Below are 57671 nucleotides of genomic sequence, written 5' to 3'. Positions count from 1 at the left end.
GCGCAGCCCAGTCCACGGAATCACAGAGTCCCCCTGGCCCGGAAAATCCCTGCGCCACACCGAGCCCGCCGCCTACCATGGCATCTCATGACCTGGCGACATTGATCCCGCAGCCGTGCCTCCCGAGGGCCGCCTCGGACGCCCTGCTCCCGGCGTCCGAATTGTTGTCCCTGCGGGAAGGCCTCATGACACCCTCTCTTGCACGCGTGCCCGCCACCGGGATCCGGCGGCTGACGGCGACGCTGTACTGCTACGCGTTCCTCAACGACCTCATCCTGCTCTACCCGGTGTACGCGCTGCTCTTCAGCGACACCGGTCTGTCGCTGTGGCAGATCTCCTCTCTCTTCGCCCTCTGGTCGGTCACCGGCGTGCTCGTGGAAGTGCCGTCCGGCGCTTGGGCCGACACCGTTTCCCGTCGCCTGCTGCTGTGGCTCGGACCGCTGCTCACCGCTGTCGGCTTCGCGCTGTGGGTGCTCGCCCCGTCGTACGGGGCCTTCGCGCTCGGCTTCGCACTCTGGGGCACTGGCGGGGCGCTCGGCTCCGGAGCGTTGGAGGCGCTCGTGTACGACGAGTTGGGCCGGCTCGACGCGGCCGATCGGTACGCCCACATCATGGGCCGGGTCCGCGCGGCCGGTCTGGTGGCCGTGATGGCGGCGATGGCGCTCGCCGGACCTGTCTTCGCCCTGGGTGGCTATCCGGCCGTCGGTGGGGCCAGTGTGCTGGCCTGCCTGCTGGCGGCAGCGACCGCCACCCGGCTGCCAGAACACCGGACTCCGGCCGCCCGAAGTGACAGTTGGGCCACGACGCTGCGGGCGGGCCTCGCCGAGGCTCGCGGCAACCGCTCCGTGCGCGGAGCCCTGCTGCTCGTCCCGGCGGTGGGTGCCGTGTGGGGCGCGCTCGACGAGTACACCCCGCTCCTGGTACGGGAAACCGGCGTCGCCGGCGCGACCATTCCCTGTCTGCTCCTGCTGATCTGGGCCGGGGCCACAGCCGGCGGCCTGATGGCCGGGGCATGCGCGCGCCTGGGCCGGGCCGGACTCGCCGCGCTCCTCGCGGGCGCCGCGCTCGCCCTGGCGACCGGCGCCGCGCTTCGGACTCCAGCCGGCCTCGTGCTCGTGGCCCTCGCCTTCGGTGGCTTCCAGCTGACAACCGTGCTGGCCGACGCCCGCCTCCAGGCGCGCGTCGACGACAGACACCGTGCGACCCTGACCTCGGTCGCCGGCCTCGGCACGGACCTGGCCACGTTGTCGGTGTACGGCGCGTACGCGGCGGTCAGCTCGGCCACCGCGCACGACACCGCCTTCGTTTGGGCCGCGCTGCCGTATCTGGTCACGGCGCTGGCGCTGGCGGCCGGCAGAGCCCCGGGCTGAGGACTGGGGACGTCGAATCCCCTCTCAGCAGCCCGGGGCCTCGCTCGGGCGACGGCCCTCAGCTAGTAGATGCAGAACACGTCATCGAAACGGAACTCCTTCTTCTCGAGGCCGATCACCTTCACCTCCCCGTGCAACCCGAAGCAGTAATTCTCACCATAGAACCCGAATTCCAGATCAGCATGGAACAGAAATGTCCCAGGCTTGATATGGACGACCTGCTTCTCCTTCGAGAAGTCGACAAACTTCTGGGAGTAGCACTCCTCACCGAACACCAGAATCTTGAAAGTTACGCTGGCCTTCCAGTCGTCACCGCCCGTGAACTCGGCCGAGAGCTTGAAGGCCAGCACACCCGGGATGAGCGGGATTTCATACTCTTTCTTCAGGAGCTCCAGCGGGACGACAAAGGGCTCGGAGGACTCGTCTACGGACTCCAGAGCCTCCTTTACCTCACCGACAGGACGCCCGATCGTCGCGGCGAGGCAGTCCCAGTCCGCCTCAGAGATGCCTTCGATCTCGCTGGAAATCATTCGAGTACCCTCTCCTTCAGTTGTGCCGCCGGATAGCGGCGGCCGGCAGAGCAACACCCGCTACAGCACCAGCGCTGTGCGGCGGCGTGTTGTCCCTAGCTCCATGTTTCTAGTCAGCTTCTGCGCCGCCCCCCTCGCACACTCTCGGGTCAGCGATACCTCTTCCGGTATCGGTGAAGTAGTTTCTCAACTCCCTTGGGCGTGGTGCTCAGACGTCCGGCGATTTCACGTTGGGAGTATCCGACCGCGGTGAACGCGAGTACGGCGCGGGTCCGGATCGGGGCTCGCCCGAGGATCCGTAACGACTCAATGTGAAGTTCCGCTGAACGTTCCGGACCTGGGGAATCGTCAGGAACGTCAAAATACTCCTCGCGCGCGGACACAGGCGTTGGCAGGCGCCCGTCACGATGCTCCCTGAGCCATCGACGGTATTCGTTGGGGAAACACATCAGACACTGCCCAACGAAGTAGGTCTTGAGAGACGACCCGCCCCCCGGACGCCACCCGCCGCCCCGCTCCATTCGCTCCAGAAACGACTTCAGGGCAACCGCGACCGTCAACCCGGACAGCTCCGCGGCGGCGTCCGGATCCTTGGACAGCTCGCCGGCGACATTCAGGCGAATCCTGGTCAGTCGCTCAATTTTGGAGAAGATGACACCGTTGGAAATCCATACACAAAGAACGGAGTACGCGTATCGCGCCAGTGGATCTTTGAGGGACTCCCAGTCATCCCGAACATCCTGCTGACACTCAATTCTGGCGATCCGGCAATCAAGATCCGCCTGGAGGTTGCCGTCAGCCGTCATCTCTTGTCCTGATACACATAGTCGCGGTCCGGGCGTCGTGGCGGAGGCTGGTGACGTGGGCGAGGAGCGCGCACACGGACTCCGTGCGGGTAGCGGTCCCCGCGTGGTTGGCGGTGGCGTACAGGGCCACGGTCGTGGTGGTGTCCTCGTTCGCCCATGCGGCCAGGAACCGGGCGGCGAACGAGTCGTGTGCGTCCGCGTCGCGCCTGATGGCGCGGCGGATGTGTCCGGGTTGCCACACCCGGCCATGGGCCGGTGCGGACGGGCCGCCGGGGTACAGGGTGAGCAGCTGGGCGCGGCCGACCTCGGCGAACCCGCAGCACGCCACGTACATGTCGGCCGCGTCACCGCTGTCGGTGATCTCGGTGACGGCCGCGGCGGCCGGTTCCCAGTCCCGCGCGAACGCGTACCGGAGGGCGGACTCGGTCAGCCGGGCAAGGCGGTCAAGCTCCATGGATCGGTTGGGGCCTCTCGTTCTCGTGTCATTCGGTGGTCTCCGTGATCGGACGAGGCATCAGCTCTCCCCCGTCTGCTCCGGCGTGGACACGTCCAGGCACGTCCGCGGACACCAGTCGGGGCACCAGTCCGTGCAGGCCGGAACCCTGAGCGTGACGGTGTCCGGATCGCTGTACGCGCCCGGCCGGGCAGTGTTCCGCTCGGTCGTCCTGGCGCGGGCCCGCCGGCGTGCCGACCGCCTCAGGCGGCAGAGGACCGCCGCGCAGCATGCGGTAATGACGATGGGCGCCCACACATGCGCGGATGCGATGGCGGCGTCGATCGGCTCCGCGATGGCGATCAGTAACTCAAGCAGGAGCACCGGTCGCACCCCCTTCACGACGCCGTCGCCCCGAGATCCGGCACTCGGCCGGGGCACGACGCTCAGCCATACGACTCCGCCCCCGTCCAGCTCTCGGGGAGCGGCGGGGCGATACGGATCGAGGTCAGCACAACGTCGTCGGCCTCCTGCGTGCGGCAGTTCGCGATGGCCTCCAGGTGCTTGCCCGGAAGCTCCTCCGCCGTGCATCCGGTGGCATGGGCGAGCTGGTCCAGGAGGACGGTCACCCCGGCGGTGGGGTTCCAGCCGACGACGACCACGCGGGCCGTGCACGTGTCGACGTCGACCGCCTGAACCTCGACCGGTGTCGCGAACCGCGGCTCGCCCCGGGCCGTGAGGTAGGCGTGGCCGAGGTCGGTGATCGACGGCGCGCCGTTGTCGACCGCGACGTACCGGAGAGCCCGTAGCGGCGTGATCAGTCCGGCCGGGTCGCCCACCGTGCCCGTGCCGTCGGCGAGCCCCCGCAGGATTCCCTCCGCGGTGTCCGGGAGCGGCACTTCGAGCGCGTGCCGGGTCACTCGGATGCGCGCCATCCGCCACGCGTGCGTGCCGCGGGTGGTCTCCGCCGAGCAGGGGCATCCGGCAACCGTGGCCGCGAACTCGGTCCGCGTGTTGCCGATGCACTCCAGCGTGCTGTTGCGCCCCTTCTGACACAACGGCGCCGTACAGCAGGAGCAGTTCGGGCACTCGGGCTGGAGAGGGCGGAGGTACTCCGGGCCGATCGGCTTCACTGTCTGATCAGTCATGGGTTCCTGCTGTCCTGGTCGAGCACGTCCAGCGCCGGCTTGGGCCGGAGGCGTGCCTCGTGTGCGGGGTGGTCCGGCCCTCGGCGGGCAGCAATCGGTGGCGGCCGGGACGTGGGGCAGACGGACGGCGGGCGCGGGTACCGGCGTTCTTCTCCGGCCCGCGGCCCATGAGGAAGCAGAACGGCCCGAACACCACACCGAACAGGACGATCGAGATGGCCAGGCAGGCGAGCAGGTCGCTCGTGGTGGTCGTGTGGCTCATTCGTCGGCCTCGCCGCCGTACTCGGAGGCGACCGTAACGGCGGTGACGGTGAACCCGGTGTACGACACCTTGTCCGCGGCGACGAACAGGCGCTCCACCGCCTCGTTGTCGGGGTCCGGGTACCAGTCGAGTTGCTGGTGGCACGGCTCACGGCGCGCGTAGGCCTCGCAGTGGGCGCGGGCGGCCTCCCGGTTCGTGTACAGGTCGAGGGCGAAGCGACGGTGTCCGGCTTCGGCCTGGTAGACGGTCAGTTCGGGAGGGGCCTCGGCGGCCGCCGCGTGGCCCTCACGTTTGTCTTTCAAGGGGGTGCCTCTTCTCCCGGTGTCGCAGTGGCTTTGGTGATTCGGGGCTGTCGGACGTGGCATGGTCGGGGCGGCCCCGCTCGCCGTCGCGAGACGGCGGCGTGTGACGTGCGTTTCGGCGCGGGCTTGACGGCTGCCGGCGGCGTGATGGTGGCCGGCTCGTCCTCGAGCACACCCGCGAACGTTTTTGGGCATGACGCCGTGCAGGAAAGGCCGCTGAGCGGCAGAAGTTCTGGCGAGGCGCGCGACCTGAGCTTCAGGACGCCTTCCGCTTGGGCATCCCGGTCGGTGCCTCCGCCTTGTCGGTCGACGTCGGCACACCGGGGCGCTTCGACTGGAGTACGACCAGCGGACAGTTCAGAACGGCGGCCATCCGGCGCAGGGTCGCGGGGGTCGCGTTGCGGCGGCCGGCCTCGATGTCGCACATCAGCGACTGGCTGATGCCGCAGCGCTCGGCGAGTTCCTTCTGGGACAGTCCGGCCTGTTCCCGGGCGTACGTCACCGCCTCGGGCGCGTGATGGAAGGGGGCACCTCTGCGGCGCCGCTGGGGACGATCGCTCATGACCTGAAGGCTAGCGCGCAGTAGCGCGCATAGCAACTACTGCGCGCGCAGCACGCGCTAGTCGAGCAGGTACGCGCTAGGACGCCCGATGAGCGCCACATCCTCGGCCGAGGTGGCGCAGTAGCGCGTAGTCGTGCGAACCTGCAAGCATGAATCGAGACACGCGGCCAGAGCCGCCCCTCGAAGCCGTGCTCATCAGAAAGGCCCTCAAGCGAAACCGGATCTCCGGCCGCGAGGCAGCCAGGCGGGCCGGGATCAGCGACGCCCGGTGGCGGCAGATCGTCGGCGGTTACCAGACCGTCAGCGGCTCCCATATCCCCGTAAGGGCGCCGGACGAGACACTCGCCCGCATGGCACATGTCGCCGGGGTCACCGCCGGCGAACTCAGAGAGGCCGACCGCGAGGCTGCTGCCGAGGCGCTGGAGGAGCTCGCCGCACCGGCGGCAGCGGCAGACTCAACAGACGCCTACGCGAGCGATCCGCACCTCGCGGCGATCACCGCGCTCCTGGAGAGCCTCTCCCCCGAGGCGCGAAACGAAGTCCTTCGCAGGGTTGGCCACCTGACACCCGCGCAGGTGGAGAAGGAGCGGGGCGAGCAGCGCCGACACATCAGCTGACCCCACGTCACAAACACATCACGTATTCGCCCAGGGCTCCCATGGCCTGAGAGCGTCAAACCGTACCCCCACACCATCAGAAATCAACAAGGGGCAATACGTGGTTGACGTTCTACTGGCTGGGATCCTCGGCGCGGCGGTCCTGGCCATCACCCTCCTCCACAAGAAACAACAGAGGCAGGCGAAGCAGCTCGACCAGCTCCACGCCGAGGTCACCGCTCAAAAGATCGCCGCGCTCCAGCAACTCACGCCCACGGCCCTCGTGGCACCGGAAGCGGCACCGGACGCGCCGCCGGAGCCCGCCCATCGAAAGCGGCACTTAGCGCTGTACATCGGTGGCGGTGTCGCTGCCGTTCTCGCCTCGCTCGGCGAGCGGATCCGTTCCCTCACACTGCGCCGCCCTCGCGGTGTTACCACCGCGGCCACCGCGATCACCCTCGCCGCGGCCTCAACTGCCGCCGCCTTCTACGTCACCTCCGGCAGTGGCCACAACACACCTGTTCCGGGCGGCAGTTCGACACCGTCCGCAACCGCACCGGAGCACCCCAACTCGGAAGCGACGAGCACGGCTCTCGCTGCCTCCCCGTCGGCCTCGCCATCAGTCCCTCCGACTGCCTCCCCCAGGACGGCCGACACACCGGGCACGAGCCCTGCATCGCAGCGGCCCCAGCGGTCATTCACCTCCGGCCGGCCCCTGACGCCGACACCGACCGAGACCACCCCGGGCGCGTCGACAACACATGCCCCGACACCCACGGCGCAGCCGAGCACCAGGCCACCGGCGCCGAGCGCCCCCACACCGAGCACACCGACGGTTCAGCCGAGCACCACACCACCGGGATCGAGCGACCCCACGCCCACGCCGACCGCTACGTCGACTCCGAGTCCGGATAACCCTGACGACTGCCTCTGCGTCTGGTTTCCCTGGCTCCCGCAGTGCACCGGCTGACAAGCCATCCCGTTCGGGAAGTCTGCCCCAACGCCACCCGGCCGTGCTGACTCATTGTCATCACGACCGGGTGGCACAGCCGCCGACCGCGCAGAACTCGCGCAATCGGCGCGCTTGGCTGCTCAGCCGATGCCGATGTCCGTTACGCGGTCATCACGACCAGGTCGAGGGCGCCCCAGGCCCAGGGTCACTGCGCAGGACTCACGTCGATCACGTAGCTGACCTCGTAGTCCCAGTCACTCCACGCGAGCAGCCCTGTCTCTTCGACGATGTTCGGCTTCCTGTCCGAGAACTTCCACTTGAACGGCCCGCTGCGCCCGTCCGGATAGGCGGCCACATTCACCCTCTTCTGGACCGTCCCAAGGACGTCGTCCTTGTCGATGCTCGCCAGAACCGAGATCAGCGCCGGCGGCGTGGCGGCAAGGATCGCTCCGGCAACCGCCCCCACGGCGGGGGTGGCCAGGGAACCGACGGCGGTTCCGATGGCTCCGGTAAGGGCAGAGACCAACGCCACGTACTTGGCGTTGAAATCATTCTCGCTGAAGTCCTGATCACGGAATTCGAGGCCCAGCTCGACGAAGTCGTCGACATACACGTTGTCGTCGAAGATCACATACTCGTCACCGGAGAGAATCTTCTGCTGCCCACTATTGATGTCGATCGCCTTGGTCAGAATCGCCTTGTGCTTGGCCCCGGACCGAGGGCCGGTCCCCGCGCCACCCGCGACGTAGAGCTCATCGGCGCCGGTAATGTCTTCGGTGTCAACGCAGTACACGGACTTCAGCGCGATGGTGACGCGCTTCTGGTTGTCGTTCGAATCTGCCATGGGATTCTCTCCTCTTCGGGGAATCGTTCTGAAGCATGTGCCCATGGTCGGCATCCCTTGGGCGCAGCCTGCAACCCATACCTAGTCGGTGGCGCGGCATTTCCCCCTCGCTCACATGCCGCGGGGGATACATGACGCCGGCCGTCATGTAGGTGCACCATGCTTGAGGCATGAAGTCGGACCGGTTGCTCTCCATCCTGCTGTTGCTACAGACACACGGGCAGGTGTCCGCCGGCGAGCTGGCATCGCGCCTGGAGGTGTCGGTGCGCACGATCTACCGGGACGTCGAGGCGCTGTCGGCCGCAGGGGTGCCGGTGTACGCGGAGCGCGGGCGCAACGGCGGTATCGCGTTGCTGCCGGGGTACCGGACCGATGTCACCGGCCTGACCGCCGACGAGGCCCGCGCGTTGTTCGTGTTGGTCACGGAGCAGGCGCATGCGGATCTGGGGTTGGGGCCGGCGATCGGTTCGGCGCTGCGCAAGGTGATGGCGGCGCTCCCGGCGCCGTTTCGCGGGGACGCCGATCTGGCGAGCAGGCGGATCATGATCGATCCGGTGCGCTGGCGCAGCAGCCCGCGGCCGTCGACGGTCGATCTCGGAGTGCTCCAGGCCGCGGTGTTCAACGACCGGCGGCTACGGTTGCGCTACCGGCACGGCCGTGACGCTCAGGTGCGGTCGTACACGCTGGATCCGTACGGGCTGGTGAGCAAGGCCGGGGCCTGGTACCTGGTGGCGGACCACCGGGGGCAGCCGATGATGTTCCGTTCGGATCGAATGCTGTCGGCGTCGCTGGTCGACGAGCCGGTGAGCCGCCGTGACGGGGTGGAGCTGGCGGATATGTGGGAGGTGCTCCGGCAGCGCGTCGACCGGATCCCGGCGCCGGTGCGGGTGATCGTGCGGGTGCAGCGGTCGGTGCTGGCCCGCTTCCTGCGTTATCACGAAGCCGACCTGGTGGGTCCTGCGTCCGCCTTGACCGAGGCGGAGGCGGAGGCGGAGGCGGGCAGCGAGGGGGAACCGGTGGAGCTGGAGCTGCGGTTTCCCGCGCTTCGGGCGGCTGAACAGCTGTTGGTGTTCGGCCCGGCGGTCGAGGTGATGGAGCCTGCGGAGCTGCGCGAGGCCCTGGTCCGGCGGGCGCAGGAGACCATCGCTCTGTACGCCGAGGGCCGCGGCGTCTGACACACCCGGCACGGGCCCCTGGGGCAGCCCCGGGGCGCGCGGGTGATTCCTTGATCTGGCGCACGATCGGCGCCAAATTTCCATAAATACATGACGTTCGCTGTCAAGTATCGCGGCCCAGGATGGGACACGAACCTGCCGGAACACCGACCAGGCGATCCGGCTCTCCCTCCGATATGCGACCCACGTGCACCGGTACCACGCGTCGCGCGGCGGGGACGAAACACCTTGAAAGGAACACTTCCCATGACTGCCACCAGCGGCTCCGCCCAGAAGATCGCCGACCAGTTCGTCCGTGCCTGGCTCGGCCGCGACGTAGAGAAGGCACTGGGCTTCCTCGCCGACGACGTCGTGTGCGAGGCCCCGAACGGCCGCTTCGAGGGCGTGGCCCGCTATCGCGAGTTCCTGGAGCCGTTCGCGACCGCGCTCACCAGCGGCACGGTGATCAACGTGCTGGCCGACGACACCCACGCGGCGACCGTCTACACCACCGACACGCCCTTCGCGAAGGACTTCCGCGGCATCGACTACATCACCGTCGAGAACGACAAGATCACCCACGTGATCAGCGTCTTCGACCTGCTCCCGGCGGTCCAGGCCGGAGCCAAACCCCAGCACTGACCAGGAAGGAAAGCGGGTCTGCCGTCCGTCCGCGCGACGGCGGCGGGCCCGTCCCGACCCCGCCCCTCCGCCAAAGAAGCCTCCCACGTCATGACTTCTCCGTGGCCGGCGCAGGCGAGGTCGTCGCGCCGGCCGACAGCAACTTCTCCGCCAGCACATGACAGCGCCTCCGGAGCTCCGGAGGGTCGAGCACCTCGAAGTCGTGCCCCAGCAGGAGCACATGCATGAGCACGAAGTCGAGGCTGGCGGCGCCACTGAGCACCTCGCAGAGCTCGCTCCCCCGCCGTCGTACGACGGCCGCGGACGCCGGGATCTGCGCGCGCACCGTGTCGGCCGACGCGTGCACGAGGAAGCGCGCCTGGTGCGGATAGACCCGACTCGCCACACTCTCCTGCACATACGTCGCCGCGTCGGGCGCCTCGCGCGGGCGGAAGCTCCAGGACCGTGCGGACACATCGGTCATCCGGTCGACGCGGAAGTTGCGCCAGTCGTCGCGGTCGAGGTCGTAGGCGAGGAGATACCAGCGCCGGTCGGAGGCGACCAGACGGTAGGGCTCGACCCGCCGCCGCCGTACCTCACTCCCGGACGGGTAGTCGAAACCGGCCTCGACCTCGTCGCGGCTGGCTCTGGCCAGCGTCATGAGCACCTCCGGGTCGACCGGCGTGCGGCCTCCGCCGAAGAATTCCACCGAGCCGGAGAGCGCGCCCACCTTGTGCCGCAGCCGGGTGGGCAGCACCTGGTCGAGCTTGGCCAGCGCCCGGAGTGCGGCGTCGCCGGCGCCTGCGACCGCGCCACCCGCTCCGGCGAGCAGCGAGACCGCGGTGGCGATCGCCTCCTCGTCGTCGAGCAACAGCGGCGGCAGGTCGTGCCCCGGGCCGAGCTGATAGCCACCGCCGACGCCCTGGCTGGCATGCACCGGATAACCGAGCGTCCGCAGTCGCTCGACATCACGCCGCACCGTGCGCGGTGTGACCCCGAGCCGGTCGGCGAGCTCGTTGCCGGTCCAGACCCGGCGCTGCTGCAACAGCCCGAGCAGGGTGAGCACCCGCTCCGTCGTGCCCCGCTCATCACCGCTTGCCACGTCCATGCCGCCCACTCTGCCAGACGATAGCGGACCGATTCTGTCCGCTAGGAGTGTCAGGGTGGCTTCATCGATACAGACGCACGATCGCCCGGCGACTCGGTCACGTCGTCCGTGGAGTACGTCTGCCACGCGACCTCTGCCTGCCCACGAAATCCACTACGAACGGAGCAACCCGATGAGCCGACACATCCAGGTCGCCTTCGACGCCCATGACCCGCGGGCGCTGTCGTCCTTCTGGCGCGACGTACTGGGCTATGTCCACCCCGGGCCGCCCGGAGTCGACCTGCCCGACGGGGCCGACCCGCTGGCCGCGTGGGACGACTTCCTCGCGCGGATCGGCGTACCGGAGGAGCAGCGCAACACGAAGTCGGCCGTCGAGGACCCTGACGGGCGCGGCCCACGGCTGTTCTTCCAGCAGGTGCCGGAGGGCAAGGTCGCCAAGAACCGTGTCCACCTCGACGTCCGTGCGGCTCCCGGGCTGCGGGGAGAGGAGCGGATGGCGGCGCTGGAGGCCGAGTGCGACCGGCTCGTCTCGCTGGGAGCCACGCGGGTACGCCGCGACGAGCCCGCTCCCCCGTTGAGCGCCGGCTTCATCGTGATGGCGGACCCCGAGGGCAACGAGTTCTGCCTGGACTGACGCAGCTGAGGTCGGCTCACCGGATGTCGTCGCCGCGGGGGCAGCAGCGGCACATTCTTATGTCACGAAGACAATGCCGCCCGCTCGGATTCGGCCAGCAATACGCAGAACTCGTTGCCTTCCGGGTCGGCGAGAACAACCCAGCCCCACCCGTCGGGCTTGCGGCGGTCGGCAACCAGAGAGGCGCCCAGCCTCAGCAGTCGCTGGACCTCTGCGTCCCGCGAGGTGTCGGGGCGCAGGCACAGATGGAGTCTGTTCTTGGCCGACTTGGGCTCCGGCACCTCGTTGAAGTGCAAGGCCGGGCCGCCGGGCAGCATGACCTCGGTCTCGTCGTCACCTGGTTCATCCTCGGGATCCATCGGGTGTCCGGTCACATCGGCCCAGAACCGCGCCAGTTGGTAGGCGTTCGCACAGTCGATCGCAATGTTCGTCACCGTTGATCCCATGCGCGCGATCATGCCCGAACGGCACCCCGCCCGCCACCGGCGCGGGCCGGTGGCGGCGGCCATCTCACCGTCGAGGGCAACCGTCTCGTGCTGTTGATCGGCTATGGATGGCGCTTCTACGACTTCGATTCGACCCGTCCGAGCGGGTTGGGGCCACCCGTCAGCGCGTCACACGCCGTCTGCCACGCGGAATCCCCGGGGTAGAGCTCGGTGCGGAGGTAGGCCCAGGTGAGCCGCTGGACCGCAGCCACTCGCTCGGGGTTCTCGTCCGTGGTCTCGGCGACGTCATATCCGGAGATCCCGCCGAGCCCGTGCTCTGCCTCGAACAGGGTCAGGAGGGACTTGCGGCCCGGGGAGAGGACGTACGGATCGGTGTGCCAGTCCGGGCCGCGAACTGTCAGATGGGCAGAAGCGTCCTGGTCGCCGGCGACCACGAGCGTGGGGGTCGTCATCTCGGAGAAATCCGTGGTCAGGAAGAACGAATAATTCTCGGCCGCGAACTCGCTGAGGGCATCGCCACCCCTGCCGGGCGCGGCAAGCAGTACACCCGCCTTGATCCGGGGCTCGGCCAGGTTCACTTCCGTTCCGTCGTGCGGATCGGTGAGCCGGGCGCCCAGCAGCAGGCTCGCGGTGTGCCCGCCCATCGAGTGCCCGGCCACGGCGACCTTGCTGTGGTCCAGGCGCCCGAGGAGCTGTGGAACGGCGGCCTCGATCGCGTCGAGCTGATCGAGGATGCGCTGCATGTCCTCGGCCCGTGATCGCCAGTGGAGAGGCGCCCCGGGGGTGCCGGGGTCCAGGCTCAGTGTCCTGGAGCTCAGATGGGTGGGCTGGATCACGACGAAGCCGTGCGCCGCCCAGAAGTTGGCGAGTGGGGCGTATCCGTTCAACGAGGAGAGGTTGTTCGAGTATCCCTGGCCGTGCGAGAGGAGGATGACCGGCAGGTCGCCCCCGGTCACGGGCGCTGAGACGCGCACCTCCAGGTCCACGGCCCGGCCGGGAGCCGACAGCACCACCGGACTGACCGAGAGGACGGGAGTGGGTGAGCTGAACATGTCCGCTGTGTAGGTCGATTCACTCATGATGCGTATTTCCCTTCAAGGGCCTCTGTCACCGCTCTCATTCGGCCGGCGGCATGGCAAGGCGGTCAGGAGCGTCCGGCTTCAGCCACAGCCAGAAGCGGAGCGCCGTTCCACTTAACATACGGAGCGCCGTTCCGCTTTGTCAACGGCCGCCGGAAGAGGGACCGCCGGCCTACGCGGATCGGCGCCGAAGGGTTATGGAGAGGACGAAGAGGACGAGCCCCGCTGTCGGAGCCAGCGCGAAGGCGGCGGAGGCGCCCAGGCTGTCGGCAGTGCGGCCCGCGAGGGTCGCCGCGAGCGCCGACCCGGCCGCGCTTGCGGAGTTGTTCCAGGTGAAGGCCTGGGTGAGGACGGCCGGGTGGACGGACTTCTCGGTGAGAACGTTCAGCAGGACGAGCGTCGGCGGCACTGCCGCCTCCGTGGCCACCACGGCCGCGCCGAGCCAGATCGGAGATGGCGCGAGAGGAAGCAGCAGCCCTGCGCCGGTCAGGTACGCGGTGGCGACGACGAGTTGGAGATGCGCCGGAGCACGATGGCGACCCAGCCCGTAGAGCCAGCCGGAGAGCAGCCCGCTGAGGCTGGAGACGGTGATGATCGGCGCGACCGCCTCGGGTGCGCCATGTCCGAGGGCGAAGGCGCTTACCGAGACGCCCATGGTGCCGAAGTAGAGCCCGATGGCCAGGTTGAGCATGGCGAGGAGGAGGAAGTCCGGTCGCACCAGCGCCTGTTCGGTGTGCATACCCTCGGTGTGCCCGCGGGTGGGCCGGGGCGCGGTGCGGCGCTGGGCGGCCAGGGCTCCTCCTCCGCTCAGGATCAGGGTCGCGGCGATGGCACTGGCCAGGGCCGCGTCGTCGGCCGCACCGAGCGCACTGACCAGGACGGGCCCGAGGAGGAAGGCGGTGGAGTTGGCCAGCGATTCCAGGGAGAAGACGGTGGGTAGTTCATCGGCCCGTCCCTCGCGCAGCAGGTGGGCCCAGCGGGCCGCGGAGAGAGCTCCGAGCTGAGGGATTGCCGCACCGGCGCAGGTGGCGGAGACGATCAGTGCGGCCGAGGAGGTGGCGGCCAGGACACCGACGATGGCGGCGCCGTGGGCGAAGAGGGAGAACGGCAGGACACGGGTCTGGCCGAACCGGTCGACCAGGCGGGCCAGATGGGGGCCGATCAGGGCCTCGGCGAGGGCAAACCCGGCGGTGGCAAGGCCGGCGGTGCTGTAGGAGCCGGTACGGGCATGTACCAGCCAGACCAGGCCGAGGCCGGTCATGGCGATGCCGACGCGCCCCACGGCGGCGGCGAGGAAGAATGCGGAGGCACCGGGGATGCGCAGCAGCGGACGGTAGCCGGATGCGGCGGACGACATAAGGAGTCCTTCGTCGCCGCCAGGCGGGGCGGGCCACCCCAGGTCGCCGGCGCCTGACACCCCGCCGGGGTGCGAAGAAGTCAATGGTGCGACCCGTAGCCCGCCAGGGGCGTCCAGGACTGCGGAAGGACGGGACACGCGCCCTCGCCGCCACCCCGTTCACCGGGCGGAGGAAAAAATGCCAGGCCCGGGCCAAGACGGGACCGAGCGACTGGGAGGACGGTAACAGGGCGGAACACGGTTCGCGCAAGGGCTTTGCGGACAGTTCCGGTGCGGTCACCCAAGATCGCAAGGGGAGGGTCATCATGCGCGACGGAAAGTGGCTGGAGTAGTCGCCGGGCGGACTCCGAACCTGCGCAGCAGCTCAGCCGGAACCCGAGGGCCGCCCGTCACATCGGGAGCGAGAACAGGCGCACTGCCCCTGAAGGCCAGGGCGCGTTGTCGCGCAGAGGCGTCACCATGGTTCGCAGTGGCATGGTCACCAAGCGGTTTGCGGGCTGTTCGACGAGTACGTCCTCGTCCAGCGCGTGCCATCCGAGGCGTTGGTACAGCGGCACGAGGGGAGGTCGGCAGAACAGGAGCGCGTGCTGAGGACCCATCGTGCGAGCGTGGTCGAGCGCCGCTGCGACCACGAGTCGAGCCAGCCCCTGGCCTTGCATGTCGGGTGCGACGGCCACTCCACCGACGCCCATCACCTCCGTCTCGGCGTCGCCGATCGCAACAGGCAGCCGCCGCAGACCGGCATGTGCAACAAGCCGGTCGCCGTGTCTGATGCCGAAGTGTTCTTCTTTGGGCAGCCAGGTCAAACCGGCCGCGGCAACGCCGAAAGGGTCATCGCCGTCGCCGAGGATCTCCTCCTGCTCCGTGTTCGTGTACCGAGAGAGCCGCACGACGGTCGGTGCTACGAAGGATTGGTTCTCAGACATCCCCACATCATGATCTCTCCACCGGGAAATGGCCAAGCGATCGCTCAGCCGATCGTCGAGAAAGGGCCCGGTGTGAAGTCGTTGTTCACCCAGTGCGTCGTCGCCCGTCAGTGACTGATGGCGTGCTGGTAGGCCCGTCGCAGGAGGCCTGGTATCAGGCGCAGCCGACCGCTTGGGAGTGGATAGCCATTGACGGTGGCCCAGGCACACACGGCATCGAAGTCAGGGTCTTCGGTGGTCATGTCCGGCGTGCCACGGACCGCGTACGCGGGGAGTCGGGCCTCGGTGAGGAACACCGGGGGCAGGGAGAGCCCGAAGCGCTTTTCGACGACGGCGAGAGTGCGGCCGCGAAGGGCCGCGTAGTCCTGGTCGTCGTCCTCGTCCTCGTCCTCCTCCTCGGGAGCACAGTGTGTTTTCCCGTCGGGGCGCAGAATCCCAGCGGCGACGAGGTCGGGCAACAACAGGTCGGGCTCCTCGCCCCAGCGGATGGCCTCCTCGCACAGTCCGAAGCCGCACATGGAGCGGCCATCGCGTGCGTAGAAGAAGGTGGCGGGAGGATGTTCCCCGACCGGCACATAGTGAATGGCCTCCGCTCCCTCGCGGGAGATCTCTTCCAGGCGTTGGCCCCCGGTGGAATCACCGTACTCGATCGCGAACGCCCAACCGGCGTGCTCGCCGACCCGGACAACTCCGTCGCCTCTCCCGTCGGGCCGGTAGATCTCCATGTCCAGCTCCACCACTTCGGCACCGGTGATCGGCTCCGTTCCCGGCCCGGGCGCCCCTCCCATCCGTACCGCCAGCTCCTCCGCGTCGATCTCGCGGGCAAAGACCACACCCGTCATCGAGCCCGTCAGCGCGTCCCCATCCGCCAGCCACCGAATACCGTCGCCCATGTCCCCTCCAACTCGTAGGCATTGCACGCGCGTTGCCCACGGCAACCCTAGGGGGCTCCACTGACACCCCTTCCCGCTCATACTGTGACACCTGCTGGCCCTCACGCCCCAGGGCTGACAGGCTTCGCAGGGAACAGCATTGGGGAGGCCGGCGATGAGGGACGAGGTGACGGTCCTGGACGAGCAGGTTGCTGTCGGGGACCCCTGGGAGGGTGTGGACGCGACGGCCTTGGCGGAGGCTGCCCGGCAGCAGGCCGAGCGTCCGGTGCCGGGCATCGAGGACATGGCGTCGTATCTCGCCGCCCAGGTATCCGATGACTCCCACCGGGAGGTCATCGGCCCGCTGCTGGATGGCCGGGGCGCGAGTGGTGTCGTCGTCCGGCGTGGCACGGTGATCGCGTCCTGGGGTGATCCGGCGCGCGTGGAGATGGCGTACAGCGCGACGAAGAGTGTGCTGTCTCTGGTGGCCGGCGTCGCCCATGACGACGGCCTGCTGGACCTCGACGAGCCGGTGTCCGCCCGTGTCGGGCTGGAGCAGTTCGCAGACGCCCATGGGCGTGCGGTCAGCTGGCGCCACTTGCTCGACCAGACAAGCCAGTGGGAGGGCCGGCTGTGGGGAAAGCCCACGTCGGTCGATGCGCAGAGCAGGAGGGAGGGCACCGAGTCGGCCGGCGGTCCACCCGGGGAGGGGTGGGCGTACAACGACGTCCGGGTGAACCTGACCGCGTTGGCCCTCACCGCCCTGTTCCGCCGCGCTGTGCCGGAGGTTCTGCGAGACCGCGTCATGGCCCCGATCGGCGCGTCGCCGTCCTGGTCCTGGCACGGCTATGCCAACTCCTTCCTGGACCTCGACGGCGCCCGGCTGCCGGTGGTCTCGGGCGGTGCCCACTGGGGCGGCGGGCTGTGGATCAGCGCGCTCGACCTGGCCCGGATCGGACACCTGTGTCTGCGAGGCGGCCGATGGGGCAGCACACAGGTTGTGTCCACTCGCTGGATCGAGCAGATGTGGACACCGTGCCGGGTCAAGCCCAACTACGGCCTGTCCTGGTGGCTCAACGACGACCGCACGGTGTGGCCCTCCGCTCCGTCGACCGGGCGCTGCGCCCGCGGCAACGGCGGCGGACACCTGATGTGGGTCGACCCCGCCCGCGACTTGGTGATCAGCTCCCGCTGGGGCGCCGAAGTCGAGACCCTCCTCGCGACCGTGTCCGAGGCGGTCAGGCCCGACGGCCCCATCACCTGAGCTTGTCTTCCACGGTCCGGCACCCTCGGCCGACCCGAGGGGCTGCCCACGCCGCACGTGGCGGGGGTCAGGTGGTGGCCACCAGCAGGTCCTCTCCACTCGACGGGCGAAGGCCGTCGGCGCGATCGGCGAAGTAGCGCTCGGCGAGCTGAGCTCCCGATACGTGTCGGACGTCTGTGAAGCCGGCCTCGCGGGCCAGTGTCAGCATTTCCTGCGGGGCGTAGAAGCTGATGAACGGCGTACCGGACGCTCGCGCGCCTTCCTGGCTCGCCCGGAGGCCGGGGCGGTCGGCGTCGACGACAAGTTCGGTCGGCAACATGAAGGTCATGGCGAGCATCGAGCCGGGGGCGAGCCCCGCGATCTGACGCAGGGTGGCCGCGGTGGCGTCTTTGGTGAGGTACATGGTGACACCGGTGGAGACGATGAGCGCCGGCCGGCCGGGATCGAAGCCGACGGCGGCCAGCTGCTCCAGCCAGGACCCGCCGGCCTCGAAGTCGACCGGCACCAGGTGCAGCCAGTCGGGGACGCCGTAGCCGAGTTCGACCAGGCGGTGGCGCTTCCACGCCTGGGGGCCGGGCTGGTCGACCTCGAACACCCGCAGCCGGGAGGCGATCTCGGGTCTGCGCTGGGCGAAGGTGTCCAGGCCGGCTCCCAGGATGACGTACTGAGCTACACCGCGGTCGGCCTGCTCGGCGACCAGGTCCTCGATGTAGCGAGCGCGGGCCACGATGGCCGCCCGGAACCCGCTGGTGGCGTGCGGGTCCATGTCGGGGCGGCGGCGCCAGTCATCGTCGGGGGCCGCCAGCTGTCGGCCGATGTCGTCCTCGAGTACGTGGGGTGGTGGGTCGACCTGGACGTGCATCGCCCGCCAGAGGGCGACCCGTACCGCCGTGCTGTCCGGCGCCTCGGCCTGCTCGGCCTGCTCGCCTGTCATGGCGCTCCCTTCTCGTTCCGTTCGGTTCCCGACGGGAGCCTGGAGCCTCCACAGACGCCCGCCGGGGTCGCGGACGGAGGGGACATTGTCAGTCGGGCAGTGCTGGTCGCTGAGGGTCGGCGGGCGGCCAGTCCTGCGCCGGCCAGAACCAGCAATGTACCGACGACCGTGCGTGCGGTCACGGGTTCGGAGAGCACGAGCACGCCTGCCGAGACCGCGACGACCGGGGCCACGTAGGTGATGAACGCGGCACGCGCCGGACCCTCGGCGCTGACCAGGGCGAAGAACGCGGTGAAGCCGCCCGCGGTGCAGGCCGTGCCCAGGCCGATGACCGCGAGCAGGACCCGGGCGGTGACCTGGGGAGCCGGTTCCGTGGCGGCGACCACCGCCAGCAGCGGGACGGAGGCCGTCGCCAGCATGCCGGCGGTGACGGTCAGGGGCGGTACGTCGCGGAAGAGCCGGTGCATCAGCAGGGCACCCACCGGGTAGCAGGCTGCGGCTGCCAACACCAGCCCCCAAGCCCGCCGCCCGCCCCGGAGCCCGCACTCCACCCGCACGCCCGAGGAGAGACCAGCATCGGCTGCATAGCCGACGATTTCACCGGCGGCACCGATGTCGCCGCCGCCTTCCGGCGTGCCGGCCTGCGCACCGCTCTGGTCTTCTGCGTCCCGGACGCCACCACGGCGCTGCCCGCCGGCTGCGACGCCGCCGTCGTCGCCCTCAAGTCCCGCTCCGTCCCCGCCGATGAGGCCGTCGCCGGCTCCGTAGCCGCCCAGCGCTGGTTGTGGACCATGGGTGCGGCGCAGATCTACTTCAAGTACTGCTCCACCTTCGACTCCACGCCTCAGGGCAACATCGGCCCGGTCGCCGACGCCCTCATGCACGCCGCCGGGGCCACCGCCACGCTGCACTGCCCGGCGTCCCCGCCCAACGGCCGAACCGTCTACCAGGGTCATCTCTTCGTGCACGACCAGCTGCTGCCCGACTCGCCCCTGCGCCACCACCCCCTCAACCCCATGACGGACTCCGCGCTGGTGCGCCTGCTGTCCGCGCAGACCCCTCACCGCGTCGCCCTGATCGACTGGCCGACCGTGCGCCGCGGGGTCGACGCCGTCCGCGACGCCCTCGCCGAACACCAGCGGGCCGGCGCCCGGCACATCATCGCTGACGCCCTCACCGACGACGACCTCTCCGTCCTCGGCGCCGCCGCCCTCGAGCAGCCCCTCGTCGCGGGCGCCGCCGGGCTGGCTGAAGGACTCGGCCAGGCCTACCCTGCCGCCGGCCCCGCCACCGGCGACCCCGTGCCGCGCCAGGGCCGCGCCGCGGTGCTGGCAGGCAGCTGCTCCGCCCGCACCCTGGAACAGATCGCCCAGTTCTACGCCGCCGGGCTGCCCTCCCTCCACCTCGACATCCTCGCCGCCGCAACCGGCCGCGACGTCACCGGCGAGGCCCTCGACTGGTACGACACCCAGGACCCGAACCTGCCCGTCCTGATCTACGCCTCGGCCTCGCCCGAGGAACTCGCCGCGGTCCAGGCCCAGTTGGGCGTCACCGAAGCCGCCGCCCAGGTCGAGGAGCTCCTCGGCGCCCTCGCTTCCCACCTCGTCGAACGCGGCGTACGACGCCTTCTGGTCGCGGGCGGGGAAACCTCCGGCGCCGTCACCACGGCCCTGGGCATCCGCGCGGTTCTGGTCGGCGATGAAGCCGATCCCGGAGTGCCGTGGACCTACGCCACGACCAAGGCCGGCGATCTGGCCCTCATGCTCAAGTCCGGCAACTTCGGCGCCCCGGACCTGTTCACCCGCGCCCTCAGCACCACCGGCAAGGAGTAGACATGACCCCCTACGACGACGAGAAGGCCGCCCGCGCGCTGCTCGTGCGCACCGCCCGCTCCCTGTTCACGCGCGGCCTGACCCACGGTTCCACCGGCAACCTGTCCGTCCGTCTCGCGGGCGGCAGCCTTCTGCTCACCCCCACCGGATCCAGCCTCGGCACCGTCGAAGAAGCCGAGCTGTCCCTCACCGATCTCACCGGACGCCACCTCGACGGGCCGCGGCCGACGAAGGAGGCGTTCCTGCACGCCGCCTTCTACCGGGCCCGGCCCTCCGCCCACGCGGTGGTTCACCTGCACTCCACCCATGCCACCGCTGTCTCCTGTCTCGACGGCGTCGATCCCGCCAACGCCCTGCCCTCGCTGACCGCGTACTACGCCATGCGCGTGGGCACCCTGCCGCTGCTGCTCTACCATGCCCCCGGCGACAGCAGCCTGGAGCCACTCGCCGAGCGGACCGCCCGCGGCCACCACGCGATCCTCCTCGCCAACCACGGTCCCGTCATCGCCGATGCCACCCTGGAGAAGGCCGCCGACGCGATCGAGGAACTCGAGGAAACCGCCAAACTGCACCTTCTCCTCCAGGGACACGCCACCCGTCCCCTCACCCCCGAGCAGGCTGCCGCCCTCGCGCCCAATCCATCCTGACGAGGGAAGTTCTGGTGCATCCGGGCCACAGCGGCCGCGGTCGGTGATAGGCGCGCCCGCCCGGGGTACCCATACGACCCTCACCGCCGCCCAGCCGCGAAGGACATCACGATGCGGAACAGCGCCCGCCCGCTCGGTCGCGCCTGGCCCGCCAGGCTGGCGGGGGCGCTGCTGTGTCTGGCGGTGGCCGTCATCCACGTGACCGATCAGGGCGGGTTTCCCGGGTCCAAGGCCCCGAAGTACGTGGCGGTCCTTTACTACGTCCTGGAGACGGCCGGTGTGCTGACGGCGGTCCTTCTACTGACCCGCGCCGTCAGGCTGGGGTGGTTCCTCGCGGTGGGAGTCGCCGCGGGCCCCATCCTGGGGTATCTGCTCTCGCGCGGGCCCGGCCTCCCCGACTACAGCAGCGACATCGGCAACTGGACCGAGCCCCTGGGGCTGCTCAGCCTCGCTGTGGAGGGACTGCTGCTGATCCTCTCCGTCTCCTGCTGGTTGTCGGTGCGGAAGGCGTCGCCGCGTATCGGAGCCGCCTCCTGACCTGCCCGGGCGTCGTCACCAGCCCTCGCTCCGGCCGCCGTTCCTCAGCCGGCTGGTCCAGCGGCGGGTTCGACTTCGAGGTAGCGGCGACCGCGTGGCCCGCGGTATTCCAAGGCCTCCCAGCCCAGGCGGCGCAGCACGGCCGCGCAGCGTCTCAACTCATCCTGCGCCGCGTACGCGGCACCGCTTCCTGGCGGACCCAGCCACTCCACTCTCACGACGCCGACCTGGTCGGCGGGACCAACGCAGTATCCAGTCGCGATCCGGTGCCCATCCGAATCGACCGCGGACGCCGGGATGCCCGCGGCCTCCAGGGCGAGAGCCACCGCGCGGACCGGCTGGCGCCTTTCCCATTCGGCAGGAACCCGATCCGGGCTCGGGATGTCGGCGTTCATCAGCCGACGGATCTGCAACAGCCCTTCGAACGCGACCCGGACCGCAGCTTCACGGTCCCGGGCACTGCCGCCGGCCATATCGTCCGCGCCGGTGGCCGGCTGGAACCCGATGGGGTTCGAGGCGGCGTCGCCCTCACTTCCATCCACTGATTCCTCCGCTCTCGACGTGGTTGCTCAACACCAATCCTCCCGCGCCCGGGCACAGGCGCGGGACACCGGGCATGGGAGCGCCAGGAGACATCGGCGTCGGAGTGGACCCGCCGCCACGCCACGGCGGCACGCTGATCGGCCTTACTTGCTGTGCACGATCTGAATCAGGTTGCCGCAGGTGTCATCCAGAACCGCGGTGGTGACCGTGCCCATGATCGCGATGGGCGCGGCGGCGCCGATGACTGCATGGTCATCTTTGCCTCGGGTTCACCCGGCAGTTGGTATGGAGGTACTGGGCAGTGCCGTTCGTGAAGTCGTAGATCGCGACCGTCTGGGTGTCCTCCAACGGATCGGTCGACGGCATCAGGAAATGGGTCTCGCTCACCGGGAGCAGCTCATATCTGATGCGGTCCGGCTTCTGGAGGAACTCTGCCTGCATCGGATCGAGGACCAGGGTCAGGTACAGCTTTCCGCTTTCGGCTGACACCTCGTACCGTGCGCCGGGTCGCCCGTAGACACCTTCGTACCTGGACAGGTCGAGGTTCAGCGTCGCGTCCGGTGCCGGCAGGTCCGGGATGGTGACCGCGCCGAGGTCGGTCAGGATTTCGTTGAACACCTTGCGGTAAAAGCTCTCCCGCGGTCCGCCGTTGGTCAGCATCGTAATGGCGGTGTTCGCGTCCGGCAGGAGCCGGAGCCGGGCGTTCTGGCCGATCGTGCTGCCGTCGGTCGCGTAGACGGTTTCGCCGTGCCAGTCACACACGATGAGGCCGAGTGCCCATGCCGGCCCGAACATGTGGGGATCCGGTACGGGCACCCGCGAACGCAGCATCTCTCGAACACTCTCGGCCGAGACGATGCGCTTTCCACTTGGCGCCGTGCCGTCGTTGAGGAGGAGGTGCGCCATGGCGAGCACCTCCCGGGAGGTCGAGGTGATGTTTCCGCCGGGGCCGAATGCGCGTGGCAGGTAGCGCACCGGTGTGACGATGGGGCCCTCGTCCAGCGAACGGATCAGGTGCCCGGTCGCGGCCCGGGCTTCGTCCACCTGCTCGTGCCGGCTGTTCGTGCTGGTCAGGCCCATGGGTTCGAAGAGGCGGTGTTGCATGATGTCGTCCCAGCATGCACCGTCGTGCACCTCCAGGATCCGCGCGAGAATCGCGTAACCCAGCACCGCGCTGTAACCGTGGGTGTGGCCCAGTGGAAAGACCTGGGGTGCGTCGGCGATGTTCTCGACCATGCGCGCGCAGACATCGTCGCCTTCGCCAGGGTCGCCGTAGGCTTCCTCGATACCGTTGGTGTGGTAGAGCAGGTGACGAGGGGTGACTTTCGCGCTTGCCTCGGGATCGGCCACCGCGAAGCCGGGCAGGTAGGTTCGCACCGGCTCGTCGAGGTCGACTTTCCCCTCGTCGACGAGTTGCATGAAGGCCAGTGCGGTCCACGTCTTGGTCATGGAGCCACATTGGTAGACGGTGTCCGTGGTCGCGGGTTCCCGCGTTTCCACGTTCTTGACGCCGACCGCGAGTTCGGTGAGCTCTCCGTCCTGGAGCACGCCGATCGCGGCGCTCGGGATCGCGTACTCCGCCAGGAGTTCGGCGACACGGGCCCGGATCCGCGGTACGTCGAGCGTCATCGCGGAAGACCGACCGCGTTCGCGGCGTCCGCTTCGCAGTACTCCGTCGTGGCGTAGGGGCCGACGTATGCCTCGAAGAAGTCCCGAACACCGTCGACGGAGTCGTGGGTGATGATGTTCACCGCCTGGGCCCCGTCCTTGCTCGCGACCGCCAGCTTCCACGTGGCGCCCTTGGGGAGTCCGGCGTGTGCCTTCTTCAGCTCGCTCCAGAATTTGCCGTCGTCCGAGACTGTCGACACGACCATCACGTACACCATTGGCCCCTCTCTTTCCAGGTGAGGAAAAGCTACGTTGCGTTTCAACTTGCGTCAACAAAATGAGAACACAAGTGCCTGTTAAATCAGAATCGTTGCAGCAGATATGCGAATGAATGCAATTCACGCAATCGAGTCGTTGCAATGTACTGTTACTGAAAGCAAGAGAGGAGTTGCATCGGTGCCAGGAGGCAGGCTGACCCACGAGGATCGCCGGAGGATCGCGGCGTGGCTGGCCGAAGGGCTCGGGTACGCCGAGATCGGCCGACGGCTAGGCCGATCGACGTCCACGATCAGTCGCGAGGTCGCACGCAACAGCGCACCCGGCGACTATGTCGCCGACCACGCGCAGCGGGTTTCCGGCGACCGTGCACGCAGGCGCAAGCCGGCCCGACCCGCCGAGCCGACGGCCGATGAGCGGCCGGCCGACGTGGTGCGCGGCTTCGTAGAGCAGTTCGCGACGCTGCTGGCCGCGACCGGCCTTCCCCGGATGACCTCCCGGGTGTTCGTCTGCCTGCTCACCGCTGACGCCGACGGCCTGACGGCAGCCGACCTGGTGCGCCGGCTACAGGTCAGTCCTGCGTCGGTGTCCAATTCCATCGGCTACCTCGAAGCCATGGAACTGGTGGCGCGCCATCCGAATCCCGGCGGGCGCCGCGAACGGTACGTCATCGATGACGACACCTGGCTCCGGGCGTGGCAGGCCGACACCGGCGCACACTCCAAGATCGCAACCGCCGCACGGCGAGGCATCGAGATCTTCGGCGCCGACACGACCGCCGGCACCCGACTCGGCGCGATGGGTCAGTTCTTCGCCTGGCTCAGCGAGCAGATGAGCGGCAGCACCCTCACCGAGAGCGCCGTGTACGACGCGCTGACCGTGCTCGCCGCCCTCGTGCATGCCGGCCGACCGCTCACCCTGGGCACGCTGGCCACCGCGCTCGGCTGGCCCGAAGGCCGCGCCACCGCCGCCCTGGACGCGATCCGACGGCAACCGGCCATCGCCGATCCCCTCGCCCTGAGGACCGTCGGACCCCGGACGTACACCCTCATCACGAGACCGGACCGCCTCAGCCCGGCGCAATGCAAAGCACTCCACCAGTAAGTGTCGCGCCGGCGCCTCCACGCATCTGGGCGGTGAACAGACAGCGACCGACGGGGACTTCTCCTGTGTCCAGACGTCAGACGGTCTCGTCGAGGAGGCGGCGATGTTCGGCGGGCAGCCGCAGCCGGGCTCCGGCGAGTGCCTCGTCGAGCTGCTCCGGGGTGCTGACGCCGACGATCGGAACGGCGGCCGGCTTGCCGCCGATCAGCCAGGCCAGGACAACCTGATTCCGGCTCACTCCGAGTTCTCCGGCCACCTTGTCCAGGGCCGCCAGCCGACGGGAGGTGTTGGGGTGGTCATAGGCATCGGCGAGCGGGCGGTCCGGGCGGGTGTAGAAGCCGTTCAACAGGGCGGTGTACACCCACAGGGACACGTCCGGTTCGCTGTCGACATAGTCGATGACCTCTTCGGTGACCCAGCCGAACCGGTGGCCCTGGTCGGGCACCGGCACGCCGGGGTGTGGTTGGAGATACGAGTGCCGCAGCTGGAGCGCGGTGTACCCGGCCCATCCGTTGTCCTTGGCGATCCGGCGTGCCCGCTCCACCCGCCACACCGGGTGGTTGGAGCAGCCCAGCCGCCCTACCGCGCCCGTGGCGACCAGTGCGCCGAACGCCTCGGCGGACTCCGCCAGAGGGACCGTGCGGTCCTCCATGTGGGCCCAGTACAGATCGATCCGGTCGGTGCCCATCCGGCGCAGGCTGCCCTCGACAGCGGCCTTGATCGCCGACGCCGACAGGCCCTCGCGGTTGGCCGGCCAGTCGCCGGGGCCGACGGGCTGGGCGCCCGCCTTGGTGCTGAGGTACACCTGGTCGCGCCGCCCGCCGCGGCGGGCCAGCCATCGTCCGATGACCTCCTCGCTCTGCCCGCCGCGACTGCTCGGGTCGGACCAGAAGGCATAGCAGTTGGCCGTGTCGACGATCGTCCCACCGGCGTCCGCGAACCGGTCGAGCAGGTCCAGCGACGTGGCAGCGTCCACCTTGGTGCCGAATCCCATCGTTCCTAACGCGAAGTCCACAACCGGCATTGTTCGGTCCTTCCCTGGCGAAGTACGAAGACTCACGGTGCGCGTCGGCCATCCTGGCAATTGAAGTGCACTCGAAAGCAAGCCGATCCCAGCTCGTCTTCCCTGGAGGCAGACCGTGTCCGCATCATCCGCCCGCGTCCACGCCGATCCTGCGTCGAGCCACCGGGCCATCGAGAACCTGATCGCACGTTACGCCGAGCTCGTGGACGACGGGGATTTCACGGGGCTCGGCTTCCTCCTCGACGACGCCACATTCACAGGAAGCGGCGCACCGGTGAGCGGCCGCGAAGCGATCGAGAAGATGTTCCAGGACACCGTGATCGTCTACGCCGACGGCACTCCGCGGACCCAGCATGTCACGACGAATGTCGCCATCGAGGTGGACGAACAGGCGAACACGGCGGTCTCGCGTTCGTATGTGACCGTGTTCCAGGCACTGCCCGATCTCCCTCTCCAACCCATCGCCGGCGGCCGGTACCACGACCGATTCGAGCGCCGTGGCGGGCAATGGCGCTTCGTGGAGCGAAGAGTCCGCATCACCCTCGTCGGCGATGTGAGCCGCCACCTGCGCCCGAACGCCGAACAGCGGTAGGACCCACAAACACGCCACAGGGAGCCTCCGACCGGCCCGTACTTCCGGAGCGGGACGGCGAGGTCCCCGTCGCCCCGGGAACGTGATGTCCGAATGCCGCCAGCATCCGGTCGGAACGGACGCGATGCTCGGATACGAACCAGGGGTGGCCTGCATCGAGGCGATCGCCGGATGCGCGGGTCCCTCCCGATCAACCCCGTCGTCCCTGCAAACCGCGCCGGCCCAGGAAAGACCTCCATGAATCAGCCCGCTCTCACCGCCGACACCCTGTTCTCCCCTGTCCTATCGGCCGGTACGGCACCGCGTGTCCTTCCCACCCCGGGCCTCGAAGCGCTCAGCGAGCTCGACTGGGACGAGCTGTATGCGCGGCTGAACGAGGAGGGCGTGGCCGTCACCGCGCCGCTTCTCTCGCGCGCTCAGTGTCAGGAGATCATCGACACGTTCGACGAGCCCGGACTGTTCCGCTCCACCGTCGTCATGCAGCGGTACCAGTTCGGCCGCGGCACCTACAAGTACTACGCCGACCCGGCCACCGTCCCGCTGGTCCAGACCCTGCGCGAGCGGCTGTATCCGCCGATGGCGTGGATGGCCAACCGGTGGGCTCCGCAGTTGAACGAGCGCACCTTCCCCACCTCGCTGGAAGAGCTGCTGGCCGAGTGTGCGGACAACGGGCAGCACCGCTCCACCCCGCTGCTCCTGCGGTACGGCCCCGGCGACTACGCCTGCCTGCACCAGGACATCTACGGCGACATCGTCTTCCCACTACAGATCGCCATCATGCTCAACCAGCCCGCCGAGGACTTCACCGGCGGCGAGAACGTCTTCGTCGAACAACGGCCCCGGTTCCAGTCCCGGGCGATCGTCGTCAAGCCCCGGCTCGGCCAGGGAATGATCTTCCCCGTGCGGCACCGCCCGGTCCACGGCAAGAGCGGCTACCGCCGCCACCCCATGCGCCACGGCACCAACGCCGTCGAGACCGGACACCGCAACACCCTCGGCATCATCTTCCACAACGCCCGCTGATCCCCTGGCCGTGCCTGCGCACGGCACACCGCTGAGACACCGCCGTCGGCCGGAACTGCGCCCCCGCGGCGGCAGCACCGACGATCCAAGGACCCTCACCATGAGCCAGACAACCCGAGTCGCGGGCCCCGTCGTCGACAGGCTCGCCCAGTGCGACTGGGCGGCCCTGGCCGACGAGCTGGGCGAGTACGGCAGCGCCCTGACCGGCCGGCTTCTCACCGTCGCCGAGTGTCGTGAGATCGCGGCGCTGTACGACGAGCCCGGCCACTTCCGTACGACCGTCGACATGGCCCGTCATCGCTTCGGCTCCGGCCAGTATCGCTATTTCACCCACGACCTGCCCCAGGCCGTGCGGGAACTGCGCGAGGCGTTCTACCCCCGTCTGCTCCCCATCGCCCGCGACTGGGCGGCCAAGCTCGGCCGTCCCGCCCCGTGGCCGGACACGCTTCAGGAGTGGGTGGCCAGGTGCCACGAGGCCGGGCAGTCCAGGTCCGCGCAGATCCTGCTGCGGTACGGCCCCGGGGACTGGAACGCACTGCACCGGGACGTGTTCGGCGAGATGCTCTTCCCGCTCCAGGCGGTCATCGGCCTGGATGCGCCGGGAGTGGATTTCACCGGCGGGGAGTTCCTGATGACCGAGCAGCGGCCCCGCGCCCAGTCGCGGGGGTCGTCCACCACCCTGCTCCAGGGACACGGGCTGGTCTTCACGACGCGCGACCGGCCGGTCGCCACCAAGCGGGGCTGGGCCAACGGGCCGATGCGGCACGGTGTGAGCACTGTCCGCTCCGGTCGTCGGCACACCCTCGGCCTCGTCTTCCACGACGCGGCATAAGCCCGGGTTCCTTTGCGGCGGGCGGGCAACACTGCTAACGTACAACCAAATGGTTGTAGATGACTTGAGCGATGAGGCAGTGGACCGCCTGTTCCATGCGCTGGCCGACGCCACCCGCCGCAGCATCCTCCACCGCTGTGTGCGGGGTGAGCTGTCGGTGTCGCGGCTGGCCGAGGTCTACCCGATGAGTTTCGCCGCGGTGCAGAAACATGTCGCCGTGCTGGAGCGGGCCGGCCTGGTCACCAAGCAGCGTCGCGGGCGTGAGCAGCTCGTGCGGACCGACCCCGAGGCCATCGTTCGCGCGCGGCAGGTGCTCGACGAACTCGAGATGGCCTGGCGCGGACGGGTGGACCGGATGGCCCGGCTGCTCGCGCAGGACTCCGACCCCGAACAAAACACCCCGACGAAAGGACGAGACAGATGAGTGTCACCAGTGTGGACAAGGACTTGGACAATCTGACCCTCACCCTGATCGCCGACTTCACCGCACCGGTCGAACAGGTGTGGCAACTTTGGGCCGATCCGCGGCAGCTGGAGCGTTGGTGGGGGCCGCCGTCCCACCCGGCCACCATGGAGCAGCACGATCTGACGCCGGGCGGAGACGTCACCTACTTCATGACCGGCCCGGAAGGCGACAAGCACCACGGCTGGTGGCGGATCACCTCGGTCAACCCGCCGACGTCCCTGGAGTTCACCGATGGCTTCGCCGATTCGGAGGGCAAGCCGGCCGCCGACATGCCGATCACCACGGTGCGGATGCGGCTCACCGAGCGCGACGGCGGCACCCGGATGGAGTTGCACTCGGTCTACGACTCCCGGGAGCAGATGGAGCAGCTGCTGAACATGGGCATGTCCGAGGGCCTGCGGCAGGCGGTCGGCCAGATGGACGCGCTGCTCGAAGGCTGACCTGGCCCGATCCGGCCCGGGCTACCGCGGGGGGACTCCCACGGTACGTCGCCCGGGCCGGGCTCCGGCCATCAGCGGTTGGCACGCGCAGAGGATCACCGGGTTCAGGACAGCCCGAGTTCGTTGTCCAGCATCTCGAAGACCTCGCTGTCGCTCGCCGCGTCGAAGTCGAACTCGTCGTCGGCCTTCTTCTGGTCCGTGTCACCGTGCAGGGCGCCCCATTTGCTGCGCAGCACCTCCAGGCGCCCCGCCACCCGCTCGTGCAGGACCGGATCGACCGCCGCCTGCGCGAAGACCTGCTCCAGGCGGTCCAGCTCGGCCAGGATCGACTCCGGCCCGGCAGCCTCCGGGACCAGCTGCCGGCGAATGTGGTCGGCCAGCGCATCCGGTGTCGGGTAGTCGAAGACCAGGGTGGCGGGCAGCCGGAGCCCGGTGGCGGCGTTGAGACGGTTGCGCAGTTCGACGGCGGTGAGCGAGTCGAAGCCCAGGGTCTTGAACTCTCGGGACGGCTCGATGGCGTCGGCCCGCGCATGGCCCAGCACCTCGGCGGCCCGCGCACAGACCACTCCGCGGACGGCTTCCGCCCTTTCGGTGTCGCTCAGGCCGGTGAGCCGCTGGGCCAGCGAGGCCGGAGTGTCCACGCCGGCTCCGGATCCGGCCCCGGCGGCTCGCCTGGGCCTCGCCCTGATCAGGCCGCGCAGTATGGAGGGGACCTCGCTCTGGGCGCGCCAGGCGGGGAGGTCCAGCCGGACCGGGACGACGGCCGCCACCCCGGTCGCCAGGGCCGCGTCGAAAAGCCCCATCCCTTCCTCGATCGACAGCGGAGGCATGCCCGACCGCGCGAAACGTGCCAGGTCTGCCTCGGTCAGCTTGCCGGTCATCCCTTCGGTCCGGGTCCAGGGACCCCAGGCGAGCGACACCGCGGGCAGACCGGCCGCGCGCCGGTGTTCGGCCAGCGCGTCGAGGAAGGCGTTGCCCGCCGCGTAGTTGGCCTGTCCCGCGGCGCCGAACACGCCCGCCACCGACGAGTAGAGGACAAACGCCGTCAGGTCCAGATCACGCGTCGCCTCGTGCAGCACCCATGCCGCGTCGGCCTTGGGCCGCAGCACGGTGGCCACACGCTCCGGTGACAAGGACTCCAGCACGCCGTCGTCCAACACCCCCGCCGCATGCACCACCGCCCGCACCGGGCGGTCCGGCGCCACCGTCGCCAGCATGTCCGCCACAGCGCCGCGGTCCGCGACGTCGCAGGCCACCACGCGGGCGTCCGCCCCGTACCCGGCGAGCTCCGCGACGAGTTCGCCGGCACCGTTGGCGTCCGGGCCGCTCCGGCCGACCAGCATCAGATTCCGGACGCCATGCTCCGTCACCAGATGGCGGGCCACTTCGCGCCCCAGCCCGCCCATACCGCCGGTGACCAGCACCGTACCCTCGGGATCCCAGACCACGGCCGGGGTGTCCGGTTCCGCCGCGGCGGTGGACGCACGCACCAGCCGCGGGACGGCGATCGTGCCGGCGCGGACATCGGACTGCGGCTCGCCCGAGGCGACGGCCTGTCGCAGCGCGGCGACGGAGGCATCCGTGTCGTCGAGGTTCACCAGGCCGAATCGGCCGGGGTGCTCCGTCTGCGCCGAGCGGACCAGGCCCCATACGGACGCGGCGGCCAGGTCGTCACCCGTCGTCGCCCCGCGGGTGACGAACACCAGGCGCGAGTGGGCCGCGTCCTCGTCCTCGAGCCACGACTGCGCCAGGCACAAGGCCCAGGACACCGCCCGGTGTGCCGAGGGCACCGGGTCCTCGGCAGTGGTGTCCTCGACCGGGACCAGCACGGCCTCCGGTACGCCGCCGCCCGTCGGCGGCGATGTGACCGCCGCCAACTCGGCACGCACCTCCACCGGCGTTCCGGCGGCCCGCAGCGCTTCGGCCAGCCAGGAGTGCCGGTCCCCCAGCACCACGGCCGTAGCGGCCGCGGCCGTGGGGGCGGCGTCGGCTGCGGCGGCGGCGCCAGTGGGCGATGGCGTCCAGTCCAGCCGGAACAGCGCGTCCGCGCCGCCCGTGTCCGCCGCGCCGAGCTGGTCGGCGGACACCGTCCGCACGACGAGCGAGTCAATGGCGCCGACCGGGCCGCCGGCCGCATCGGCCAGCGTGATCGACATGGCGTTGTCGCCCGCCGGGGACAGTCGGACACGCAGCGCCGACGCGCCGGACGCGAACAGGGAGACACCCTCCCAGCTGAAGGGCAGGCTCGCCTTGGCGTCCGTACCAGCCACCCCGTCCCCGTCATCCCCGCGCTCCTTGTCGAGCCCCGCGAGGAGGGCGGTGTGCAAGGCTGCGTCGAGCAGTGCCGGGTGGAGTCCGTAAGTCGCGGCGTCGGCCTCGCCCCGTTCGGGGAGGGCGACTTCCGCGAAGAGTTCATCGCCGCGCCGCCAGGCGGCTCGCAGCCCCTGGAACAGCGGGCCGTAGTCAAACCCGATCTCCGCGAAGCGGTCATAACAACCGCTCAGTTCGATGTGCTGGGCACCCTCCGGCGGCCACACCGCCATTGGTTCCGTCCGCGCCGCCCGCTCATCCACCGCCAGCACTCCACTGGCGTGCAGAGTCCACTCCTGCGCCATGCCTTCCGGCCGGGAGTGGACGCTGACGGGGCGACGGCCGGTGTCATCGGCCTCGCGAACAGCGAGCTGGAGCTGTACGGCGCCCTGTTCGGGCAACACGAGCGGCGCCGCCAGCGTCAGCTCCTCCACCCGGTCACAGCCGACCTCGTCCGCGGCCCGGAGTGCGAGCTCCAGCAGCGCCGTACCCGGCACCACCACCCGGCCCATCACCACATGATCGGCAAGCCACGCATGTGAACCCGCCGACAGGCGGCTGGTGAACAACGCTCGCTGACTGTCGGCCAGCTCGACGGACGCTCCGAGCAGCGGGTGGTCCGCCACGCCGAGGCCCGCCGCGCGCACATCGCCGGCCCGGTTCAACAAACCCGTCGGCCAGAACCGCCGGCGCTGGAAGGCGTACGTGGGGAGATCCACCCGGCGGGCACCCGGGAACAGGGCCGCCCAGTCCACCGCCGCACCGTGCACGAACATCCGCGCCATCGCCATCAGAGCGGACCGCTCCTCCCCCCGGTCCTTGCGCAGCACCGGCACCAGCAGGGGCTCCTCGGTGATGCTTTCGGCCGCCAGGGCCGACAGCGCCCCGTCCGGTCCGAGCTCGAGGTACCTGCGTACGCCCGCCTCGTTCAACACCGTGATGGCATCGGCGAACCGTACCGTCGCCCGCACATGCTCGACCCAGTAGTCGGCGGAGCACAGATCCGCGCCCTTGGCGGGCTCACCCGTCAGCGTGGACACCACCGGAATCGCCGGAGGCCGGTAGGACAGCCCCTCGGCCACGGTACGGAAGTCGTCCAGCATCGGGGCCATCAGCGGGGAATGGAACGCATGCGACACCCGCAACCGGCTCGTCTTCCTCCCCTGCGCGGCGAACCGCTCCGCGATCTCCAGCACCTGCCGCTCCGCCCCGGACACCACCACCGAACCAGGACCGTTGACCGCCGCGATGGACACCTCGTTGGAGAGCAGCGGCACTACCTCGTCCTCGCCGGCCTGCACCGCCACCATGGCCCCGCCCTCAGGCAAGCCCTGCATCAGCCTTCCTCGCGCCACCACCAACGCACACGCATCCCGAAGAGACAAGACGCCGGCCACATGCGCCGTCGCGATCTCCCCGACCGAATGCCCCACCAGGTAGTCCGGGACAACCCCCCAGGACTCCAGCAGCCGGAACAACGCCACCTCGATCGCGAACAAGGCGGGCTGGGTGAACTCGGTACGACTCAGCGCGACTTCATCCTCGCCCCAGACCACATCCCCCAACGCCACGTCCAGCTCCCCCGCCACCTCGTCCCACGCCTCGGCGAACACCGGGAAGCGCTCATACAGCTCACGCCCCATCCCCAACCGCTGCGCCCCCTGCCCCGCGAACAGGAACGCCGTCCTGCCACCATCAGCCACCGAACCCTCGACCACTCCCCCGTCGGACTCGCCTGAAGCCAGCGCCGACACACCCCGCACCAAGCTCTCCTGGCCCTCCCCCAGCACCACAGCCCGGTACTCAAACGCCGACCGGCCTGCCGCCAGCGACAGACCCACATCCCGCAGCCCCAGCTCAGCGCCTGCCGTCACGTGCGACAGCAGCCGTCCGGCCTGAGCTCGCAACGCCGCCTCCGACGCACCCGACACCACCCACGGCACCACGCCGGTGCCCTCAGAGGACACCGCAGGCACACTGTTCAGCGCATCGGAGGGATCCGGCTGCTCGACGATCAGATGGGCGTTGGTGCCGCTGATGCCGAACGAGGACACGCCCGCCCGGCGCACCCGGTTCATCGACGGCCACTCCACCGCCTGAGTGAGCAGTTCGACCGCGCCCGCCTCCCAGTCCACCTCGGACGACGGAGCCTCCACGTGCAGGGTCTGCGGCAGCACCCCGTGCCGCATGGCCATCACCATCTTGATCACACCCGCCACACCCGCCGCCGCCTGCGTATGACCGATGTTCGACTTCACCGACCCCAACAGCAGCGGACGATCCACGTCCCGGTCCCGGCCGTACGTCGCCAGCAGCGCCTGCGCCTCAATCGGGTCGCCCAGCCTTGTGCCCGTTCCGTGCGCCTCCACCGCGTCCACGTCCACCACAGACAGGCCCGCGCTCGCCAGCGCCTGCCTGATCACCCGCTGCTGCGACGGACCATTCGGTGCAGTCAGGCCGTTGGACGCACCGTCCTGGTTCACCGCCGAACCCCGCACCACCGCCAGCACCTCGTGCCCGTTCCGACGCGCGTCCGACAACCGCTCCAACACCACCACACCCACACCCTCGGACCAGCCCACACCATCAGCCGCATCCGAAAACGCCTTGCACCGACCATCCGGCGACAGCCCCCGCTGCCGCGAAAACTCCACAAACGCGGCAGGAGTCGACATCACGGTCACACCCCCCGCCAACGCCAACGAACACTCACCCGACCGCAACGCCTGCCCCGCCAGATGCATCGCCACCAAAGACGACGAACATGCCGTGTCGACCGTGAGCGCCGGGCCCTCGAAACCCAGGGTGTAGGACACGCGGCCCGATGCCATGCTCCCCGCGCTGCCATTCCCCTGATAGCCCTCGAACTCGCCACCATCGAGAAGATCGGCGTAGTCGTTGTACATCACCCCGGCGAACACGCCCGTCCGGCTGCCCCGCAGCGACACCGGATCGATTCCGGCCCGCTCGAACGCCTCCCACGACGCCTCCAGCAGCAGGCGTTGCTGCGCATCCGTCGCCATGGCCTCACGCGGACTCAACCCGAAGAACGCCGCATCGAATTCCCCCGCATCATGCAGGAACCCACCCTGCCGCGTGTAGGAAGTGCCCAGGTGGTCCGGGTCCGGATCGTACAACCCCTCCACATCCCAGCCCCGGTCGGCCGGGAAGCCCGACACCACATCCGCCCCCTCGACCACCACCCGCCACAGATCCTCCGGAGAACGCACCCCACCCGGATAACGGCAGGCCATCCCCACGACCACCACCGGGTCATCGGATGCCGCAGGGACGGTGTGCGTCGGTGCCGAGCCCTCGGTTTCGGCTCCGAACAGTTCGTCGAGGAGGTGATCGGCGAGCGTGGTGGGCCTGGGGTAGTCGAAGACGAGGGTGGCGGGCAGTCGGAGCCCGGTCGCGGCGTTGAGGCGGTTGCGCAGCTCCACAGCCGTCAACGAGTCGAAGCCCAGATCCTGGAACGACCGAGCGGCCTCGACGGAGTCAACTCCTGCGTGGCCCAGGACGAGCGCCACCTGACCGCGCACCAGGCGCAGCAGGGCGTCACGCCGCTCTTCCCGATGGGTCAGCGTGCTCAACCGCTGGATGAGCGAGGCGGCTGCCCCCGAGCCGGTGACGGCGGCACGGCGGGCCTTGGCCCGGATGAGTCCGCGCAGCAGCGAGGGGACGTCGTCCTGGGTGCGCAGCGCGGACAGGTCGAGCCGGACGGGCACAACGGCGGCCTCGCCGCTCGCCAGGGCCGCGTCGAACAGCGCCAATCCCTGTTCGGCCGACAACGCGCGCATGCCCGAGCGCGCCATCCGCCTCGTGTCGGCCTCGCTCAGCGCACTGGTCATCCCTCCGGTCGGCTCCCAGGGGCCCCAGGCCAGCGACACCGCCCGCAGCCCGGCGTCCCGGCGGTGTCCGGCCAGAGCGTCCAGGAAGGCGTTGCCCGCCGCGTAGTTGGCCTGTCCCGCGGCGCCGAACACGCCTGCCACCGAGGAGAAGAGGGCGAAGACGGAGAGATCCATGTCCCGGGTCAGCTCATGCAGATGCCAGGCCGCGTCCACCTTCGGCCGCAGTACGGCCTCCAACCGCTCGGGCGACAGCGACTCCACCACTCCGTCGTCGAGCACACCTGCCGTATGGACGACGCCGCGCAGCGGATGCGCCTCGGGCACCCCGGCCAACACCTGTGCGAGCTGGTCGCGGTCGGCGGTGTCGCACGCTTCCAAGGTGACATCCGCGCCGTGAGCCGTCAGCTCGGCAACGAGTTCCCCGGCGCCGTCGGCCGCCGGGCCGCTGCGGCTGACCAGCACCAGATGGCGTACGCCGCACTCGAACACCAGGTGGCGGGCCACCAGTCGGCCCAGTCCTCCCGTGCCCCCGGTGATGAGTACGGTGCCGTCGCTGTCCCACGCGAGGGCCGACCCGCCGGGTGCGGGGACGCGGGCGAGCCGGCCCGCCCGGATCGCGCCGTCGCGTGCGGCCAGTTGCGGCTCCGCGGAGGCGAGGGCCTCCAGCAACAGCGATCCCGGTGTCCTCTCGCCGTCGACGGCACGGTCGTCGGTGGTAGGGCCGGGTGTGGAGTCGAGGTCGATCAGGCCGAACCGGCCGGGATGCTCGGTCTGGGCCGAGCGCACCAGGCCCCACACCGACGCGGCGGCGAGGTCGTCGGCGGTCGTCGCGCCACGAGTGACGAACACCAGCCGGGAATTTGCCCACCGCTCCTCAGCCAGCCAGGTCCCGAGGCGTGCCAGCACGCTGGTCGTCGTGGTCCGGACGCGTTCCACCACGGGCGGCCCGGAGTCGGCGTCGGCCACGGGCACCAGGACGACGCCCGGTGCCACGTCCCCCGACACGGCCGCCAGGGAGGCGAGGTCGGCGTGCGATTCCACCGTAGCGCCGCCCTCCCCGACCAGTGCGGCCAGACCCAACGGGTCCGGGCCGACCACCGCGATACGTTCGTCGACGGGGGCCGCCGCAGGGGTCGGCGCCCAGTCCAGGCGGAACATCGCTGTACGCGCCACGTCCGGGACACCGTCACCGCCCTCCCCATGCTCGGCCGGGAGCTCGGCCACCACCAGGGAGTCCACGGTGGCCACCGGGGCACCGGACGGATCGGCGAGCGCGATCGACAAGGCGCCGTCCGCGCGGCGCGACAACCTCACCCGTACCGAGGCGGCGCCCACGGCCCGCAGCGAGACTCCCGACCAGGAGAACGGCACGGCACTCGAGCCCGTGTCGGGGCCGGCCAGGACGGCCACGTGCAGGGCGGCGTCGAGGAGCGCGGGGTGCAGCCCGTAGGCGGCCGCTTCGGTTTCCATGCGCTCCGGCAGTTCCACCTCGGCGAAGAGATCCTCGCCCGACTGCCAGGCGGCTCGCAGGCCTTGGAACACCGGGCCGTAGCCGAAGCCCTCGGCCGCCCGGCGCTCGTAGAAGCCGTCCAGGTCCAGCGCCGCCGCCCCGGCCGGCGGCCACACCCCCGCTTCCGGCGCGGCGTCGCCGGGTTCCGCGTCGGACGGCGTCGCGGTGGAAGTGGCGAGGGTGCCGGTGGCGTGCCGCAACCACGGTGTGTCCTCCGCGCCCTCGGGCCGGGAGTGGACGCTGAGCGGGCGGCGGCGGCCCGTCTCATCCGGCTCGCCCACGGTCAGCTGGAGCTGTGTGGCGCCCTGTTCGACGAGCACCAGCGGCGCCGCCAGGGTGAGTTCCTCCACCCGGTCGCAACCGACCTGGTCACCCGCCCGGAGCGCCAGCTCCACCAGCGCCGTCCCCGGCACCACCAACCGGCCCATCACGCGGTGGTCGGCCAGCCACGGGTGCGACCGCGCCGACAGAAGGCTCGTGAACAGATGTCCTCCGGCCCCCGCGAGCTCGACGGCGGCGCCCAGGAGCGGGTGATCCGCCGTCCCGAGGCCCGCCGCGCGCACATCACCCGCACGGCTCGCCGTACCCGTCGGCCAGAACCTCTCGCGCTGGAAGGCGTAGGTGGGCAGGGCCACTCGCCGTGCGCCCGCGAACAGTGCGGACCAGTCCACCTCCACACCGTTGACGTGCAGCCGGGCCAGGGCGGTCAGGGCCGACCGCTCCTCCCCCCGGTCCTTGCGCAACACCGGCACCAGCACCGACTCCTCCGGCGCCGACTCCCGCGCCAGGGCGGAGAGCACCCCATCCGGCCCGAGCTCCACAAAGACGGTGGCGCCGTCGTCGGCCAAGGTCCGTATCCCGTCCGCGAACCGCACGGCCTGACGGACGTGATCCACCCAGTAGTCGGCGGAGCACAGCTGCTCCTCCGTCGCAAGGCCGCCCGTCAGGTTGGAGACCACCGGAATGGCCGGGGACCGGTAGGACAACCCCTCGGCCACGGTACGGAACTCGTCCAGCATCGGATCCATCAATGGGGAATGGAACGCATGCGACACCCGCAACCGACTCGTCTTCCGCCCCTCCGCGGCGAACCGCTCCGCGATCTCCAGCACCTGCCGCTCCGCCCCGGACACCACCACCGAACCAGGACCGTTGACCGCGGCAATCGACACCTCATCTGACAGCAGCGGCACCACCTCATCCTCGCCGGCCTGCACCGCCACCATCGCCCCACCCTCAGGCAACCCCTCCATCAACCGACCCCGGGCCACTACCAACGCACACGCATCCGCCAGCGAAAACACCCCCGCCACATACGCAGCAGCAATCTCCCCGACCGAATGCCCCACCAGATAATCCGGAACAACCCCCCAGGACTCCAGCAGCCGGAACAACGCCACCTCAACCGCGAACAAGGCGGGCTGGGTGAACTCGGTACGGCTCAGCGCGACTTCATCCTCGCCCCAGACCACATCCCCCAACGCCACGTCCAGCGCCGACACCACCTCGTCCCACGCCTCGGCGAACACCGGGAAGCGCTCATACAGCTCACGCCCCATCCCCAACCGCTGCGCCCCCTGCCCCGCGAACAGGAACGCCGTCCTCCCACCATCAGCCACCGAGCCCTCGACCACACTCCCATCGGACTCACCCGCGGCCAGGGCCGCCACACCCCGTAGCAGGCTCTCCTGGTCCTCCCCCAGCACCACAGCCCGCTGGTCGAACGCCGACCGGCCTGCCGCCAGCGACAGACCCACATCCCGCAGCCCCAGCTCGGCACCTGCCGTCACGTGCGACAGCAGTTGCCTGGCCTGAGCACGCAACGCCGCCTCCGACGCGCCCGACACCACCCACGGCACCAGACCGGTGCCCTCAGAGGACTCCTCAGGCACGGTTCCCACCGCATCAGGAAGTTCCGGCTGCTCGACGATCAGGTGGGCGTTCGTGCCGCTGATCCCGAAGGACGAGACGCCGGCGCGGCGCGGGCGCTGCCCGGTCCCCGGCCACTCCACCGCCTGCGTGAGCAGTTCGACCGCGCCCGCCTCCCAGTCCACCTCGGACGACGGGGCGTCCACATGCAGCGTCTGCGGCAGCACCCCGTGCCGCATGGCCATCACCATCTTGATCACACCCGCGACACCCGCCGCCGCCTGGGTGTGGCCGATGTTCGACTTCACCGAGCCCAGCAACAGCGGACGATCCCCGTCCCGGTCCCGGCCGTACGTCGCCAGCAGCGCCTGCGCCTCGATCGGGTCCCCGAGCCTCGTTCCCGTACCGTGCCCCTCCACCACATCCACATCCGAAACAGACAGCCCACCACTCGCCAGCGCCTGCCTGATCACCCGCTGCTGCGACGGACCGTTCGGCGCGGTCAGGCCGTTGGACGCGCCGTCCTGGTTCACCGCCGAGCCCCGCACCACCGCGAGCACCTCGTGCCCGTTGCGCCGTGCGTCCGACAGCCGCTCCAGCACCACCACGCCCACGCCCTCGGACCAGCCCACACCATCAGCCGCATCCGAAAACGCCTTGCACCGACCATCCGGCGACAGCCCCCGCTGCCGCGAAAACTCCACAAAGGCGGTAGGAGTCGACATCACCGTGACGCCGCCGGCGAGCGCGAGCGAGCACTCCCCCGCCCGCAATGCCTGCGCCGCCAGATGCATGGCCACCAGCGAGGACGAACACGCGGTATCCACGGTCACCGCCGGGCCCTCCAGGCCCAGGGTGTACGACACCCGACCCGAGGCCACGCTCCCCGCGCTGCCGCTGGTCTGATAGCCCTCGAACTCCGGACCCCGCAGCAAGGTGCCGTAGTCGTGGTACATCACCCCGGCGAACACGCCCGTCCGACTGCCCCGCAACGACACCGGATCAATCCCGGCCCGCTCGAACGCCTCCCACGACGCCTCCAGCAACAACCGCTGCTGCACATCCGTAGCCACCGCCTCACGCGGACTCAACCCGAAAAACGCCGCATCAAACTCCCCCGCATCATGCAGGAACCCACCCTGCCGCGTGTAGGAAGTGCCCAGGTGCTCCGGGTCCGGGTCGTACAACCCCTCCACATCCCAGCCCCGGTCGGCCGGGAAGCCCGACACCACATCCGCCCCCTCGACCACCACCCGCCACAGATCCTCCGGAGAACGCAGCCCACCCGGATAACGGCAGGCCATCCCCACGACCACCACCGGGTCATCGGACACGACCGGCAGTGCCTGGGCGGGGACCGAACCGTCGGTCCGGGTACCGAACAGCTCGTCGTGCAGGTAGTCGGACAGCGCGACGACCGTCGGGTAGTCGAAGACCAGAGTGGCGGGCAGCCGGAGCCCGGTGGCGGTGTTCAGACGGTTGCGCAGGTCCACCGCCGTCAGTGAGTCGAAGCCCAGTTCCTTGAAGGAACGGGAGACACCGACCTCGCCGGAGCCCGTGTGCCCCAGCACCAGCGCGACCTGGCCGCGTACCAGGTCGATCAGCGCCTCCCGCCGGTCGGCGTCGATCCGACCGCCGAGGCGCTGGACGAGGGTGGCGGCTTCGCCCGAGGTCGGCAGGGCATTGCGGCGGGTGCGGGTCCGGATCAGGGAGCGCAGCAGCGGCGGAACCTCTCCACGCGCGCGCAGCGCGGACAGGTCGAGCCGGACGGGGACGACGGCGGCCTCGCCGCTCGCCAGCGCCGCGTCGAACAGCGCCACGCCTTCTTCGGCGGACAAGGGCGGCATGCCCGCACGCGCCATGCGTTCCATGTCCGCGTCGGTCAAGCCACTGGTCATTCCGCCCGTCCGGGACCACGGGCCCCAGGCCAGCGACACCGCCGGAAGCCCGGCCGCACGTCGATGCTCCGCCAATGCGTCCAGGAACGCGTTGGCCGCGGCGTAGTTCGCCTGTCCTGCCGAGCCGAACGTGCCCGCCACCGAGGAGAACGTCACGAAGGCCGTCAGATCCAGCGCGCGGGTCGCCTCGTGCAGCGCCCACGCCGCGTCGACCTTGGGCCGTGCCACCTTGGCAAGCCGCTCCGGCGTCAGCAACTCGAGTACGCCGTCGTCCAGGACGCCCGCCGTGTGGAGCACGGCCCGCACCGGTCGGTCCGGCGGCACGTCTTCCAGCAGGGCCGCCACCGCAGCGCGATCCGACACATCACACGTCACTACGCGCGCATCGGCGCCATGCCCGGTCAGTTCCGCGACGAGTTCGGCCGCCCCGGCGGCCGTGCCGCCGCTGCGGCTGGCCAACAGCAGATGGCGGACGCCGTGCTCGACGACCAGGTGCCGGGCCAGCACACCGCCCAGTCCCCCCGTGCCACCCGTGATCAGCACCGTGGCCTCGGGGTCCCACTCCACGGCCGTGGACGTGGACGTGGCCGGGTCGACGGCAGGGGTACGCACCAAGCGGCCCGCCAGGACGGCGCCGCCCCGGACGGCCGTCTGCGGCTCGTCCGCCCCAAAGGCCGCGGCCACCGCGGTGGCGGACAGCTGCCCGCCGTCGAGGTCCACCAGGGCGAACCGGTCCGGGTGCTCCGTCTGCGCCACTCGGACCAGGCCCCATACGGACGCGGCCGCGAGATCCTCTCCCGTGGTCGCGCCGCGCGTGACGAACACCAGACGGGACGGCGCCCACCGCTCGTCCGCCAGCCACGCCTTCAGTACGCCCAGAATCCTGGACGTCACCTCGCGCGTGGAGCCCACCACATCGCCCTCGGACCCGGTCACCGGCATCAACACCACGGCCGGCGGTGCGTTATCCGCGGCCGCGAGGGCGGCGAGGTCTTCACAACCGACGACGGCCAGCCCGGTCGTCCGCAGTCCCTCGACGAGTCCGCCGTCATCGCGCCCGACGACGGCCACGGAGGCGGGTGGCACGACCGAGGCGTGCACCGGTGTCCAGTCGAGGCGGAAGAGCGAATCCGCCGCGGACCTGCCGCCTCCGCCGGTTGGTTCGGCCGACATCACGCGCAGGGCGAGCGACTCCACCGAAAGTACCGGGCGCCCGGACGGATCGGTGGCTTCCAGGGACAGGGTGTCCGGACCGGCCGACGACAGCCGCACCCGTAGCGCGGACGCTCCCGCCCCGTACAGACGTGCTCCCGACCACGAGAAGGGCAGCACACCGGGCCGGACCCCGGTCCCCGCCCAGGTGGCCGCGTGCAGCGCGGAGTCGAGCAGTGCGGGATGCAACCCGAAGGCAGCGGCGTCCGTATCGGGATCGTCCGGCAGCGCTACCTCGGCGAAGACGTCGGCACCGCGCCGCCAGGCGGCCCGCAGGCCCTGGAACAGCGGCCCGTAGTCGAAACCGCGCTCGGCGAAGCGCTCGTAGCAACCGGTCAGGTCCACCCGCTCGGCACCCTCCGGCGGCCACACCGGCCAGGCTGGCCCGCCGCTCGAGTGACCGGACGGCCCGGCCACCGAGAGCACCCCGTCGGCGTGCAGCACCCACTCGTCCGACCGGCCCTCCGGCCGGGAGTACACGCTCACCGGGCGACGGCCCGCCTCGTCCGGCTCGCCGACAGCCAGCTGCACCTGCACAGCGCCCTGCTCCGGCAGCACGAGCGGCGCCGCCAGCGTGAGTTCCTCCACCCGGTCGCAACCGACCTCGTCGCCCGCGCGGACCGCCAACTCCAACAAGGCGGTGCCCGGCACCAGCACTCGCCCCGACACCCTGTGATCGGCCAGCCACTCATGCGACCGCTGCGGCAGCGACAGCCGTCCGGTGAACAGCCGCCCTTCGGAACCTGCCAACTCCACGGCCCCGTTGAGCAGCGGATGCTCCGCCGCGGTGAGGCCGAACGCCACGGCATCTCCGACCGACGGTGCCGTGCGCGGCCAGAACCACCGGCGCTGGAAGGCGTAAGTGGGCAGCTCCACCCGCCGGGCGCCCGCGTACAAGGATGCCCAGTCGGCCTCCACGCCGTCGACGTACAGCTGCGCCAGCGCGGTGGCCACCGCGCTCTCCTCACCCCGGTCCTTGCGCAGCGCCGAGACCAGCACCGCGCCGTCCGACGCCGTCTCGGCCGCCAGCACCGTCAGTGCGGAGTCCGGTCCGACCTCGAGGAATCTGCGTACGCCCGCCTCGTTCAATACCGTGATGGCATCGGCGAACCGTACGGTCGCCCGCACATGCTCGACCCAGTAGTCCGCCGAGCACATATCCACGTCCCCGGCAGGCTCACCCGTCACCGTGGACACCACCGAAATCACCGGAGGCCGGTAGGACAGCCCCTCGGCCACGGTACGGAACTCGTCCAGCATCGGATCCATCAACGGGGAATGGAACGCATGCGACACCCCCAACCGACTCGTCTTCCGCCCCTCCGCGGCGAACCGCTCCGCGATCTCCAGCACCTGCCGCTCCGCCCCGGACACCACCACCGAACCAGGACCGTTGACCGCGGCAATCGACACCTCATCTGACAGCAGCGGCACCACCTCATCCTCACCCGCCTGCACCGCCACCATCGCCCCACCCTCAGGCAACCCCTCCATCAACCGACCCCGCGCCACCACCAACGCACACGCATCCGCCAGCGAAAACACCCCAGCCACATACGCAGCAGCAATCTCCCCAACCGAATGCCCCACCAGATAATCCGGAACAACCCCCCAGGACTCCAGCAGCCGGAACAACGCCACCTCAACCGCGAACAGAGCGGGCTGGGTGAACTCGGTACGGTCGAGCAGCTCTGCTTCAGGGGTATCGGCCTCGGCGAACAGAAGCTCACGCAGAGGACGGCCCAGACGCCCGTCCAACTCCTCAACAACGGCGTCGAGCGCATCCGCGAAAACCGGATACCGGTCGGCCAGTTCACGCCCCATACCAGGGCGCTGGCTGCCCTGACCAGTGAAAAGGAATGCAGTGGCGCCCGGCCGCGGAGCCACCGAACCGTACACCACATCGGCCCTGGGCTCCCCTCCTGCCACAGCCGCGAGACCCTGCAACGCACCGTCCCGATCATGGGTCAGCAGCACGGCACGGTGCTCGAAACCCGACCGAGACGACGCCAACGACAGCGCCACATCAGCCCTGCCCCACCCGGACCGATCAACCAGATGGGACCGCAGACGCTCCGCCTGGGCACGCAACGCCAGCTCCGTCTTGCCCGAAACCAGCAGCGGAACGACAACAGGCCGGCGCGGCTCCTCGAGGGCCGGAGCGACCGGCTCGGACGGGACGTGCTCCAGGATCACATGCGCGTTCGTGCCGCTGATGCCGAACGAGGAGACACCAGCCCGGCGCGCCCGCGCCACCTCGGGCCAAGCCCTGTGTGCGGTCACCAACTCCACAGCGCCGGCTGACCAGTCCACATGAGTGGACGGCGCCTCCAGATGAAGCGTCCTGGGCACCTCCCCATGACGCATCGCCATCACCATCTTGATGATGCCCGCAGCCCCCGCCGCCGCCTGCGTATGACCGATGTTCGACTTCACCGACCCCAGCAGCAGCGGACGATCCCCGTCCCGATCACGACCATAGGTGGCCAGCAGCGCCTGCGCCTCGATCGGGTCCCCGAGCCTCGTTCCCGTACCGTGCCCCTCCACCACATCCACATCCGAAACAGACAGCCCACCACTCGCCAGCGCCTGCCTGATCACCCGCTGCTGCGACGGACCGTTCGGCGCGGTCAGGCCGTTCGACGCGCCGTCCTGGTTCACCGCCGAACCCCGCACCACCGCGAGCACCTCGTGCCCGTTGCGCCGTGCGTCCGACAACCGCTCCAGCACCACCACGCCCACGCCCTCGGACCAGCCCACACCATCAGCCGCATCCGAAAACGCCTTGCACCGGCCATCCCCCGACAACCCCCGCTGCCGCGAAAACTCCACAAACGCGGCAGGAGTCGACATCACCGTCACACCCCCCGCCAACGCCAACGAACACTCACCCGACCGCAACGCCTGCCCCGCCAGATGCATCGCCACCAAAGACGACGAGCACGCCGTATCCACCGTGACCGCCGGGCCCTCCAGGCCCAGGGTGTACGACACCCGGCCCGACACCACACTGCCCGCGCTGCCGCTGGTCTGATAGCCCTCGAGTTCCGGACCCCGCAGCAAGGTGCCGTAGTCGTGGTACATCACCCCGGCGAACACGCCCGTCCGACTGCCCCGCAACGAAACCGGATCAATCCCAGCCCGCTCGAACGCCTCCCACGACGCCTCCAGCAACAACCGCTGCTGCACATCCGTAGCCACCGCCTCACGCGGACTCAACCCGAAAAACGCCGCATCAAACTCCCCCGCATCATGCAGAAACCCACCCTGCCGCGTATACGACGTGCCCACGTGGTCCGGATCCGGGTCGTACAGCCCCTCCAAGTCCCAGCCCCGGTTGGTCGGGAAGCCCGAGACGGCGTCCTCGCCGCCGACCACCAGCCGCCACAGGTCCTCCGGGGAGCGCACCCCACGCGGGTAGCGACAGGCCATCCCCACGACCACCACCGGGTCATCGGCGACAGGGACGGGGACGAGCGTGGCGTGGGCCGTGTTCCCCTCCTCCGTCGTGTCCGTCGCCTCCGGGCCGAGCAGTTCCTCCAGCAGGTAGCCAGCGAGTGCCTCGGCGGTCGGGTAGTCGAAGACGACGGTCGCGGGCAGCCGGAGGCCGGAGGCGGCGCCGAGCCGGTTGCGCAGTTCCACCGCCGTCAGGGAGTCGAAGCCCAGGTCCTGGAAGGCGCGTGTCGGGGCCACGATGTCCGCCGTCGCGTGTCCCAGCACCAGCGCCACCTGCGTACGGACCAGGTCGAGCGCCGCCTCCGAGCGCTCCGCCCGAGGCAGGGCGGCCAGTCGGTGCGCGAGGGAGGCGGAGGCGCCAGGCCCAGAGGCCGCCGAGCGGCGGAGGGGGGTACGGATGAGCCCTCGCAGCAGCGGCGGCACTTGGCCGCGGGCCCGCAGCGCGGGCAGGTCGAGCGGCACGGGCAGCAGGACGGGCTCCGACGCGGCGAGGGCGGCGTCGAACAGCGCCACGCCCCGCTCGGCCGGCAATGCGGGCATGCCCTCCCGGGCCAGGCGGCGCATGTCCGCCTCGGTCAGGGTGCTGGTCATCCCTCCCGCCCGGGTCCACGGCCCCCAGGCCAGCGACAGCGCGGGCAGCCCCGTGGCGTGCCGGTGTTCCGCCAGCGCGTCGAGGAAGGCGTTGCCGGCCGCGTAGTTGGCCTGGCCCGCGCCGCCGAAGGTGCCCACCACCGACGAGAACATGATGAACGCGGCCAGGTCCAGGTCGCGGGTCAGTTCGTGCAGGTGCCAGGCGGCGTCCGCTTTCGGGCGCAGTACGGCGGTCATGCGCCGCGGGGTGAGGGTCTCGATGACGCCGTCGTCCAGTACGCCCGCGGTGTGCACCACGGCCGTCAGCGGGTGGCTCAGCTCCACACCGGCGAGCAGCTCGGCCAGGGCGTCGCGGTCCGCGATGTCGCAAGAGGCCACGGTCACCTGGGCGCCGAAGGCGGTGAGTTCGGTGGCCAGTTGGTCGGCGCCCTCTGCGGCGCGGCCGCGGCGGCTGGCCAGGAGGAGGTGCCTGACCTGGTGTTCAGTGACGAGATGACGAGCCAGTACGCCGCCCAGCCCCCCGGTCCCGCCGGTGATGAGCACGGTACCTTCGGGGTCCCAGTCGGCGCCGGGCCCGCCGGGTACGGACACCCGGGCCAGCCGGCCGACACGGACCGCGCCGTCGCGGATCACCAGCTGCGGCTCGGCGCTGCCGAGGGCCCCAGGCAGCGCCGCTGCCGACTCAGGTATGTCGTCGAGGTCGACGAGGACGAAGCGGTCGGGGTGTTCCGCCTGCGCCGAGCGCACCAGGCCCCACGCCGTCGCGGCCGCCACGTCGTGGGCGCCTGGCGGGTCCCCGGCGACCCCTCGGGTGATGAACACGAGCCGGGCCCCGGCCAGGCGTTCCGCCTCGGCCAGCCAGGTCTGCACATGCGTCAGCACCTGGGCGCTGAGGTCGTGAGCAGTGGCAACGACGTCGTCGGCCGCGTCGGGCGCTCCGGCGAGCGGGATGAGTACGGCACCCGGTACGGCGGACTCGTCCCCGGCCTCCCTGGCCGCCTCGGCAGCCGGGGCCACCTGGGCGAGGTCGGCGTACGGGCGTACGGCGTGGCCCGCGGCCTCAAGCGCTTCGGCGAGCCCGAGGGGGTCGGGGCCGACCACGGCCAGCGGCCCGGGGCCGGTGGGGGGATCGGCATGGTCGGCGGTGGCGGCCGTCCAGTCGAGCCGGAACAGGGAGTCGCGCTCCGCCGCGCCTGCCGCGGTGTTCAGTTGCCCGGCGGACAGGGACCGCAGCGCCAGGGAGCCGACGGTGGCCACCGGGGCGCCGGAGGTGTCGGCGAGGTCGACGGACACCGCGTGAGGACCGACTGGGGCGAGCCGGATCCGGACGGCCCTGGCGCCGCTCGCGTGCAGGGTGACGTTCTCCCACGAGAAGGGCAGGGCTGTGGGCGGTATGTCCCCGTCGAGCAGCGCCACCGCGCGCAGACTGGAGTCGAGCAGCGCCGGATGCAGCCCGAAGCCGTCGGCGTCCTCCGCTTCCGCCCCCAGCGTGGCGCCGTCCCCGGCGTCGGGGAGTCCGACCTCCGCGAAGACCTCCGCGCCGCGCCGCCATGCCGCGGTGAGCCCCTGGAAGAGGGGGCCGTAGCCGAAGCCGTCCTCCTCGAGCCGGTCGTACAGGCCGTCCAGCGCGATGGGCACCGCCCCCGTCGGTGGCCACTGAGCCGCCTCAAATGCGGTGTCGGGCGCGGTGGCGTGCGTACCGGTGGTGTGCGTACCGGTGGTGTGCGTACCGGTGGCGAGCACGCCGTCGGCGTGCCGGGCCCACTCCTGGCCGACCGCTCCATCAGGCCGCGCGGATACCGTCACCGGGCGGCGGCCGGCCTCGTCAGCGGCGCCGACCCTCAGCTGCACCTGGATCGCGCCGTGCTCGGGGAGCGCCAATGGCGTGGCGAGGGTCAGCTCCTCCACCCGGTCGCAGCCGACCTCGTCACCGGCGCGGATCGCCAGTTCGAGGAACGCGGTGCCGGGCAGCAGCACGGCGCCCGCGACGGCGTGCTGTGCCAGCCATGGGTGTGTCCGCAATGAGAGCCTGCTGGTGAACAGCGCTCCTTCGCCATCGGCCAGTTCCACGGCGGCCCCGAGCAGCGGATGGTCCGCGGAGCCCAGCCCGGCAGCGGTGATGTCGCGCGCCGGGCTCGACAACGCGGACGGCCAGTAGCGCTCGTGCTGGAAGGCGTACGTCGGCAGCTCGACGCGGTGCGCGCCGCGTCCGTCGGCGCTCCCCGCCAGGAACGCGGCCCAGTCGGGGGACGTGCCGCGCACATGCAGCCGGGCGAGCGCGGTGGCCGCTGACAGCTCCTCTGGGTGGTTGCGGCGCAGCAGCGGTATGAGGGCCGCGTCGGTGGTCAGGGACTCCCTGGCCATGGCGGAGAGTACGCCGTCGGGGCCGACTTCGAGGAAGGTGTCGACGCCCGCGCTTTCGAGTGCCCGGACACCGTCGGCGAAGCGTACGGCGGCCCGGGCGTGGCGTACCCAGTAGTCCGCGGACGCCGGCTCGTCGTCGGTGACGGGTGTTCCGGTCACCATGGACACCATGGCGATCCGCGGCGCGTGGTAGGTCAGTCCCTCGGCCACCGCCCGGAACTCGTCCAGCATGGGGTCCATCAGCGGGGAGTGGAAGGCGTGCGAGACCGCCAGCCGCTTGGTCCTGCGCCCGCGCGCGGCAAGTTGGTCCGCCACGTCCCGTACGGAGTTCTCGTCACCGGCGACGACCACGGCTTCGGGGCCGTTGACGGCGGCGATGCCGATCAGGTGTTCGCGGCCCGCCAGCAGCGGAGCGACCTCGCCCTCGGTGGCCTGGAGCGCCACCATGGCGCCGGCCACGGGCAGGGCCTGCATCAGCCGGGCGCGTGCCGCCACCAGGGCGCAGGCGTCCGGCAGGGTGAGCACGCCCGCCGCGTGTGCCGCCGCGAGCTCCCCGATCGAGTGTCCGGACACGAAGCGGGGTGTGACGCCCCAGGACTCCACGAGCCGGAACAGCGCCACCTCGACCGCGAACAGAGCGGGCTGGGTGAACTCGGTACGGTCGAGCAACTCTGCTTCAGGGGTATCGGCCTCGGCGAACAGAAGCTCACGCAGAGGACGGCCCAAATGCCCGTCCAACTCCTCAACAACGGCATCGAGCGCATCCGCGAAAACCGGATACCGGTCGGCCAGCTCACGCCCCATACCAGGGCGCTGGCTGCCCTGACCAGTGAAAAGGAATGCAGTGGCGCCCGGCCGCGGAGCCACCGAACCGTACACCACATCGGCCCTGGGCTCCCCTCCTGCCACAGCCGCGAGACCCTGCAACGCACCGTCCCGATCATGGGTCAGCAGCACGGCACGGTGCTCGAAACCCGACCGAGACGACGCCAACGACAGCGCCACATCAGCCCTGCCCCACCCGGACCGATCAACCAGATGGGACCGCAGACGCTCCGCCTGGGCACGCAACGCCGACTCCGTCTTACCCGAAACCACCAACGGCACCACACCAGGCCCAGGCGGCTCCTCGACGGCCGGGGCAACCGGCTCGGACGCGACGTGCTCCAGAATCACATGCGCATTGGTCCCGCTGATGCCGAACGAGGAAACACCGGCCCGGCGCGCCCGCGCCACCTCGGGCCACATCGTACGCTCGGTGATCAGCTCCACGGCACCCGCAGACCAGTCCACATGAGTGGACGGCGCCTCCAGATGAAGCGTCCTGGGCACCTCCCCATGACGCATCGCCATCACCATCTTGATGATGCCCGCAGCCCCCGCCGCCGCCTGCGTATGACCGATATTGGACTTCACCGACCCCAGCAACAACGGCCGCTCACGCCCCTGCCCATACGTGGCCAGCAGCGCCTGCGCCTCGATCGGGTCGCCCAGCCTCGTCCCCGTGCCATGCGCCTCCACCACATCCACATCCGCCACGGACAAACCGGCACTCGCCAACGCCTGGCGGATCACCCGCTGCTGCGACGGACCATTCGGCGCCGTCAAACCATTCGACGCGCCGTCCTGATTCACCGCCGAACCCCGCACCACGGCCATCACCTCATGACCGTTCCGCCGCGCATCCGACAGCCGCTCCAACACCAGCATGCCGACGCCCTCCGACCAGCCGGTGCCGTCGGCGGCGTCGGAGAAGGACTTGCAGCGTCCGTCGGAGGCCAGGCCGCCCTGGCGGGCGAAGTCGACGAAGGTCTCCGGGGTCGCCATCACGGTGACACCGCCCGCGAGCGCCAGCGAGCACTCCCCCGAACGCAGCGCCTGCGCGGCCATGTGCACGGCGACCAGCGAGGACGAGCACGCGGTGTCAACGGTGACGGCCGGGCCCTCGAGACCCAGGGTGTAGGCCACCCGGCCCGAGGCCACGCTGCCTGACGTGCCGTTGACCACGAAGCCGCGCAGGGCCTCGGGCAGGCCGTCCCCGGCCGTCGGGTAGTCGTGATACATCACTCCGGCGAACACACCGGTGGCGCTTCCCTTGAGCGTCAGCGGGTCCACCCCGGCGCGCTCCACGGCCTCCCACGAGGTCTCCAGCAGGAGACGTTGCTGCGGGTCGATGGCGAGCGCCTCGCGTGGGGAGATCCCGAAGAAACCCGCGTCGAAGTCGCCCGCGTCGTGGAGGAACCCTCCGACGTGGGCGAAGGACGCGTCCGGCAGTCTCCAGCCCCGGTCGTCGGGGAAGTCGGAGATGCCGTCGCGGCCTTGTGCCGTCAGCTCCCACAGCTCCTCGGGGGAGTTCACTCCGCCCGGATAGCGGCAGGCCATTCCCACGATGACGATCGGATCCCCGGTCACGGCGGGGGCGGTGGCCACCGGCCGGGTGGCGGTGGTGCCCTGCCCGCGCTCGCAGAGGAAGTCCGCGACGGCCGCGGGGGTGGGGTGGTCGAAGATGAGCGTGGTGGGCAGCCGTACGCCCGTGGTCTCGGTGAGCCGGTTGCGCAACTCCACCGAGGTCAGCGAGTCAAGTCCGAGGTCCTGGAAGGTCAGGGACGGGTCCACTGCCTCGTCGGAGGGATGGCCGAGCACCGCGGCGACCTCGGTCCGCACCAGCCGGGACACCGCGTCGGCGAGGTCAGCCCCAGTCAGCCCCGCCAGCCCGGCCAGCGGGCCGGACCCCGGGTCCGGCGCACCGGCCGCCACCGCGCGCCGTACCGGGGCGGGCACCAGAGTGCGGAAGGCGGCCGGCACGGTGCCCCGGGCGCGCAGCGCCGCGCGGTCCACCCGGGCCGCGACCACGGCCGTCTCGCCCGCGGTCCGCGCGGCGTCGAACCAGGCCAGTCCCTGGTCGACGGCGAGCGGGGGCAGGCCGGCCCGCGCCATGCGGCGCATCTCGGCGTCCGTGAGGGTGCTCGTCATGCCGGTGCTCCGGGGCCACGGACCCCAGGCGATGGCCAGGCCCGGCAGCCCCTGGGCAGCCCGCTGCCGGGCGAGGGCGTCGAGGAACGCGTTCGCCGCGGTGTAGTTGCCCTGGCCGGCGTTTCCCAGGACGCCGAACACAGAGGAGAACACGATGAACGCGGTGAGGTCATGGTTCCGGGTGAGCTCGTGCAGATGCCACGCACCGGCCGCCTTCGGCCAGAACACGGTGTCCAGTCGCTCCGCGGTCAGCGCCTCGATCAGCCCGTCGTCGAGCACACCGGCGGCGTGCACCACACCGGTCAGCGGGTGTGCCGCCGGGATGTCGTCGATCAGCCGGGCGACGGCGGCGCGGTCCGCGACATCGCAGGTGGCGACGGTGACCTCGGCGCCCAGCCGCGTCAGTTCCGCCACCAGGTCGTCGGCGCCTTCGGTGGCGCGGCCCCGGCGTCCGGCCAGGACGAGGTGGCGCACGCCATGGGCCCCGGCCAGGTGCCGGGCCACCTGTGCGCCCAGCCCGCTCAGCCCGCCGGTGACGAGGACGGTGCCCTCGGTGTCCCAGACGGCCTCCGGGCGGGGCTCGGCGGTCGGCTCCGAGGGGCGCACGGGGGCCAGCCGGGGCGTCAGCAGGCGGCCTTCGCGTACGGCGAGCTGCGGTTCGTCCAGCTCCAGCGCCGCGCGCAGTGGCCCAGCTGCGGGCGGGACATCCGTGCCGTCCAGGTCCAAGAGGACGAAGCGGCCGGGGCTCTCGTGCTGGGCCGAGCGGACCAGCCCCCACACCGCCGCGCCCACCAGGTCGGGCGAGGCGTCGGCGTCCGTCGCGACCGCGCCCCGCGTCACCAACACCACCGCAGGAGTGTTCTCGGGCCCGTCCGGGTCCCTCAGGTGCTGCTGCAACCGGTCGAGCACCGCCGAGGTGGCGGCGCGCACCGCGTCGAGCACGTCGTCCTCGGGCACGGTCCCGGCCGGTGCGGCGACCGGGACCAGGACCACATCGGCCGGTGCCGTCGCCTCGTCGACCACGTTCTCGCCCGCGGCTCGCAGCGCGTCGGCCAGCCCCCAGGCGTCCGGCCCGGCCACCGCCCACCGCAGGGCGCGGTCGTCCGGGGCCGGTGGCGCGGCGTCCACCCAGTCCAGGCGCAGGAGAGGTTGCCCGCCCCGGCCGCCGCCGTCGGGCGTGAACGGAAGGAGGGCCAGCGAGCGTACGGAGGCCACCAGCCGGCCCTCCGCATCGGCGACGGTCAACGTGATCGCGTCGTCGCCCGCGCGGCTCATCCGGACCCGCAGCACCGAGGCACCCGAGGCGTGCAGCGACACCTCGGTCCAGGCGAACGGCAGCCGCGCGCCCGCGGAATCGTCGAGCCCGGTGTACGAGACGATGTGCAGCGCGGCGTCGAGCAGGGCCGGGTGCACTCCGAACGCGGTGGCGTCGCCCGCGATGTGCTCGGGCAGGGCCACCTCGGCCAGCACGGCGTCCTCGGTGTGCCAGAGCGCGCGTACGCCCCGGAAGGCCGGGCCGTAGTCGAATCCGGCCGCGCTTCGCCGCTCGTAGAAGCCGTCGAGGTCGAGCGGCGTGGCGTCGGCCGGTGGCCATGCTCGGCCGTAGGGCCATCGATCGGCCGCGCCGGGCCCGTCGGCCGTGTCCGGACGGTCCGGCTCGCCCGGCCACCCGGGTGTGTCAGGCGGTGCGAGCACGCCGGTGGCGTGCTGAACCCACGGCGAGTCGGGTGCGTCGTCGGGGCGGGAGTAGACGCCCAGGGTCCGGCAGCCGGTGTCGTCGGTCGGGCCGAGGGCCACCTGGACGGGGACGCCACCGTGTGCGGGCAACACCAGGGGCGCGGTCAGGGTGAGTTCACGTACCCGGCCACAGCCGGCCTCGTCCCCCGCCCGGACCGCCAGCTCCACGAACCCGGTGCCGGGGAAGAGCACCTGTCCGGCCACCACATGGTCGGCCAGCCAGGGTTGGGCCGTCGTGGACAGGACGCCCGTGCACAGCAGCCCTCCGGTGTCCGGGAGCGCCACGACCGCGCCCAGCAGCGGGTGTTCCGGCCGGTCGAGGCCGGCCGACACGACGTCGGCCGTTCCGGTCGGCCGCCCGGCCCAGTAGCGCTCGCGCTGGAACGCGTACGTCGGCAGCTCCGCCCGCCGCGCTCCGGCCCCGGCGAACAGGGCGGGCCACTGCACGGGGACGCCGTGCGCGTACAGGCGGGCCATGGCGGACACGGCAGCGAGTTCGTCGCCGTCCTCGCCACGGTCCGTGCGGAGCATCGGCACCGCGATGACACCGGGTAGCTCGGCGAGGTTCTCCCCGGTCAGGGCCGCGAGCGTCGCGTCCGGGCCCAGTTCCAGGAAGGCCCGGGATCCGGCGGCGGCCGCCGCGCCGATCGCCTCGGCGAACCGCACCGGGCGTACGACATGGTCCACCCAGTAGTCAGGTGTGCTGATCCGTGTCGCGTCGACCGGCTCGCCGGTGACCGTCGAGACGATGGGGATGCGCGGCTCCTGGAAGGTCAGGCGCTCGACGGCCACCCGGAAGTCCGCCAGCATCGGGGCCATCAGCGGGGAGTGGAACGCATGGCTGACCCGCAGCCGCTTGGCCTTCCGGCCCCGCGCCTCGAAGTGGGCCGCGATATCCCCCACCGTCTCTTCGTCGCCGGAGAGGACCACCGAGGACGGGCCGTTGACCGCCGCGAGCCGCGCCCGGTCGGCGCGGCCCGCCAGCAGCGGCTCCACCTCGTCCTCGCCCGCCCGCAGCGCCACCATGGCCCCGCCCGCCGGCAGCGCCTGCATCAGGCGGCCACGCGCGGCCACCAGGGCACACGCGTCGCCGAGTGACAGCACTCCGGCCACATGCGCGGCGGCGATCTCGCCGATCGAGTGGCCGACGAGGAGCTCGGGGACGATCCCCCACGACTCGGCCAGCCGGAACAGCGCCACTTCGAGGGCGAACAGCGCGGGCTGCGCGTACTCGGTACGGTCGAGCGCCTCGGCGTCCTGGCCGAACATCACCTCGCGCAGCGGCCGGCCCAGCTCGCCGTCCAGCAGCGCGCACACCTCGTCCAGGGCGCGGGCGAACACGGGGAAGCGGTGGGCCAACTCGCGGCCCATCCCGACGCGCTGTGCGCCCTGGCCGGCGAACAGCAGCGTCAGGGGGCGCGCGGCCGCGGCGACGCCCCGTGCCGCCTCCACCACGCCGTCCGGTGTGGACAGCAGCACCGCGCGGTGCTCCAGCTGCGCGCGGGTCGTGGCGAGGGAGTAGCCGATGTCGAGCGCCGAGGCGTCGGTGTCCGCCACGAAGGAGCGCAGCCGGTCGAGCTGGGCGCCCAGCGCGGCGTCGGTCCGTCCCGACACCGGCCAGGGAACGACGCGGGGGGTGGCCTCGGGTGTCGTCCTCGGGGGCGCGGGTTCCGCGGTGGCGGCCGGTGGCGGCTCGTGCGGTGCCTGCTCGACGATGACGTGGGCGTTGGTGCCGCTGATGCCGAACGAGGACACTCCGGCGCGGCGCGGGCGCTCCGCTTCCGGCCACGGTGTCGGCTCGGTCAGCAGCTCCACCGCGCCCACCGTCCAGTCCACGTGTGACGAGGGGGCGTCCACGTGCAGTGTTCTGGGGAGTGTGCCGTGGCGCATGGCCATGACCATCTTGATGACGCCCGCGACGCCCGCCGCGGCCTGGGTGTGGCCGATGTTGGACTTGACGGACCCGAGCAGCAGCGGACGGTCCTGTACCCGGCCCTGGCCGTAGGTGGCCAGGATCGCCTGGGCCTCGATGGGGTCGCCCAGCCTGGTGCCGGTGCCGTGGGCCTCTACGGCGTCGACGTCCGCGGGGACGAGTCCCGCTCCGGCCAGCGCCTGGCCGATGACCTGCTGCTGGGATACGCCGCTCGGCGCGGTCAGCCCGTTCGACGCGCCGTCGGAGTTGACCGCCGAGCCGCGCAGCACCGCCAGGATCCGGTGGCCGTTGCGGCGCGCGTCCGACAGCCGCTCCAGCACCAGCATGCCCACGCCCTCGGACCAGCCCGTGCCGTCGGCGGCCTCCGCGAACGCCTTGCACCGGCCGTCCTCGGACAGCCCGCCCTGCTTGGCGAACTCCACGAAGATGCCGGGCTCGGACATCACGGTGACGCCACCGGCCAGGGCCAGCGAGCACTCGCCGCTGCGCAGTGCCTGGGCCGCCAGGTGGAGGGCCACCAGCGACGAGGAGCACGCGGTGTCGACCGTGAGCGCCGGTCCGCGCAGTCCGAGCGTGTAGGCGACCCGGCCGGAGAGGACGCTGGGCGAGGTGCCGGTCAGCACATAGCCCTCGGCGTCGCCGGTCGCCTCGTGCAGCCGCGGGCCGTAGTCCTGGGCCATCGCGCCGACGAACACTCCGGTGCGGCTGCCGTGCAGGGACGAGGGCGCGATCCCCGACCGCTCGATCGCCTCCCAGGTCACTTCGAGCGCCAGCCGCTGCTGGGGGTCCATGGCGAGGGCTTCCCGGGGCGCGATCCCGAAGAGCGCCGCGTCGAACCGGTCGGCGTCGTACAGGAAGCCGCCCGGCCGTTCCGTGGCCAGCACCTCGGACGGCCATCCGCGGTCGGCGGGCATCGCGGACACGGCGTCCACGTCGTGGGCCACCAGGTCCCACAGCGCCTCGGGGGAGTCGGCCCCGCCCGGGTAGCGGCAGCCCATGCCCACGATGACCACCGGTTCGTCGGCCGGGGCGGCGGTGGCCCGGGGCGGGGCCCCGCGGGTGCCGGTGGCACCGCCGGGTGTGGCATCGCCGGGGTCGGTGGCCAGCCGGGCGGCGATCCGGTCCGGCGTGGGGTGGTCGAACAGCACGGTGTCGGGCAGTCGCAGACCGGTGGCGGACCTCAGCCGGGCCACGAGTTCCACGGTCATCGTGGAGTCGAACCCGAGTTGCTTGAACGTCAGGCTCGTGTCGATCCGCTCCGGTTCGGCGTAGCCGAGCACCATGGCGGTCTCGGCCCGCACCAGGCGCGCCATGTCGGCGCGAGGCTCGCGGGCGGCCGGCTCCGGCTCCGCGGTGGCGGGTGCCGTACCAGGTACGGGCTCAGGCGCGCCCGGGGCCTCCGTGGGCGCGGTGGCCGGGCCCGCCGGTTCTTCCAGCCAGTGACGTTCCCGCTGGAAGGCGTACGTGGGCAGCGGCACACGCCTGCCGCCCCTCTGGGCGAAGTACGCGTCCCAGGCCACCGGGGCGCCGTGGACATGCAGTTCGGCCATGGCGGTCAGGACCGTCAGCGATTCGTCGCTGCCGGGGCGCAGCGTCCTGACGACCGCGGCGGGCGCACCCGTCTCTCCCGTGTCCGCGGTGTTCCAGGCGGGGTGGTCGAGGCATTCCCGGGTCATCCCGGTGAGCACCCCGTCCGGGCCCAGCTCCAGGAACGCGCCGACGCCCCGGTCCCGCAGGGTGCGTACGGTGTCAGCGAAGCGGACGGTCTCGCGGGCGTGCCGCGCCCAGTACTCGGCGGAGCACAGCTGCTCGGCGGTCGCGAGTTCGCCGGTGAGGTCGGACACCACGGGAATCCGGGGCGCCGCGAGGGACAGCCCGGCCACGACCCGGCGGAAGTCGTCGAGCATGGCGTCCATGCGGGGCGAGTGGAACGCGTGCGAGACCCGGAGGCGCTTGGTCCTGCTCCCCAGCGCGGCGAAGTGTGCGACGACGTCCTCGACCGCCCCCTCGTCGCCGGCGACGACCACGGACTCGGGGCCGTTGACCGCGGCGAGGGAGATCTCGTGCTCGCGGCCGGCCAGCAGCGGACGCACCTCGTCCTCCGGGGCCCGGACCGAGGCCATCGCGCCACCGGTGGGCAGCGCCTGCATCAGCCGACCGCGCGCGGCCACCAGGGCGCAGGCGTCGGCGAGGGACAGCACACCGGCCACATGAGCGGCGGCGACGGCCCCGATCGAGTGCCCGGCCACGTAGTCCGCGGCGGTGCCCCAGGATTCCAGCAGCCGGAAGAGGGCCATCTGGAGGGCGAACAGCGCGGGCTGGGTGTAGGCGGTCCGGTCCAGCAGTTCGGCGTCGTGGGTGCTCGCCGGCCCGAACATCACCTCGCGCAGCGGCCGTTCGAGGTGTTCGTCCATCCGGGCGCAGACGGCGTCCAGCGCCTGTGCGAACACCGGGTACCGACGGTACAGCTCCTGGCCGGCTCCGGCTCGCTGAGAGCCCTGGCCGGAGAACAGGAACGCGGTCGTGGCCGTGGCCGTGGAGCGCGCCGAGCCCTGGATCGCGCCACTGCCGGGGGCGCCTTCGGCGAGCGCGGTCAGGGTGCGCAGTGCGCCGTCCGCGCGCCGGGCGAGGACCACGGCGCGGTGGTCGAACGTGGCCCGCGTCGTGGCCAGGGAGAAGCCCACGTCCACCAGGGCCGGGCCGCCCTGTCGGGTCACCTGGGCCGCGAGCCGGGCCGCCTGCGCGCGCAGCGCGTCCGGTGTCCTGCCCGACAGCAGCCACGGCACGGCGCCGGGCTCGGTGCTCTCGCCCGTCCCGTCCTCCGGGAGGTCCGCGGGCGGTCC

General features: G+C 70.9%; 37 protein-coding genes and 1 pseudogene (1 of these 38 running past the window's edge). 15 read left to right on the top strand and 23 right to left on the bottom strand.

Features of this window, described 5'->3' with window-relative positions; genetic code table 11:
* Positions 1-185 precede the first annotated feature (185 nt).
* On the top strand, positions 186-1370 hold the full coding sequence (locus ACZ4WQ_RS36410) for an MFS transporter (RefSeq protein WP_385338369.1): 1185 nt from the start codon (positions 186-188) through the stop codon (positions 1368-1370).
* Positions 1371-1432: 62 nt separating this feature from the next.
* Here the strand turns inward: ACZ4WQ_RS36410 and ACZ4WQ_RS36405 are convergent, their stop codons facing one another.
* The 8 genes from ACZ4WQ_RS36405 to ACZ4WQ_RS36370 all read right to left on the bottom strand — a co-directional run bounded on the left by ACZ4WQ_RS36405 (position 1433) and on the right by ACZ4WQ_RS36370 (position 5413).
* A complete protein-coding gene (locus tag ACZ4WQ_RS36405) occupies positions 1433-1900 on the bottom strand; it encodes a hypothetical protein (protein WP_311724003.1) in 468 nt (155 codons plus the stop codon).
* 149 nt (positions 1901-2049) lie between these two features.
* The gene (locus tag ACZ4WQ_RS36400) at positions 2050-2706 is read right to left on the bottom strand and encodes an RNA polymerase sigma factor (RefSeq protein WP_311724002.1); all 657 of its coding nucleotides are present in this window, start codon (positions 2704-2706) and stop codon (positions 2050-2052) included.
* Positions 2696-3160 carry a hypothetical protein gene (locus ACZ4WQ_RS36395; RefSeq protein ID WP_311724001.1) on the bottom strand — a complete coding sequence of 155 codons (465 nt, stop codon included), beginning with the start codon at positions 3158-3160 and terminating at the stop codon, positions 2696-2698. Before ACZ4WQ_RS36395 ends, ACZ4WQ_RS36400 begins: the two co-directional genes overlap by 11 nt.
* Positions 3161-3220: 60 nt before the next feature.
* Positions 3221-3523, bottom strand: a complete 303-nt coding sequence (locus tag ACZ4WQ_RS36390; protein WP_468022728.1) for a hypothetical protein — start codon at positions 3521-3523, stop codon at positions 3221-3223.
* Between the two features lie 62 nt (positions 3524-3585).
* Positions 3586-4287 carry a hypothetical protein gene (locus ACZ4WQ_RS36385; RefSeq protein WP_468022727.1) on the bottom strand — a complete coding sequence of 234 codons (702 nt, stop codon included), beginning with the start codon at positions 4285-4287 and terminating at the stop codon, positions 3586-3588.
* The gene (locus tag ACZ4WQ_RS36380) at positions 4280-4549 is read right to left on the bottom strand and encodes a hypothetical protein (RefSeq protein ID WP_311723997.1); all 270 of its coding nucleotides are present in this window, start codon (positions 4547-4549) and stop codon (positions 4280-4282) included. The genes ACZ4WQ_RS36385 and ACZ4WQ_RS36380 overlap by 8 nt, the downstream gene beginning before the upstream one ends.
* The gene (locus ACZ4WQ_RS36375) at positions 4546-4851 is read right to left on the bottom strand and encodes a hypothetical protein (protein WP_385338379.1); all 306 of its coding nucleotides are present in this window, start codon (positions 4849-4851) and stop codon (positions 4546-4548) included. The genes ACZ4WQ_RS36380 and ACZ4WQ_RS36375 overlap by 4 nt, the downstream gene beginning before the upstream one ends.
* Before the next feature lie 256 nt (positions 4852-5107).
* Positions 5108-5413 carry a helix-turn-helix domain-containing protein gene (locus ACZ4WQ_RS36370; protein ID WP_311723995.1) on the bottom strand — a complete coding sequence of 102 codons (306 nt, stop codon included), beginning with the start codon at positions 5411-5413 and terminating at the stop codon, positions 5108-5110.
* 149 nt (positions 5414-5562) lie between these two features.
* On the opposite strand from ACZ4WQ_RS36370, the gene ACZ4WQ_RS36365 reads away from it, so the two are divergent.
* Positions 5563-6030 (top strand): helix-turn-helix domain-containing protein, encoded by a 468-nt coding sequence (locus ACZ4WQ_RS36365; RefSeq protein WP_398375005.1) that lies wholly within the window; start codon positions 5563-5565, stop codon positions 6028-6030.
* 1136 nt (positions 6031-7166) lie between these two features.
* On the opposite strand, the gene ACZ4WQ_RS36360 is transcribed toward ACZ4WQ_RS36365, so the two are convergent.
* Positions 7167-7805, bottom strand: a complete 639-nt coding sequence (locus ACZ4WQ_RS36360; protein ID WP_311723993.1) for a hypothetical protein — start codon at positions 7803-7805, stop codon at positions 7167-7169.
* A gap of 170 nt (positions 7806-7975) precedes the next feature.
* On the opposite strand from ACZ4WQ_RS36360, the gene ACZ4WQ_RS36355 reads away from it, so the two are divergent.
* Together ACZ4WQ_RS36355 and ACZ4WQ_RS36350 are read left to right on the top strand one after the other, a co-directional pair.
* Positions 7976-8980 carry a helix-turn-helix transcriptional regulator gene (locus tag ACZ4WQ_RS36355; RefSeq protein ID WP_398375004.1) on the top strand — a complete coding sequence of 335 codons (1005 nt, stop codon included), beginning with the start codon at positions 7976-7978 and terminating at the stop codon, positions 8978-8980.
* 246 nt (positions 8981-9226) lie between these two features.
* Complete coding sequence (locus tag ACZ4WQ_RS36350; protein ID WP_311723991.1) at positions 9227-9601, top strand: nuclear transport factor 2 family protein; 375 nt, start codon at positions 9227-9229, stop codon at positions 9599-9601.
* 88 nt (positions 9602-9689) lie between these two features.
* Here ACZ4WQ_RS36350 and ACZ4WQ_RS36345 read toward each other — a convergent pair whose 3' ends face one another.
* Positions 9690-10688, bottom strand: coding sequence for a helix-turn-helix transcriptional regulator (locus tag ACZ4WQ_RS36345; protein ID WP_398375002.1), 999 nt, complete (start codon positions 10686-10688; stop codon positions 9690-9692).
* 172 nt (positions 10689-10860) lie between these two features.
* On the opposite strand from ACZ4WQ_RS36345, the gene ACZ4WQ_RS36340 reads away from it, so the two are divergent.
* The gene (locus tag ACZ4WQ_RS36340) at positions 10861-11322 is read left to right on the top strand and encodes a VOC family protein (RefSeq protein WP_398375000.1); all 462 of its coding nucleotides are present in this window, start codon (positions 10861-10863) and stop codon (positions 11320-11322) included.
* A gap of 62 nt (positions 11323-11384) precedes the next feature.
* Here the strand turns inward: ACZ4WQ_RS36340 and ACZ4WQ_RS36335 are convergent, their stop codons facing one another.
* The 5 genes from ACZ4WQ_RS36335 to ACZ4WQ_RS36315 form a co-directional block, all read right to left on the bottom strand.
* Positions 11385-11768, bottom strand: coding sequence for a VOC family protein (locus ACZ4WQ_RS36335; protein ID WP_385338459.1), 384 nt, complete (start codon positions 11766-11768; stop codon positions 11385-11387).
* Between the two features lie 116 nt (positions 11769-11884).
* Complete coding sequence (locus ACZ4WQ_RS36330) at positions 11885-12847, bottom strand: alpha/beta hydrolase family protein (protein ID WP_398374999.1); 963 nt, start codon at positions 12845-12847, stop codon at positions 11885-11887.
* A gap of 172 nt (positions 12848-13019) precedes the next feature.
* Positions 13020-14204 carry an MFS transporter gene (locus tag ACZ4WQ_RS36325; protein WP_398374997.1) on the bottom strand — a complete coding sequence of 395 codons (1185 nt, stop codon included), beginning with the start codon at positions 14202-14204 and terminating at the stop codon, positions 13020-13022.
* A 389-nt stretch (positions 14205-14593) separates the two neighbouring features.
* Positions 14594-15130, bottom strand: a complete 537-nt coding sequence (locus tag ACZ4WQ_RS36320) for a GNAT family N-acetyltransferase (RefSeq protein ID WP_361187296.1) — start codon at positions 15128-15130, stop codon at positions 14594-14596.
* Positions 15131-15237: 107 nt separating this feature from the next.
* Positions 15238-16023 (bottom strand): DUF6461 domain-containing protein, encoded by a 786-nt coding sequence (locus tag ACZ4WQ_RS36315; RefSeq protein ID WP_398374995.1) that lies wholly within the window; start codon positions 16021-16023, stop codon positions 15238-15240.
* Between the two features lie 154 nt (positions 16024-16177).
* Between ACZ4WQ_RS36315 and ACZ4WQ_RS36310 the strand changes: the two genes are divergently transcribed.
* Positions 16178-17266: a serine hydrolase domain-containing protein gene (locus ACZ4WQ_RS36310; RefSeq protein ID WP_398374993.1), complete on the top strand. Its 1089-nt coding sequence runs from the start codon at positions 16178-16180 to the stop codon at positions 17264-17266.
* Positions 17267-17333: 67 nt separating this feature from the next.
* Here ACZ4WQ_RS36310 and ACZ4WQ_RS36305 read toward each other — a convergent pair whose 3' ends face one another.
* Together ACZ4WQ_RS36305 and ACZ4WQ_RS36300 are read right to left on the bottom strand one after the other, a co-directional pair.
* Positions 17334-18200 (bottom strand): class I SAM-dependent methyltransferase, encoded by an 867-nt coding sequence (locus tag ACZ4WQ_RS36305; protein WP_398374992.1) that lies wholly within the window; start codon positions 18198-18200, stop codon positions 17334-17336.
* Positions 18197-18682 (bottom strand): DMT family transporter, encoded by a 486-nt coding sequence (locus ACZ4WQ_RS36300; protein WP_398374990.1) that lies wholly within the window; start codon positions 18680-18682, stop codon positions 18197-18199. The genes ACZ4WQ_RS36305 and ACZ4WQ_RS36300 overlap by 4 nt, the downstream gene beginning before the upstream one ends.
* A 93-nt stretch (positions 18683-18775) precedes the next feature.
* Between ACZ4WQ_RS36300 and otnK the strand changes: the two genes are divergently transcribed.
* The 3 genes from otnK (at position 18776) to ACZ4WQ_RS36285 (ending at position 21216) form a co-directional block, all read left to right on the top strand.
* The gene (gene otnK, locus ACZ4WQ_RS36295) at positions 18776-20032 is read left to right on the top strand and encodes a 3-oxo-tetronate kinase (RefSeq protein WP_398375214.1); all 1257 of its coding nucleotides are present in this window, start codon (positions 18776-18778) and stop codon (positions 20030-20032) included.
* 2 nt (positions 20033-20034) lie between these two features.
* Complete coding sequence (gene otnC / locus ACZ4WQ_RS36290) at positions 20035-20679, top strand: 3-oxo-tetronate 4-phosphate decarboxylase (RefSeq protein WP_398374988.1); 645 nt, start codon at positions 20035-20037, stop codon at positions 20677-20679.
* Between the two features lie 111 nt (positions 20680-20790).
* Positions 20791-21216, top strand: a complete 426-nt coding sequence (locus tag ACZ4WQ_RS36285) for a hypothetical protein (RefSeq protein ID WP_398374986.1) — start codon at positions 20791-20793, stop codon at positions 21214-21216.
* Positions 21217-21260: 44 nt separating this feature from the next.
* On the opposite strand, the gene ACZ4WQ_RS36280 is transcribed toward ACZ4WQ_RS36285, so the two are convergent.
* The 4 genes and pseudogenes from ACZ4WQ_RS36280 to ACZ4WQ_RS36265 all read right to left on the bottom strand — a co-directional run bounded on the left by ACZ4WQ_RS36280 (position 21261) and on the right by ACZ4WQ_RS36265 (position 23633).
* Entirely contained in the window at positions 21261-21689 is a 429-nt protein-coding gene (locus tag ACZ4WQ_RS36280; protein WP_311724170.1) for a hypothetical protein, read from the bottom strand.
* A gap of 213 nt (positions 21690-21902) precedes the next feature.
* Positions 21903-21974: pseudogene (locus ACZ4WQ_RS36275) on the bottom strand (VOC family protein); the annotation flags it as partial.
* Positions 21975-22011: 37 nt separating this feature from the next.
* On the bottom strand, positions 22012-23388 hold the full coding sequence (locus ACZ4WQ_RS36270; RefSeq protein WP_398374985.1) for a serine hydrolase domain-containing protein: 1377 nt from the start codon (positions 23386-23388) through the stop codon (positions 22012-22014).
* On the bottom strand, positions 23385-23633 hold the full coding sequence (locus ACZ4WQ_RS36265; protein WP_311723975.1) for a hypothetical protein: 249 nt from the start codon (positions 23631-23633) through the stop codon (positions 23385-23387). The genes ACZ4WQ_RS36270 and ACZ4WQ_RS36265 overlap by 4 nt, the downstream gene beginning before the upstream one ends.
* A 190-nt stretch (positions 23634-23823) precedes the next feature.
* On the opposite strand from ACZ4WQ_RS36265, the gene ACZ4WQ_RS36260 reads away from it, so the two are divergent.
* Positions 23824-24747, top strand: a complete 924-nt coding sequence (locus tag ACZ4WQ_RS36260) for a GbsR/MarR family transcriptional regulator (protein WP_468022747.1) — start codon at positions 23824-23826, stop codon at positions 24745-24747.
* A 76-nt stretch (positions 24748-24823) separates the two neighbouring features.
* Here the strand turns inward: ACZ4WQ_RS36260 and ACZ4WQ_RS36255 are convergent, their stop codons facing one another.
* Complete coding sequence (locus ACZ4WQ_RS36255; RefSeq protein WP_358847151.1) at positions 24824-25771, bottom strand: aldo/keto reductase; 948 nt, start codon at positions 25769-25771, stop codon at positions 24824-24826.
* Positions 25772-25886: 115 nt separating this feature from the next.
* On the opposite strand from ACZ4WQ_RS36255, the gene ACZ4WQ_RS36250 reads away from it, so the two are divergent.
* The 5 genes from ACZ4WQ_RS36250 (at position 25887) to ACZ4WQ_RS36230 (ending at position 29124) form a co-directional block, all read left to right on the top strand.
* Complete coding sequence (locus ACZ4WQ_RS36250) at positions 25887-26363, top strand: nuclear transport factor 2 family protein (protein WP_361187274.1); 477 nt, start codon at positions 25887-25889, stop codon at positions 26361-26363.
* A 237-nt stretch (positions 26364-26600) separates the two neighbouring features.
* Positions 26601-27386 carry a 2OG-Fe(II) oxygenase gene (locus ACZ4WQ_RS36245; RefSeq protein ID WP_311723970.1) on the top strand — a complete coding sequence of 262 codons (786 nt, stop codon included), beginning with the start codon at positions 26601-26603 and terminating at the stop codon, positions 27384-27386.
* 100 nt (positions 27387-27486) lie between these two features.
* Positions 27487-28218: a 2OG-Fe(II) oxygenase gene (locus tag ACZ4WQ_RS36240; RefSeq protein ID WP_311723969.1), complete on the top strand. Its 732-nt coding sequence runs from the start codon at positions 27487-27489 to the stop codon at positions 28216-28218.
* A gap of 49 nt (positions 28219-28267) precedes the next feature.
* Positions 28268-28642, top strand: a complete 375-nt coding sequence (locus tag ACZ4WQ_RS36235; RefSeq protein WP_398374979.1) for an ArsR/SmtB family transcription factor — start codon at positions 28268-28270, stop codon at positions 28640-28642.
* Positions 28639-29124, top strand: a complete 486-nt coding sequence (locus tag ACZ4WQ_RS36230) for an SRPBCC family protein (RefSeq protein WP_311723966.1) — start codon at positions 28639-28641, stop codon at positions 29122-29124. The genes ACZ4WQ_RS36235 and ACZ4WQ_RS36230 overlap by 4 nt, the downstream gene beginning before the upstream one ends.
* Positions 29125-29228: 104 nt before the next feature.
* Here the strand turns inward: ACZ4WQ_RS36230 and ACZ4WQ_RS36225 are convergent, their stop codons facing one another.
* Positions 29229-57671 carry the 3' portion of an SDR family NAD(P)-dependent oxidoreductase gene (locus ACZ4WQ_RS36225; RefSeq protein ID WP_398375211.1) on the bottom strand. The gene runs 1257 nt beyond the window's last position, so 28443 of the gene's 29700 nt are visible here — the last part of the coding sequence; the start codon falls outside the window, past its right edge — the gene reads right to left on this strand; it ends in the stop codon at positions 29229-29231.

Source organism: Streptomyces sp. NPDC028305 (assembly GCF_055569495.1).
The sequence above is the reverse complement of the archived record's forward strand: the minus strand, read 5'-3'. Positions and strand labels throughout refer to the sequence as shown.

Coding starts and splice junctions, on each gene's coding strand:
- ACZ4WQ_RS36410 (WP_385338369.1), top strand. CDS start 186: ATGACACCCTCTCTTGCACGCGTGCCCGCCACCGGGATCCGGCGGCTG.
- ACZ4WQ_RS36405 (WP_311724003.1), bottom strand. CDS start 1,900: ATGATTTCCAGCGAGATCGAAGGCATCTCTGAGGCGGACTGGGACTGC.
- ACZ4WQ_RS36400 (WP_311724002.1), bottom strand. CDS start 2,706: ATGACGGCTGACGGCAACCTCCAGGCGGATCTTGATTGCCGGATCGCC.
- ACZ4WQ_RS36395 (WP_311724001.1), bottom strand. CDS start 3,160: ATGGAGCTTGACCGCCTTGCCCGGCTGACCGAGTCCGCCCTCCGGTAC.
- ACZ4WQ_RS36385 (WP_468022727.1), bottom strand. CDS start 4,287: ATGACTGATCAGACAGTGAAGCCGATCGGCCCGGAGTACCTCCGCCCT.
- ACZ4WQ_RS36380 (WP_311723997.1), bottom strand. CDS start 4,549: ATGAGCCACACGACCACCACGAGCGACCTGCTCGCCTGCCTGGCCATC.
- ACZ4WQ_RS36370 (WP_311723995.1), bottom strand. CDS start 5,413: ATGAGCGATCGTCCCCAGCGGCGCCGCAGAGGTGCCCCCTTCCATCAC.
- ACZ4WQ_RS36365 (WP_398375005.1), top strand. CDS start 5,563: ATGAATCGAGACACGCGGCCAGAGCCGCCCCTCGAAGCCGTGCTCATC.
- ACZ4WQ_RS36360 (WP_311723993.1), bottom strand. CDS start 7,805: ATGGCAGATTCGAACGACAACCAGAAGCGCGTCACCATCGCGCTGAAG.
- ACZ4WQ_RS36355 (WP_398375004.1), top strand. CDS start 7,976: ATGAAGTCGGACCGGTTGCTCTCCATCCTGCTGTTGCTACAGACACAC.
- ACZ4WQ_RS36350 (WP_311723991.1), top strand. CDS start 9,227: ATGACTGCCACCAGCGGCTCCGCCCAGAAGATCGCCGACCAGTTCGTC.
- ACZ4WQ_RS36345 (WP_398375002.1), bottom strand. CDS start 10,688: ATGGACGTGGCAAGCGGTGATGAGCGGGGCACGACGGAGCGGGTGCTC.
- ACZ4WQ_RS36340 (WP_398375000.1), top strand. CDS start 10,861: ATGAGCCGACACATCCAGGTCGCCTTCGACGCCCATGACCCGCGGGCG.
- ACZ4WQ_RS36335 (WP_385338459.1), bottom strand. CDS start 11,768: ATGGGATCAACGGTGACGAACATTGCGATCGACTGTGCGAACGCCTAC.
- ACZ4WQ_RS36330 (WP_398374999.1), bottom strand. CDS start 12,847: ATGAGTGAATCGACCTACACAGCGGACATGTTCAGCTCACCCACTCCC.
- ACZ4WQ_RS36325 (WP_398374997.1), bottom strand. CDS start 14,204: ATGTCGTCCGCCGCATCCGGCTACCGTCCGCTGCTGCGCATCCCCGGT.
- ACZ4WQ_RS36320 (WP_361187296.1), bottom strand. CDS start 15,130: ATGTCTGAGAACCAATCCTTCGTAGCACCGACCGTCGTGCGGCTCTCT.
- ACZ4WQ_RS36315 (WP_398374995.1), bottom strand. CDS start 16,023: ATGGGCGACGGTATTCGGTGGCTGGCGGATGGGGACGCGCTGACGGGC.
- ACZ4WQ_RS36310 (WP_398374993.1), top strand. CDS start 16,178: ATGAGGGACGAGGTGACGGTCCTGGACGAGCAGGTTGCTGTCGGGGAC.
- ACZ4WQ_RS36305 (WP_398374992.1), bottom strand. CDS start 18,200: ATGACAGGCGAGCAGGCCGAGCAGGCCGAGGCGCCGGACAGCACGGCG.
- otnC (WP_398374988.1), top strand. CDS start 20,035: ATGACCCCCTACGACGACGAGAAGGCCGCCCGCGCGCTGCTCGTGCGC.
- ACZ4WQ_RS36285 (WP_398374986.1), top strand. CDS start 20,791: ATGCGGAACAGCGCCCGCCCGCTCGGTCGCGCCTGGCCCGCCAGGCTG.
- ACZ4WQ_RS36280 (WP_311724170.1), bottom strand. CDS start 21,689: ATGGCCGGCGGCAGTGCCCGGGACCGTGAAGCTGCGGTCCGGGTCGCG.
- ACZ4WQ_RS36270 (WP_398374985.1), bottom strand. CDS start 23,388: ATGACGCTCGACGTACCGCGGATCCGGGCCCGTGTCGCCGAACTCCTG.
- ACZ4WQ_RS36265 (WP_311723975.1), bottom strand. CDS start 23,633: ATGGTCGTGTCGACAGTCTCGGACGACGGCAAATTCTGGAGCGAGCTG.
- ACZ4WQ_RS36255 (WP_358847151.1), bottom strand. CDS start 25,771: ATGCCGGTTGTGGACTTCGCGTTAGGAACGATGGGATTCGGCACCAAG.
- ACZ4WQ_RS36245 (WP_311723970.1), top strand. CDS start 26,601: ATGAATCAGCCCGCTCTCACCGCCGACACCCTGTTCTCCCCTGTCCTA.
- ACZ4WQ_RS36240 (WP_311723969.1), top strand. CDS start 27,487: ATGAGCCAGACAACCCGAGTCGCGGGCCCCGTCGTCGACAGGCTCGCC.
- ACZ4WQ_RS36235 (WP_398374979.1), top strand. CDS start 28,268: ATGGTTGTAGATGACTTGAGCGATGAGGCAGTGGACCGCCTGTTCCAT.
- ACZ4WQ_RS36230 (WP_311723966.1), top strand. CDS start 28,639: ATGAGTGTCACCAGTGTGGACAAGGACTTGGACAATCTGACCCTCACC.